This window comes from Pseudomonas sp. FG47, assembly GCF_057809115.1.
In genome coordinates, this window is the sequence record NZ_JBMDJI010000019.1 from 1 (window position 1) to 56,603 (window position 56,603).

The 56,603-nt window shown below is 64.3% G+C and carries 53 protein-coding genes (1 of these 53 running past the window's edge); 28 read left to right on the plus strand and 25 right to left on the minus strand.

Annotated elements, in window-relative coordinates:
• Positions 1-351: 351 nt before the first annotated feature.
• The 5 genes from ACODS5_RS15325 to ACODS5_RS15345 all read left to right on the plus strand — a co-directional run bounded on the left by ACODS5_RS15325 (position 352) and on the right by ACODS5_RS15345 (position 6,470).
• Positions 352-1,995, plus strand: a complete 1,644-nt coding sequence (locus ACODS5_RS15325; RefSeq protein ID WP_134691802.1) for an acetolactate synthase large subunit — start codon at positions 352-354, stop codon at positions 1,993-1,995.
• Between the two features lie 163 nt (positions 1,996-2,158).
• Positions 2,159-2,713: a UPF0149 family protein gene (locus ACODS5_RS15330; RefSeq protein WP_489109054.1), complete on the plus strand. Its 555-nt coding sequence runs from the start codon at positions 2,159-2,161 to the stop codon at positions 2,711-2,713.
• Between the two features lie 147 nt (positions 2,714-2,860).
• Positions 2,861-3,490 carry a glutathione S-transferase family protein gene (locus tag ACODS5_RS15335; RefSeq protein ID WP_489109055.1) on the plus strand — a complete coding sequence of 210 codons (630 nt, stop codon included), beginning with the start codon at positions 2,861-2,863 and terminating at the stop codon, positions 3,488-3,490.
• Positions 3,491-3,508: 18 nt separating this feature from the next.
• Positions 3,509-5,524, plus strand: coding sequence for a 2Fe-2S iron-sulfur cluster-binding protein (locus ACODS5_RS15340; protein ID WP_489109056.1), 2,016 nt, complete (start codon positions 3,509-3,511; stop codon positions 5,522-5,524).
• A gap of 46 nt (positions 5,525-5,570) precedes the next feature.
• Entirely contained in the window at positions 5,571-6,470 is a 900-nt protein-coding gene (locus ACODS5_RS15345) for a LysR family transcriptional regulator (RefSeq protein ID WP_134691806.1), read from the plus strand.
• A 168-nt stretch (positions 6,471-6,638) separates the two neighbouring features.
• On the opposite strand, the gene ACODS5_RS15350 is transcribed toward ACODS5_RS15345, so the two are convergent.
• The 5 genes from ACODS5_RS15350 to pdxR form a co-directional block, all read right to left on the minus strand.
• Positions 6,639-8,060, minus strand: coding sequence for an aminotransferase-like domain-containing protein (locus ACODS5_RS15350; protein ID WP_489109057.1), 1,422 nt, complete (start codon positions 8,058-8,060; stop codon positions 6,639-6,641).
• Between the two features lie 17 nt (positions 8,061-8,077).
• Positions 8,078-9,508 (minus strand): L-lactate permease, encoded by a 1,431-nt coding sequence (locus tag ACODS5_RS15355; protein WP_489109058.1) that lies wholly within the window; start codon positions 9,506-9,508, stop codon positions 8,078-8,080.
• Between the two features lie 287 nt (positions 9,509-9,795).
• Positions 9,796-11,100, minus strand: a complete 1,305-nt coding sequence (locus ACODS5_RS15360; RefSeq protein ID WP_134691809.1) for a type II toxin-antitoxin system HipA family toxin — start codon at positions 11,098-11,100, stop codon at positions 9,796-9,798.
• Positions 11,097-11,474, minus strand: a complete 378-nt coding sequence (locus ACODS5_RS15365) for a helix-turn-helix domain-containing protein (protein ID WP_177414230.1) — start codon at positions 11,472-11,474, stop codon at positions 11,097-11,099. Before ACODS5_RS15365 ends, ACODS5_RS15360 begins: the two co-directional genes overlap by 4 nt.
• A gap of 245 nt (positions 11,475-11,719) precedes the next feature.
• Positions 11,720-13,219: a MocR-like pyridoxine biosynthesis transcription factor PdxR gene (gene pdxR / locus ACODS5_RS15370; protein ID WP_489109059.1), complete on the minus strand. Its 1,500-nt coding sequence runs from the start codon at positions 13,217-13,219 to the stop codon at positions 11,720-11,722.
• A 223-nt stretch (positions 13,220-13,442) separates the two neighbouring features.
• Here pdxR and ACODS5_RS15375 point away from each other — a divergent pair, with 223 nt between their 5' ends.
• A complete protein-coding gene (locus ACODS5_RS15375; RefSeq protein ID WP_489109060.1) occupies positions 13,443-13,913 on the plus strand; it encodes a GNAT family N-acetyltransferase in 471 nt (156 codons plus the stop codon).
• On the opposite strand, the gene ACODS5_RS15380 is transcribed toward ACODS5_RS15375, so the two are convergent.
• The 5 genes from ACODS5_RS15380 to ACODS5_RS15400 all read right to left on the minus strand — a co-directional run bounded on the left by ACODS5_RS15380 (position 13,910) and on the right by ACODS5_RS15400 (position 20,006).
• Positions 13,910-14,137, minus strand: coding sequence for a hypothetical protein (locus tag ACODS5_RS15380; RefSeq protein ID WP_489109061.1), 228 nt, complete (start codon positions 14,135-14,137; stop codon positions 13,910-13,912). The genes ACODS5_RS15375 and ACODS5_RS15380 overlap by 4 nt on opposite strands.
• Entirely contained in the window at positions 14,124-14,387 is a 264-nt protein-coding gene (locus tag ACODS5_RS15385) for a hypothetical protein (RefSeq protein ID WP_134691814.1), read from the minus strand. Before ACODS5_RS15385 ends, ACODS5_RS15380 begins: the two co-directional genes overlap by 14 nt.
• Before the next feature lie 335 nt (positions 14,388-14,722).
• Positions 14,723-15,262 (minus strand): BRO-N domain-containing protein, encoded by a 540-nt coding sequence (locus ACODS5_RS15390; protein ID WP_489109062.1) that lies wholly within the window; start codon positions 15,260-15,262, stop codon positions 14,723-14,725.
• A 371-nt stretch (positions 15,263-15,633) separates the two neighbouring features.
• Positions 15,634-16,884, minus strand: coding sequence for a ribonucleotide-diphosphate reductase subunit beta (locus ACODS5_RS15395; RefSeq protein WP_050704266.1), 1,251 nt, complete (start codon positions 16,882-16,884; stop codon positions 15,634-15,636).
• A gap of 242 nt (positions 16,885-17,126) precedes the next feature.
• A complete protein-coding gene (locus ACODS5_RS15400) occupies positions 17,127-20,006 on the minus strand; it encodes a ribonucleoside-diphosphate reductase subunit alpha (protein WP_038706633.1) in 2,880 nt (959 codons plus the stop codon).
• Between the two features lie 752 nt (positions 20,007-20,758).
• Here ACODS5_RS15400 and ACODS5_RS15405 point away from each other — a divergent pair.
• A complete protein-coding gene (locus tag ACODS5_RS15405; RefSeq protein ID WP_134691816.1) occupies positions 20,759-21,454 on the plus strand; it encodes a response regulator in 696 nt (231 codons plus the stop codon).
• Positions 21,451-23,052: an ATP-binding protein gene (locus tag ACODS5_RS15410; RefSeq protein ID WP_134691817.1), complete on the plus strand. Its 1,602-nt coding sequence runs from the start codon at positions 21,451-21,453 to the stop codon at positions 23,050-23,052. The genes ACODS5_RS15405 and ACODS5_RS15410 overlap by 4 nt, the downstream gene beginning before the upstream one ends.
• On the opposite strand, the gene ACODS5_RS15415 is transcribed toward ACODS5_RS15410, so the two are convergent.
• Both ACODS5_RS15415 and ACODS5_RS15420 read right to left on the minus strand, forming a co-directional pair.
• Positions 23,049-23,744, minus strand: a complete 696-nt coding sequence (locus ACODS5_RS15415) for a 4'-phosphopantetheinyl transferase family protein (protein ID WP_489109063.1) — start codon at positions 23,742-23,744, stop codon at positions 23,049-23,051. The genes ACODS5_RS15410 and ACODS5_RS15415 overlap by 4 nt on opposite strands.
• A gap of 158 nt (positions 23,745-23,902) precedes the next feature.
• A complete protein-coding gene (locus ACODS5_RS15420) occupies positions 23,903-24,694 on the minus strand; it encodes a dienelactone hydrolase family protein (protein ID WP_489109064.1) in 792 nt (263 codons plus the stop codon).
• Between the two features lie 121 nt (positions 24,695-24,815).
• Here ACODS5_RS15420 and ACODS5_RS15425 point away from each other — a divergent pair, with 121 nt between their 5' ends.
• From ACODS5_RS15425 to ACODS5_RS15440, 4 genes are all read left to right on the plus strand, one after another.
• Positions 24,816-25,421, plus strand: a complete 606-nt coding sequence (locus tag ACODS5_RS15425) for an outer membrane protein (protein ID WP_489109065.1) — start codon at positions 24,816-24,818, stop codon at positions 25,419-25,421.
• Between the two features lie 120 nt (positions 25,422-25,541).
• On the plus strand, positions 25,542-26,219 hold the full coding sequence (locus tag ACODS5_RS15430) for a response regulator (protein WP_134691821.1): 678 nt from the start codon (positions 25,542-25,544) through the stop codon (positions 26,217-26,219).
• Entirely contained in the window at positions 26,216-27,556 is a 1,341-nt protein-coding gene (locus tag ACODS5_RS15435) for an ATP-binding protein (protein WP_489109066.1), read from the plus strand. The genes ACODS5_RS15430 and ACODS5_RS15435 overlap by 4 nt, the downstream gene beginning before the upstream one ends.
• A gap of 394 nt (positions 27,557-27,950) precedes the next feature.
• Positions 27,951-29,273, plus strand: coding sequence for a dicarboxylate/amino acid:cation symporter (locus tag ACODS5_RS15440; RefSeq protein WP_134691824.1), 1,323 nt, complete (start codon positions 27,951-27,953; stop codon positions 29,271-29,273).
• A gap of 172 nt (positions 29,274-29,445) precedes the next feature.
• Here ACODS5_RS15440 and ACODS5_RS15445 read toward each other — a convergent pair whose 3' ends face one another.
• Positions 29,446-29,940, minus strand: coding sequence for a SprT family zinc-dependent metalloprotease (locus tag ACODS5_RS15445; protein WP_134691825.1), 495 nt, complete (start codon positions 29,938-29,940; stop codon positions 29,446-29,448).
• Between the two features lie 124 nt (positions 29,941-30,064).
• The gene (locus ACODS5_RS15450) at positions 30,065-30,664 is read right to left on the minus strand and encodes a Yip1 family protein (protein ID WP_134691826.1); all 600 of its coding nucleotides are present in this window, start codon (positions 30,662-30,664) and stop codon (positions 30,065-30,067) included.
• A 260-nt stretch (positions 30,665-30,924) separates the two neighbouring features.
• Between ACODS5_RS15450 and ttcA the strand changes: the two genes are divergently transcribed.
• Positions 30,925-31,749: a tRNA 2-thiocytidine(32) synthetase TtcA gene (ttcA, locus tag ACODS5_RS15455; RefSeq protein ID WP_489109067.1), complete on the plus strand. Its 825-nt coding sequence runs from the start codon at positions 30,925-30,927 to the stop codon at positions 31,747-31,749.
• A 4-nt stretch (positions 31,750-31,753) separates the two neighbouring features.
• Complete coding sequence (locus ACODS5_RS15460) at positions 31,754-32,425, plus strand: DNA-3-methyladenine glycosylase I (protein WP_134691828.1); 672 nt, start codon at positions 31,754-31,756, stop codon at positions 32,423-32,425.
• A gap of 33 nt (positions 32,426-32,458) precedes the next feature.
• Here the strand turns inward: ACODS5_RS15460 and ACODS5_RS15465 are convergent, their stop codons facing one another.
• From ACODS5_RS15465 to arsC, 3 genes are read right to left on the minus strand one after another with little or no spacing between them, the layout of a single operon-like run.
• Positions 32,459-32,872, minus strand: coding sequence for a DUF2069 domain-containing protein (locus ACODS5_RS15465; RefSeq protein ID WP_489109068.1), 414 nt, complete (start codon positions 32,870-32,872; stop codon positions 32,459-32,461).
• Positions 32,865-33,470 (minus strand): NAD(P)H:quinone oxidoreductase, encoded by a 606-nt coding sequence (gene wrbA / locus ACODS5_RS15470; RefSeq protein ID WP_134691830.1) that lies wholly within the window; start codon positions 33,468-33,470, stop codon positions 32,865-32,867. Before wrbA ends, ACODS5_RS15465 begins: the two co-directional genes overlap by 8 nt.
• Positions 33,467-33,820: an arsenate reductase (glutaredoxin) gene (arsC, locus tag ACODS5_RS15475; protein WP_134691831.1), complete on the minus strand. Its 354-nt coding sequence runs from the start codon at positions 33,818-33,820 to the stop codon at positions 33,467-33,469. Before arsC ends, wrbA begins: the two co-directional genes overlap by 4 nt.
• 86 nt (positions 33,821-33,906) lie before the next feature.
• Between arsC and ACODS5_RS15480 the strand changes: the two genes are divergently transcribed.
• Positions 33,907-34,374 carry a peroxiredoxin family protein gene (locus tag ACODS5_RS15480; RefSeq protein ID WP_134691832.1) on the plus strand — a complete coding sequence of 156 codons (468 nt, stop codon included), beginning with the start codon at positions 33,907-33,909 and terminating at the stop codon, positions 34,372-34,374.
• Positions 34,375-34,508: 134 nt separating this feature from the next.
• Here ACODS5_RS15480 and ACODS5_RS15485 read toward each other — a convergent pair whose 3' ends face one another.
• The 4 genes from ACODS5_RS15485 to ACODS5_RS15500 form a co-directional block, all read right to left on the minus strand.
• Positions 34,509-34,913 (minus strand): META domain-containing protein, encoded by a 405-nt coding sequence (locus tag ACODS5_RS15485; protein ID WP_134691833.1) that lies wholly within the window; start codon positions 34,911-34,913, stop codon positions 34,509-34,511.
• A complete protein-coding gene (locus ACODS5_RS15490; protein ID WP_489109069.1) occupies positions 34,914-35,348 on the minus strand; it encodes a hypothetical protein in 435 nt (144 codons plus the stop codon). It lies immediately after the preceding gene.
• Positions 35,349-35,379: 31 nt separating this feature from the next.
• Positions 35,380-36,369, minus strand: coding sequence for a 2-hydroxyacid dehydrogenase (locus ACODS5_RS15495; protein WP_489109070.1), 990 nt, complete (start codon positions 36,367-36,369; stop codon positions 35,380-35,382).
• 188 nt (positions 36,370-36,557) lie between these two features.
• The gene (locus ACODS5_RS15500; protein WP_134691836.1) at positions 36,558-39,314 is read right to left on the minus strand and encodes a response regulator; all 2,757 of its coding nucleotides are present in this window, start codon (positions 39,312-39,314) and stop codon (positions 36,558-36,560) included.
• A 233-nt stretch (positions 39,315-39,547) separates the two neighbouring features.
• Between ACODS5_RS15500 and ACODS5_RS15505 the strand changes: the two genes are divergently transcribed.
• The 7 genes from ACODS5_RS15505 to ACODS5_RS15535 all read left to right on the plus strand — a co-directional run bounded on the left by ACODS5_RS15505 (position 39,548) and on the right by ACODS5_RS15535 (position 47,865).
• The gene (locus ACODS5_RS15505) at positions 39,548-40,264 is read left to right on the plus strand and encodes a response regulator transcription factor (protein ID WP_134691837.1); all 717 of its coding nucleotides are present in this window, start codon (positions 39,548-39,550) and stop codon (positions 40,262-40,264) included.
• 3 nt (positions 40,265-40,267) lie between these two features.
• Entirely contained in the window at positions 40,268-41,656 is a 1,389-nt protein-coding gene (locus tag ACODS5_RS15510) for a sensor histidine kinase (RefSeq protein WP_489109071.1), read from the plus strand.
• Positions 41,657-41,768: 112 nt separating this feature from the next.
• Positions 41,769-42,668: a cysteine synthase CysM gene (gene cysM, locus ACODS5_RS15515; RefSeq protein ID WP_489109072.1), complete on the plus strand. Its 900-nt coding sequence runs from the start codon at positions 41,769-41,771 to the stop codon at positions 42,666-42,668.
• A complete protein-coding gene (rlmD, locus tag ACODS5_RS15520; protein ID WP_489109073.1) occupies positions 42,668-44,026 on the plus strand; it encodes a 23S rRNA (uracil(1939)-C(5))-methyltransferase RlmD in 1,359 nt (452 codons plus the stop codon). Before cysM ends, rlmD begins: the two co-directional genes overlap by 1 nt.
• 98 nt (positions 44,027-44,124) lie before the next feature.
• Positions 44,125-46,365 (plus strand): GTP diphosphokinase, encoded by a 2,241-nt coding sequence (gene relA / locus ACODS5_RS15525; protein WP_134691841.1) that lies wholly within the window; start codon positions 44,125-44,127, stop codon positions 46,363-46,365.
• A gap of 101 nt (positions 46,366-46,466) precedes the next feature.
• Positions 46,467-47,300 (plus strand): nucleoside triphosphate pyrophosphohydrolase, encoded by an 834-nt coding sequence (gene mazG / locus ACODS5_RS15530; RefSeq protein ID WP_489109074.1) that lies wholly within the window; start codon positions 46,467-46,469, stop codon positions 47,298-47,300.
• Positions 47,301-47,325: 25 nt separating this feature from the next.
• Positions 47,326-47,865 (plus strand): DUF2058 domain-containing protein, encoded by a 540-nt coding sequence (locus tag ACODS5_RS15535; protein ID WP_489109075.1) that lies wholly within the window; start codon positions 47,326-47,328, stop codon positions 47,863-47,865.
• Positions 47,866-47,911: 46 nt separating this feature from the next.
• Here the strand turns inward: ACODS5_RS15535 and ACODS5_RS15540 are convergent, their stop codons facing one another.
• The 4 genes from ACODS5_RS15540 to purM all read right to left on the minus strand — a co-directional run bounded on the left by ACODS5_RS15540 (position 47,912) and on the right by purM (position 50,729).
• Positions 47,912-48,094 (minus strand): hypothetical protein, encoded by a 183-nt coding sequence (locus ACODS5_RS15540; protein ID WP_134691844.1) that lies wholly within the window; start codon positions 48,092-48,094, stop codon positions 47,912-47,914.
• A gap of 204 nt (positions 48,095-48,298) precedes the next feature.
• The gene (locus ACODS5_RS15545; RefSeq protein ID WP_134691845.1) at positions 48,299-49,009 is read right to left on the minus strand and encodes a DUF3108 domain-containing protein; all 711 of its coding nucleotides are present in this window, start codon (positions 49,007-49,009) and stop codon (positions 48,299-48,301) included.
• Positions 49,010-49,017: 8 nt separating this feature from the next.
• On the minus strand, positions 49,018-49,671 hold the full coding sequence (gene purN / locus ACODS5_RS15550; protein WP_134691846.1) for a phosphoribosylglycinamide formyltransferase: 654 nt from the start codon (positions 49,669-49,671) through the stop codon (positions 49,018-49,020).
• The gene (gene purM / locus ACODS5_RS15555) at positions 49,671-50,729 is read right to left on the minus strand and encodes a phosphoribosylformylglycinamidine cyclo-ligase (RefSeq protein WP_134691847.1); all 1,059 of its coding nucleotides are present in this window, start codon (positions 50,727-50,729) and stop codon (positions 49,671-49,673) included. Before purM ends, purN begins: the two co-directional genes overlap by 1 nt.
• 341 nt (positions 50,730-51,070) lie before the next feature.
• Here purM and ACODS5_RS15560 point away from each other — a divergent pair, with 341 nt between their 5' ends.
• The 6 genes from ACODS5_RS15560 to ACODS5_RS15585 all read left to right on the plus strand — a co-directional run.
• A complete protein-coding gene (locus tag ACODS5_RS15560) occupies positions 51,071-52,117 on the plus strand; it encodes a DUF2066 domain-containing protein (protein WP_134691848.1) in 1,047 nt (348 codons plus the stop codon).
• 12 nt (positions 52,118-52,129) lie between these two features.
• Complete coding sequence (locus ACODS5_RS15565; protein ID WP_134691849.1) at positions 52,130-53,203, plus strand: AI-2E family transporter; 1,074 nt, start codon at positions 52,130-52,132, stop codon at positions 53,201-53,203.
• Positions 53,204-53,378: 175 nt separating this feature from the next.
• A complete protein-coding gene (hda, locus tag ACODS5_RS15570; RefSeq protein ID WP_031314897.1) occupies positions 53,379-54,083 on the plus strand; it encodes a DnaA regulatory inactivator Hda in 705 nt (234 codons plus the stop codon).
• A 127-nt stretch (positions 54,084-54,210) separates the two neighbouring features.
• On the plus strand, positions 54,211-54,846 hold the full coding sequence (locus ACODS5_RS15575) for a C40 family peptidase (protein WP_134691850.1): 636 nt from the start codon (positions 54,211-54,213) through the stop codon (positions 54,844-54,846).
• Positions 54,847-54,992: 146 nt separating this feature from the next.
• Positions 54,993-55,529, plus strand: coding sequence for a C40 family peptidase (locus ACODS5_RS15580; RefSeq protein WP_134691851.1), 537 nt, complete (start codon positions 54,993-54,995; stop codon positions 55,527-55,529).
• A gap of 111 nt (positions 55,530-55,640) precedes the next feature.
• Positions 55,641-56,603: the beginning of a dermonecrotic toxin domain-containing protein gene (locus tag ACODS5_RS15585; RefSeq protein ID WP_489109076.1), read on the plus strand. Its footprint extends 1,599 nt past the window's final position; only the first 963 of its 2,562 coding nucleotides appear in the window; it begins with the start codon at positions 55,641-55,643; its stop codon lies beyond the right edge, outside the window.

Here is a 56,603-nt window from a genome sequence, read left to right on the forward strand (position 1 = left end):
CCCCATGTGAGAGTAGGTCATCGTCAAGATTCATTTCGCAAAACCCCTATCTGCGTGAGCAGGTAGGGGTTTTGTCTTTGCGGCGCAAAAATACTGTGCGCTCCTACAGAGGGGCGCGTCGTGACTTTCAGCCCCGCGTCCACACCGGGCTTTTTGCTCGTCGGCTATCTCACCGCCCACCCGCCAAGGGTGCGACAATTATTACCGTTCGTTGACGTGACTTCCCCACACCCACCCTGCGTCAAGACTTAGGTTCGGGGCAATCCTGGCCCCCGAACAGCGCGATGCCAGCGTACCGTGCTGCGCATTTCTGGACTTTCAACCGTCCTATTACTTGAGGTAAGAAGCAAGATGGCCAAGGCCGCCGATGTCGTTGTGCAATGCCTGGAAAACGAAGGTGTCGAATATGTATTCGGCATCCCCGGCGAGGAAAACCTCGACCTGCTCGAGTCCCTGCGCAAATCGAAGATCAAGCTGGTACTGACCCGCCACGAGCAGTCCGCGGGCTTCATGGCAGCCACCTATGGTCGCCTGACCGGCAAGACCGGCGTCAGTCTGTCGACCCTCGGCCCCGGCGCGACCAACCTGGTGACCGCCAGCGCCTATGCCTACTTGGGCGGCATGCCGATGATGATGATTACCGGCCAGAAGCCGATCAAGAAGTCCAAGCAAGGCCGCTTCCAGATCATCGATGTGTGCGGCATGATGGACCCCATCACCAAGTACACCCACCAGTTCGCTTCGGCCGACAACATCCCGGCACGCATGCGTGAAGCCTTCCGTCTGGCCGAAGAAGAGAAGCCGGGTGCCGTGCACTTGGAACTGCCGGAAGACATCGCTGCCGAGCAGACCGACGCCCTGCCGATCCCGCGCAGCCTGCACCGTCGCCCGCTGGCCGAGCACGTAGCCATCGAAGCAGCCGTCGAGAAGTTGAAGAACGCCCGTAACCCGATCTTGGTGATCGGTGCCGGTGCCAACCGCAAGATGACCGCCAAGGTCCTCAAGCAACTGATCGACAAGACCGGCATCCCGTTCATCACCACCCAGATGGGTAAAGGCGTGGTCGATGAGCGTCACCCGCGCTTCCTGGGCAACGCCGCGCTGTCCTCGGGTGACTTCGTCCACCGCGCTGTTGAAGCCGCAGACCTGATCGTAAACATCGGTCACGACGTCATCGAGAAGCCACCATTCTTCATGGTTCGTGGCGGCACCGAAGTGATCCATGTGAGCTTCCGCTCGGCTGAGGTGGATGCCGTGTACTTCCCGCAGGTGGAAGTGATCGGCGACATCGCCAACGCCGTCTGGCAGATCAGCGAAGCGCTGACCGACACCAGCCACTGGGACTTCACCCGCCTGATGGCCATCCGTGAAGCCAACGAAGCGCAGATCGCCGAAGGCGCCGACGACGACCGCTTCCCGGTCTACCCGCAGCGCATGGTTGCCGACATCCGTCGCGCCCTGCCGTCCGAAGGCATCGTCGCCCTGGACAACGGCATCTACAAGATCTGGTTCGCCCGCAACTACAAGGCGCACAAGCCCAACACCGTGCTGCTGGACAACGCGCTGGCGACCATGGGCGCCGGCCTGCCATCGGCCATGGCCTCGCACCTGGTCTACCCGGATCGCCCGGTGATCTCGGTCTGCGGCGACGGCGGCTTCATGATGAACAGCCAGGAGCTGGAAACGGCGGTACGCTTAGGGATGCACATCACCGTGGTGATCCTGCGTGACGACGGCTACGGCATGATCCGCTGGAAGCAGGCCAACATGGGCTTCACTGATTTCGGCCTGGACTACGGCAACCCGGACTTCGTCAAATACGCCGAAGCCTACGGTGCCAATGGCCACCGCGTGGAGAGCGCAGAAGCCTTCCTGCCGCTGCTCGAGCACTGCATCAAGACTCCGGGCGTGCACGTGATCGACTGCCCGGTCGACTACAGCGAGAACGACCGCATCCTCAACAGCGAGCTGCGTGAGCGCGCGCTGGCGGTCTAAACCGTAGCACCCTCATCGCGGGGCAAGCCTGCTCCCACGTTGTGCAAGATCAACGTGGGAGTGGGCTTGCCCCGCGATCGTTTTATTGGCGCGGTGTATGCCTGCGCCGCTTTGCCCATGTGTTAGGGTGCACCCATATTTTGTTTCCTCAGGACACCCGCCCATGCTCCCCGCGCTCAGCGAAAAAGAACTCGACCGCCTCGAAGACCTGCTGATCACCTACGGCAACGATTATTCGGTACTCAACCTCGCCGAGCTCAACGGTTTCTTCACGGCACTGGCCAGCTCCCCCAACAAGGTCAACCCTGAGCAGTGGCTGCCTTCTGTCGCCGGTGGCAAGGTGCCCAAGTTCAAGAAGCCCGCCCATGAAGAAGCCTATACCGCGCTGATGCTGCGTTATGCCAGCCAGGTGGCCGAAGAGTTGGCCACCGATCTCGAGGGCTTCGAACCGATGTTCGAAGAGGGCGAGAGTGAAGAGGGCCCGGCGATCATTCTCGAGGAGTGGTGCTTCGGCTACATGCGCGGCACGCAGGTAGCCGAGTGGAGCGAGCTGCCGCCAGAGCAGGATCGTTTGCTCAAGGCCATTTCGCTGCATGGGCTGGAAGACAACTTCGAGCTGCTCGACTCGATGAGCTTCGATGAGCGCCAGGCCTGTGTACCGCTGGTGATCGAGGCGGCGCGGGGGTTGTACCAGTACCAGAAACAGCACCGGCATTGATGGTGTCATCGGGGGCAAGCCTGTGATTGTGATTATTCCACTTGCCGAAATACTGGATTGCTCCCAGCACTGATTCTGCTGCCATTCGATCCAGTGCAGCATGTCCTCCAGCAGCGCCACTCCCGGCGCTGACCTGGAGCCCCGCACATGCCAAGCCCGATCAAGCTCTACAACTTCCCCAAGTCCGGCCACGCCCACCGTATCGAGCTGATGCTGTCACTGCTCGAACTGCCTACCGAGCTGGTGTTCGTCGACCTGGCCAAGGGTGAACACAAGCAGCCCGAGTTCCTGGCCATCAACCCCTTCGGCCAGGTGCCGGTGATCAATGACAACGGCACCGTCATCGCCGACTCCAACGCCATCCTCGTTTATCTGGCCAAGGCTTATGGCGGCGAGCGTTGGTTGCCCGAAGATCCGCTCGGCGCCGCCCGTGTGCAGCGCTGGTTGTCGGTGGCCGCAGGCCCGCTCGCCTTTGGCCCGGCCGCCGCACGCCTGGTGACGGTATTCGGCGCCTCGTTCAACACCGACGAAGTGATTGGCCGCGCCCACACCCTGCTCAAGGTGATCGACGCCGAACTGGCCAAGGGCCCGTTCCTGGTAGGTGACCAGGCGACCATCGCCGATATCGCCAACTACTCGTACATCGCCCATGCCCCCGAGGGCAATGTGTCGCTGGAGCCGTACGCCAATGTGCGCGCCTGGCTGGCCCGGATCGAGGCGCTGCCGGGCTTCGTGCCGATGCCCCGCACCGTCATCGGTTTGCAGACCACGCTCTGAACCCAGAGGAATGCCGCCATGCGATCGCCCTGGCATGCAGGTGAAAAACGGCTGCAGGAGCAAGTCGGTGTTGCAGAGCGCATGGAGGTGTTCGGCCAGAAAGTCATCCGCGACTTCATGCCCGACCAGCATCGCGCTTTCTACCAGCAGTTGCCGTTCCTGGTGGCCGCTGCCGTGGATGCCGCTGGCACCCCTTGGGCGACGCTGCTCGAAGGCGCGGAAGGCTTCGTCAGCTCGCCCGATCCCCGGCAACTGCTGATCGGCGCCGCGCCTGCCGCTGATGACCCGGCCACGCCGGGCCTGGTGGATGGCGGTGCCATTGGCTTGCTGGGGATCGAGTTGCATACCCGGCGACGCAACCGGCTCAATGGCCTGATCCGTCGGGCAGGCAACGGTCAGCTGGAGGTGGTGGTCGAGCAGTCGTTCGGCAACTGCCCCCAGTACATCCAGCTGCGCGAATACACCCGCGTCGATGAACCGCCGCAAGCGCGTCGGGATTCATCGGCACTCGATGCCGCGTCCCGCGCCATGATCGAAAACGCCGACACCTTCTTTGTCGCCAGCTACGTCGAGCAGGAAAACGGCCAACGTGCCGTGGACGTGTCCCACCGCGGTGGCCGCCCCGGTTTCGTCAGGGTCGAAGGCAATCGCCTGACCATTCCGGACTATGCCGGCAACCTGCATTTCAACACCCTCGGCAACCTGCTGGTCAACCCGGTTGCCGGCCTGTTGTTCGTCGACTTCACCACGGGCGATGTGCTGCAGGTTTCAGGGCGAACCGAGGTGATTCTCGACAGCCCGCTGATCAGCGCTTTCGAGGGGGCCGAGCGCATCTGGACCCTGGACATCGAGCAAGTGGTGGTCCGCCCGGCTGCGGTGTCGTTGCGCTGGGCCTTCCAGGAGTACGCCCCCACCAGCCTGATGACCGGCACCTGGAGTGAAGCCCAAGAGCGCCTGCAACAGCGTGAGCGCCAGCGCCAATGGCTGACCTGGCGCGTGCTGCGTATCGAGCAGGAAAGCCGCGATATCCGTTCGTTCTACCTGCAACCCGAGGAGGGTACGGCGGTGGCCTTCGCGCCCGGCCAGCATATTCCCGTGCGTCTGCAGGTTGATGGAGAGGCACCGCTGATCCGCACCTACAGCCTGTCCAGCGCGCCGTCCGATGGCCACCTGCGCATCAGCGTCAAGGCGCAGGGGCCTGCCTCATGCTACCTGCACCAGCAACTGAAGGTGGGCGACCCTTTGCAGGTGCGCCTGCCCATGGGCAGCTTCATCCTCGATCACACCAGCGACCGCCCCCTTGTGCTGGTCGGTGCGGGCGTCGGTATCACCCCGTTGATCGCCATGCTGCGCGAACAATTGGCCTTGGGGGTGGGGCGGCGCATCTACCTGTTCCACGGTGGCCGTACGCTGGCTGACCTGCCGTTCCAGCACGAGCTTGCTGAACTCCAGCAACACGCCGGTGGCCTGCTGAGCATTCACCGCGCCCTGAGCCTGCCCGAACCCCAAGCCGTGCAGGGCCGCGACTATGCATTTGCCAGCCGCCTGGGCATCGAGCAGATCAAGGCCACCTTGCCCCTGGACGACTACGACTTCTACCTTTGCGGCCCGGCCAGCTTCACCCAGGACCTTTACGAGGGGCTGCGCACGGTGCATGTACCCGACGCTCGCATCCATGCCGAAGCCTTCGGCCCTTCGACCCTGCGCCGCCATACCGACGACAACCAGCCCACGCTGCAACAACCGCCGCCCGCCAGCGAGCCGGTGCCGGTGTACTTCGCCAGCTCCGCCAAGGAAGCGCGCTGGGCGCCTGGTGGCGGTACTTTGCTGGAACTGGCGGAGAGCCGCGGCCTGTCGCCGGACTTCAGTTGCCGCGGTGGCTCCTGCGGCACCTGCAAGACCAAGCTGGTCAGCGGCCAGGTCCACTACCCGAACCCGCCCGCCGAACTGCCCGAAGCTGGTAGCGTGCTGATCTGCTGCGCGATTCCGGCCCAGGCCGAGGACGGCACGCAAGCTGTGGTGCTGGAGCTCTAGCGTGCGCACAGGGATAATCGCGCCACGACAACGCGTGGGGCGCGGCATGGACCAGATCCACCTGATGAAAGTGTTCGTGGCCGTCGGCGAGCTGGAAAGCTTCGCCGCCGCCGCCCGCCGCCTGGCCATCTCGCCAGCGGCGGTGACTCGCGCTGTCAGCGCCCTGGAGGAGCAGCTCGGGGTCAAGCTGCTGCAGCGCACCACCCGCAGCGTGCGCCTGACCGAGGCCGGCGGGCGCTATCTGGAAGACACCCGGCATATCCTCGCCAGCATTATCGAAGCCAACGAAGCCGCCGCCGGCATCAATGCCGCGCCCAAGGGCGACCTGGCGGTGACCGCGCCGATCCTGTTCGGCAAGAAGTTCGTCATGCCCTGCATCGTGCGCTACCTGCAGCAGTACCCCGAGGTGGACGTCTCGGCGTTCTTCCTCGACCGCGTGGTGAACCTGGTGGAGGAGGGCATGGACGTGGCCGTACGCATCGGCCAGTTGCCCGACTCGGGCCTGAAGGCGCTGCGGGTGGGCAAGATGCGCCGGCTGCTGTGCGCCTCGCCCGAATACCTGGAGCGTCATGGCACGCCGCGGCATCCCTCGGAGTTGCAGAAGCACGAGGTCATTGCCGCCGGGACGCTGTCACCTCGCACCGACTGGCGTTTCGGCGCCATCGACGATCCGACGCTGATCCGCATGAAGCCGCGCCTGACCGTGACCAGCAACGACGCCGCCATCGCCGCGGCCAGTGCCGGGCTGGGGATCGCCCGGCTGCTGTCGTACCAGGTGGCGGATGAGGTCGCGGCGGGGCGCTTGCAGGTGATCCTGGCCGAGTACGAGGAGGCGCCCTGGCCGATCCATATCCTGCATCGCGAGAGCAAGTACGGCTCGACCAAGGTGCGCACTTTCATCGACATGCTGGCCGAGCATCTGCGCAGCCATGCGCACCTGAGCTGACTCGATAATGTCAGTCAGATAACGTGACAGGGGCCGCTTTGCGGCCCATCGCCGGCAAGCCGGCTCCTACAGGTAATGTGCAGGCTTGAGGAATTGCGCGGTGCCTGTAGGAGCCGGCTTGCCGGCGATGGGCTGCGTAGCAGCCCCATTGACGTAAACTGACTGATATCAGCCTTGTCCCGCCTGCTGTGCGCATTCCGCCAGCGTTCTCAAACCGCCCATCACCTCCGGCGTAATCACCCGCCCAAGGCACACCCGCAGCCCCGTGCCACAGTCCCCATCGGCAAAGAACATCCCGCTGTCGCCCACCTTGCATCCGCGCTCGGCGGCAAGCCCTCGCAGCGCCGCCATATCCGTCCCTTCCGGCAATTCGAGCCAGTGGATGAATCCTCCATCGGGCGCTACATACCGCGTCCCCGGCGCAAACTCCGAGCGCACCAGCGTTTCCATCACCTCGGCCTGCGCCGCCAGCCGCCCACGCAGCTTCGCGCAGTGCGCCTCCATGTACCCGCGCGCGATGAACTCGTCCAGCACCCGCTGGGCCAGGCTCGACACCGCCAGGTTACGCGAGAACAGCTGGGCCAGGATCGCGTCCCGATAACGCCCGGCCACGCACCAGCCCACCCGGTAGCCCGGCGCCACGGTCTTGGAGAACGACGAGCAGTAGATCGTCTGCCCGGTCGCGTCGTAGTGCTTGATCGCCTTCGGGCGCTGCGCCTCGTCCACCAGGTCGAAGAAGATATCGTCCTCGATGATCGGCACATCCGCCGCCTGCGCCAGGCGCGAAAGCTCGGCCCGCGCCGCGTCGGGCATGATGAAGCCGCGAGGGTTCTGCAGCGTCGGGTTGAGGAAGACCACATCGACCTTCTTGCGTTTCAGCGCCCATGCCAGGTGGTCGAGGTCCATGCCGCTGCCTGCGTGGGTACGCATGGGCAGGGCGCGCATCCCCAGGCGTTCGATGGTCTGCAGGATGCCGTAGTAGGTGGGGGTCTCGATGGCCACCGTAGCGCCCGGCCGGGCCACCGCTTCGAGTGCAAGCTCCAGGGCCACGGTGTCGCCCGAGGTCACCAGGATTTCATCCGGGCCGCAGGCCACGCCGCGCTGCAGCATCAGCCCGGCGATACGTCGGCGCAGCGAGGCCAGGCCAGGCGGGGCGATCAAGCCGGCCAGCGGCTGATCGGCCTTGCTGGCCAGGGTGGTCAGGCATTTGTTCAGCAGCACCTGGGGCGTAAGTTCGTCATGCAGCACCGCCGAGCTCAACGACAACCCGCCGTTGCTGGCGGCCTGGGCGAGCATGGCGACCACCGCGTGGTTGACGTTGACGCTGACACTGGCCAGGTCAAAGCCCTGCACCTGGGCCGCGCCCTTGGCGACGAAATAGCCCACTCGTGGCGTGGCCTGCACATAGGCATTGGCCTCCAGCTCCGCCAGGGCCCGCTGCACCGTGGCCAGGCTGCTGTCGAACAGCCGAGCCAGCTCGCGCACCGAGGGCAGTTGCGTGCCGGTGGGCCATTCGCCGCTGTCGATCTGGCGCAGCAGCCAGGTGTTTACGGTGTGCCAGCGTTTGTCGGGCTTGGGGGTGCTGTCCATGGGGGCCGTGTGTCGTGTCAGGCGGGGGCTCCGCAAAGGTAGAGCAAAACCACGCCGGTTGCAGCCACGATGACGATGTTCAACAGCACCAGGGCGAAGCCGAAGCGGATCAGCCCGTGCTCTTCCTCGCGGTTGGCCCCGGCCAGCCCGATGATCAGCGACAGGATCGACAGCGAGCCCAGCGCGCCATGCCCGGCGGCGCTGTTGACCATCGCCGCCAGCCACGGGCCGTGGACCGTGGACAGCGCCGCGATGGAGGGCATCACCAGGGTGTTGCCGCCGACATTGGAGCCTGTGACATAGCCGGCCAACCCCGCCAGCAGCGACACCGTCGATGCCAGCGACACCCCGGACAGCGCCTGCAACGCCCGCTGTGCCTCGACCAGGAAGCCGGCCTTGACCATCACCTGGGACAGCAGCAGGAACAGGAAGATCGTCGCCACCGGGAACCGTGCCCGAGTGACCAGCGCCTGCCACGGGAAGCCCGCGCCCTGGCGGCCGGCCATCATCAGCACCACCAGCAGCAAGGCCAGCCCCGGCGAAGCCAGCGGCTTCCACGACACATTGGCGCCGTGCACCACCCACAGCCCGTCCCAGCCCGACGACAGGAACAACGCCCGCGACGCGATGATCACCGCCAACAGGGCCAGGTAAGGCCACGCGGCCTGCGGCCAGCGCACCAGTGCCCCGCGCCGCGCCCAGGAGATACCCAGGCCGACCGCGGCCACCGCCAGCCCGGCCAGCACACCCGAGGCCTCCGGCCCGATCCAGCGGTTGACCGCATACAGCACTGTGCTGAACAGCAGCGAGATCAATCCCAGCCCGAGCCATGCCCGTACACTGCGAACACCCGCCAGGCCCAACGCCACGGCGGCCAGGCAGAGGAACACCGGAGCGCTCATCAATGCCGAATGGCTGCCCAGCTCCTGCGCTGGCACATGCGCCAGCAACGCGCCGATTACCGTCGCCAGCCCGAGCGTGCCCCAAGGCATCACCACCATGCCGGCCAACGCCATCTTCATGCCCACCTGGCGCGAGAACAGCCCCATCAACAGCGGCACGGTAGCGATCAGCGACACCCCGAACCCGGTCATCGCCTCCAGCAGCGGCGCCAGGCCCAGCACGATGAAGATCACCTGCATCGGCGGCGTCCAGCCCAGCTCGCGCACCCAGGCGCCAATCGCCTGCGGCGCGCCGGCCCGCTCGACCAGGATGACGAAGGCCAGGCCCGGGACGATCACACAGGCGGTACTGAGGAACAGGATCAGCGTGTCTTGCAGGATCGCGCCGGACACCTCCGTCGACAGCGGCTGCGCGGCGCCCAGGCCCCACAGCAGCAAGACACCGGCCACGCCGGCCAGCGCGGCCTGTACGGGCGGACGGCGCAGCAGCAGGATCAGGGCGATCACCAGGCCTATGGGGGACATTTGCAGCAGCAGGGCAGCCATGATGCGGGTTCCTTCAGCCATCCGGGGGAGTGTGGAAGGGATGGTGGAGGGAAGGGCGAGTCTGCAATAGATACAGGGGGGCAGGGTTTTTCAATACAGCTCTGGCGGCTAGCGAGGAGCGGCACTCGGTCCTGCGTTTGCAGCGATGGAAATCCGCGCTACGCTTAATCATTAACTCGCCCATGACCACGTTCGACAGGATTTCCTGTCTGGCACTTTAGATGCCGATTTGTGGCGTGGGCGAGCCTACCTGCTTCATGTCTTAAGGGATCGCAGACGATCTTCGTTCACAGCCCCTCTCCAAGGTACAGGCGATGAACTTCGCCGATACGCTTACTGGCGGCGGCGGGCACACCAGCCTCTCTGGCAAAACGCGGCCACTGTGCGACGGCTTCACAGACCTCCTTGATGATCCCTCGTGCATCCATCCCCCGAACCTGGCTGGCCACGCTCAACAAATCGTCGAGGGTGAAGTCGTCGCGTTTGCCGTTGACGGTCATCTGGTGGCTATCGACCCAGAAGCTGCCAGGCAGGTAGGAATAGGACACGTCATACGCCGGCGTGAGGTACCAGGTGCCGTCGGTGTCCATCATGAAGGCCGTGTTCTTGGTGTGGTCGTCCTGGTTACGTGCCACCAGGTTGAACACCATGCGGCGGTAGAACTGTTCGGCGCCGTCGCGGGAAATCCGCAGCGCGCGCATCACCCCGAAGGCCTCGGCATAGGAGTATTGGCCAGGCTTGCGGAAGTCGGCGTGGTCGAGTGCGCACAAGGTGGCGACGTGGATCTTTTCACCTTCGGTCGTGCGGTCGAAGCGCCGGGTCATGAAGTGAGCGCGTCCACCTTCCTCCAGCAATCGGCACTCGGTCATGGTGATGCCGGCCGCCTTGGCCATGAGGTGGTAGGCGTACTCGATGCGCCCGTAGCCTTGCGAGTCAGCCAGCACGGTCGAATCCTTGGCTACGTCGAACTTGAGCAACCAGTACTCGAAGCCCGGCGGCGCGGTGACCTGGCCCGAACGGATCTCGCCTTCGGCATTCATGGCGATCACCGCCTTGGCCCGGGCGCCGCCCGCGCTGGTACCGATCTGGATGAGGTGCTGCAGGGCGCTGTCGTCCAGCGATGGGTCCTTGGCATCCAGGCGCTCGGCGATCGACTCGCGTTCGGACAACACCTCGCTGGCCAGGCGCACCAGTGCATCGATATGGATGCTCTCCCCCTTGTCCCGCTCGGTGGCCATCGCCGGACGATATTCCAGAGCGCCCATGCCGCGCTTGCCCTGGTAAAGCAGGCGTTCGACCGGGGTAAACGTTGCCTTGTCACGCCCCTGCTGGGCCAGCCAGGCATCGATCAGCGCGTTGCCGAAATCATCGGGCAGGGAGTCGGCGAGGATCGAGGGCAGGCCCTTGAAGGTTTCGCGGTCCAGCCCCTGGAACACGTAGGTGTAGTCCTGGCGCAACGGCATATGAACCGGCGAGATCTCAAGGCCCGTCCTGACGAACTCGGGGGTGTATTCGAACTCCCCGGTCTGGGTCTGCGTGTTCCAGTTGAGCGCGCCTACATACACATCCCAGAGATAGATCCGTGCAATCACCAGCTGTCATCCTTGTCGGGTTTCGGGCCACCAATGAGCGTGGGCTTGCCGATAGGCGTCCTGATTCCGTGTTCAGGCGCCGGCGGTGTAGCCCGTGTGACTCTCGCCCGCATCCGCTGCTTGCCCTGCATTTTTGCCAGTTGCACGGGGCTGGTCCTGACGTCCTCGATGAGCGAGGCGAGACGATCAAGCTCTCCCAGCACTCGCAAGACGGCAATCACGTTCACCAGGGTGCCTTTGCCTGCCGTGAGCTTGCGGTAGGTCTCCCGGGAAATCCCGGCTTCATGGGCGACGATGTCCTGGCCAATATTACGCTTCAGGCGGATAGCCTCAATGCGTTGGCCGATCTCGTTGGCGATAGCGTCGTCAGTCATTGATATGGCTTTCATAACGCCTGTGATCCTATGCTTAAAACGCCGTTATTGACCTGAATGCCTATGATTCTAGGCTTTGTATAGTGCGCTTGAAAGGATAATTCGCTACTTAATAAAGCCTAAATTTATAGGCTTTAAGTGTGTATTTAAGGGTTTTTGCCAAGAATTATAGGCGTTGTCCGATCCTGGTTTTCGCGGCGGTTTTCAGCGTTTGGTTTACCACATTTCGTTTCGCGCAGAACTGGCTACCGAATCGAACGTCCCGAAGTGACCAAACCTGCCAGCACCTTCTCCAGTTTCATCACCGCCTCCCTCATCTCAGCGGGCGTCAGTGCCGCAAACCCCATCAGCAAGCCGGCATCGTTCCTCGGCACCGCGTGCAAACTGCCCAGCCCCAACAGATCAATCCCCGCTCCACGTGCCGCCCTGACCACTGCGTCTTCCGCCAAGTCCTGAACGAAGTGGCAAGGCATCTGCAGCCCACCCACCGGCACTTGCGGGCGCAGGAACGCCCCCAGGTGCCGCTGTACCAGGTCCGCCAGTACGTCGCGTCGCTCGGCATAGAGGCTGCGCATAGCCCGTACATGGGCGTTGAAGTGCCCGTCTTCCATGAACCGGGCCAGGGTCAGCTGGGCGATGGATGCGTTGTGGCCATCCTGCAGCGTTCGCGCGGCGGTCATTGGCGCGACGAGTTGGGGCGGCAGCAGCAGGTAGCCGATGCGCAGCCCGGCGCCCAGCGACTTGGTGAAGGTGCCGATGTACAGCGTGCGCGCATGCGAATCCAGGCCCTGCACGCAGGCGGTGGGGCGGCCGGCGTAGTGGAACTCGCTGTCGTAGTCGTCCTCGATAATCCACGCTTGCTGCTGGCGCGCCCATTCGATGGCACGCAGGCGTCGGTCCAGCGACAGGGTGGCGCCGGTCGGGTATTGGTGCGAAGGCGTGAGGAACAGCGCCCGGGCATCCGGCGCTAGCTGGGCCATGCCGTCCACCTGCAGGCCGTGCGCGTCCACCGGCACCGGCACGCCTTGCAGCCCGGCGGCGCTGATGGCCTTGCGGGTGCCTTGGTACAGCGGGTCCTCGACCAGTACCCGGTCGCCTGCGTCCATGAGTACCTGGGCGCACAAGCCCAGGGCCTGCTGCGAGCTGGTGAGGATCAGGATGCGGTCAGCGGATGCCTGCGCGCCGCGCTCGAGGTTGAGGTAGTCGGCGATTGCACTGCGCAAGGTGAGCATACCCTGTGGCTCGCTGTGTTCCAGGGCACGGGTGCCGTATTCCTTGTATACCTGCCGCTCCAGCTTCTCCCAGACGGCCAGGGGGAAATGCCGGGTTTCGGCCACGCCCGGGGCGAAGGGGCGGGGCGACTGGAAGTTGTGGACGCCACCGCTGTGCAATAGCGCTTCACCGCGGCGGCTCAACTGCACCGGGGCTTCGCTGTGTGCTGGTCGCTGGCGCTTGCGCGACGGCAGGCAGCGGGCTCGTTGCGACACGAAGCTGCCGCTGCCCACGCGTCGCTCGATAAAGCCCTCGGCGTGCAACTGGCTGTAGGCCGACTCCACGGTATCCCGCGAGACGCCCAGCGAACTGGCCAGCGACCGCGACGCCGGCAGTGGCTTGCCGACCGGCAGGGCACCCTCAAGGATCAACTGGCGGATGGCCCGCTGGATGCGCACATGCCGCGCCAGTGCGCCATGGGAGGGATCCGTTAGCCAGGCTTTTACCGATTCCAGCTGGGCGTGTTTGAACATTGGCCTGGTCCTTGGCGCGTGGATTTGAAAGGTGCCTGCCTATCCTGGGACGGATCGCGCCCCTGAAAATGGTCTGGTAGCTACCGAATAATTGGCAGGTATAAACCAGCCATTTATCCGCTATAAAACCCAGGTCCGCAAGCAATCACCAAGGAAGGCAAGCGCTACGGGCAGGCCGGCCCCCTCACTCATTCAGCTGTGTTGTCCAAAAGGGGTTTGAACAATGACCACCACCCAACTGCCCGTTTTCGTACGCGAAGTGAAGCAAACCGACCTGCAGCCATGGTCCGACTACTGGGCGCAATACCAGGCCTTCTACCAAGTGGACTTGGGCCCAACCATCACCGAGCGTACCTGGGCGCGCTTCTTCGACCCGGCCGAGCCCATGCATTGCGCCGTGGCCACGGACGGCGAGCAAATCTTCGGCTTCGTTCACTATGTGTTCCACCGCTCGACCTGGGGGCGCAATGATTTCTGTTACCTGGAAGACCTGTTCGTGTCGCCGAGTGCGCGGGGGAGGATGATCGGCAAGCGGCTGATCGAGTTCGTCCAGGGCCAGGCCCGGCAGCAGCGGTGTGACCGGTTGTACTGGCATACCCAGCAGACCAACAAGACTGCGCAGCGGTTGTATGACTGGATTGCCGAGAAGCCGGGGGTGATCGAGTACCGGATGCCGTTGGAGGTTGCTCACTAAGTCCATTGTGAGCAGGTGTGATCAGCCAGGAAGGTCGTCAGCTTCTGGAGGGACGGGTTGATATTGAATTCGGCCAGATTGATAAAGCCGGTTGCACGTGCAGCTTTTTCCAAGTCATCTGCATTGATGTAGGTATTTATCAGGCCTGCCGGGATCTGGTCCTTGATGGTGCTTTTGCCGGAGCCGTTGGGCCCGGCAAAAACCCGCAGCTTAGGCGCGCCCATCGATCTTGCGAACGGTAAGGACCTGACCTTTTTGGACCTTGCGGCGCGGCCTGGGCTCGACCAACACCTCAACCTGCCCGTCAGCGTGGGTTGCTACGATTCGATCCTGCTCGACGGTAACCACGGTGTGCCCTGCTGCGACGGCGCGGTAGTAGGCAAGACGCGTCGCAGCCGCTGCCATTTCTGGAATCTGGCTTTCCAGATTTTCGAGTGTTGCGTCGCTGAGCTGTTTTTTCTGAACGGTTGCCATGGGGTCTCCTGGGCCAGTCAGGTGCGAAGACGCGATGTGTGCCATTGTAGCGCTGCCTGGCATTACCAAACAGGGGCGCGAGGTGTCTTCTTGGTACAAGCTACTACGAGCGCATCGCTCTGCATCGAGTCGTGACAATGGCGCATGCCTTCGATGCTGCAATACTCATGATCCGCGCTAAATTCATCAGCGGTCTTGCCTTCGACCACGTGACTGGCATGTTCCAGTCCGGCACATCGATGCCCTTTGTGGCGAGGGCAAGCCCTTCTTCTGCCATGAGTGCTTTGTGGGAGCGGGTTTACCCGCGAAGGGCCGCAGAGCGGCCCCACAATTCTTCAATCTCCAACCCCGTGCAACCGCAATGCCCGCTGTGCACATTCCTTCCAGCTCAGCTTGCGCCGCTCGGGTACAACCACGGGCACCTCCGCCGCCATCATCATTGGCATATTCCGCATCCGTATCCAAGGCTCACTTTGCCAATACAACAAACTCGCTGTATGCCCACCCGGCCAGCACATCCTGCCCAGGCGCGGCAGGTCTTCCAGCGCCGAGTCCTGCCTATCGCGCAGCACCGCCACCACCTCATGGGTCAGCCAGTGGCGAAGGTCTCTGTTTTCCGGAATGTGATGATGGGCCAGCAGGGTATAGGCCCCGGACTCGCTGACCATGACGGTGTCGCTGTAGCGGCCGTAGCGCAGCCACTGCACGCTGCGATGCTGATCCGGGTCGAGCTTGCGGATGCTGGGTTCGCCGAAGAAGTGCCCGGCCATCCGACCGAGTTCGAGGGCGCAGAACCAGGCTTGGGATTCGAGCCAGAGGGTGTGGAGGGGGCGGTTGTGGCGGGTGAAGAGGGTGGAGGAGTAGTGGTTGTCCATAATTGGCCTTCCAAAATCAGGAGAGCCGTTTCTAACGGGAACGGGATTCCGCTGCGTGAGCGTTCTTAGCGCTTGGAGAAACTAGCGTGGTTTGCTGGGGTTAAATAGAGGCAAATCTGTAGGGTGTTTCTTGATTTGATATCAGATGTTTGAGGGGTATTTTGAGTGCTATAGCGTGAGGGCCACCAAGTGTTCGCCGAAAGCCTTTTGGCGCCTATCAGATCGAGCGCCGCCCGCGCGGCGCTCGATCTGATAGGCGCTACAAAAACCATGTCGAACACCTGTCGGCCCTCACGCAAACACTTGAAAACGCTGAATTCAAAGCCATAAAAAAGGCTGCCCGAAGGCAGCCTTTCTGGATCGATGGACTATTAGTCCCAGCTCAGAGCACCACCAGTCTGATACTCAATCACCCGAGTCTCAAAGAAGTTCTTCTCCTTCTTCAAGTCCATGATCTCGCTCATCCATGGGAACGGGTTGGTAGTCCCCGGATACTCTTCCTTCAGACCAATCTGGGTCAGGCGACGGTTGGCAATGAACTTGAGGTAATCCTCCATCATCGCCGCGTTCATGCCCAGTACGCCGCGTGGCATGGTGTCACGGGCGTATTCGATCTCAAGCTGAGTACCCTGCAGAATCATCTGGGTAGCCTCTTCCTTCATCGCGGCATCCCACAGGTGCGGGTTCTCGATCTTGATCTGGTTGATCACGTCGATGCCGAAGTTCAGGTGCATGGACTCGTCACGCAGGATGTACTGGAACTGCTCGGCGACGCCGGTCATCTTGTTGCGGCGGCCCATCGACAGGATCTGGGTGAAGCCGCAGTAGAAGAAGATGCCTTCCAGTACGCAGTAGTAGGCGATCAGGTTGCGCAGCAGCTCTTTGTCGGTTTCGACGGTGCCGGTGTTGAACTCCGGGTCCGAGATGGCGCGGGTGTACTTCAGGCCCCAGGCGGCTTTCTTCGCGACCGATGGGATCTCGTGGTACATGTTGAAGATCTCGCCTTCATCCATGCCCAGCGACTCGATGCAGTACTGGTAGGCGTGGGTGTGGATCGCCTCTTCGAAGGCCTGGCGCAGGATGTACTGGCGGCACTCGGGGTTGGTGATCAGGCGGTACACGGCCAGGGCCAGGTTGTTGGCAACCAGGGAGTCGGCGGTGGAGAAGAAGCCGAGGTTGCGCATCACGATGCGGCGTTCGTCTTCGGTCAGGCCGTCCATGCTCTTCCACAGGGCGATGTCGGCGGTCATGTTGACCTCTTGCGGCATCCAGTGGTTGGCGCAGCCGTCGAGGTACTTCTGCCAGGCCCAGTCGTACTTGAACGGGACCAGCTGGTTGAGGTCGGCGCGGCAGTTGATCATGCGCTTTTCGTCAACGGCGACGCGGGCCGAGGAGCCTTCCAGCTCGGCCAGGCCTTCGGCGATGTCCAGGGCGTCCAGGGCAGCCTTGGCGCGCTTTACGGCGTCGGAGTCAGCGGCGGTGGCGGCGCGGGCTTCCAGGGCGGCGGCACCGCCGGCGCTGTCGAGCTTGTCGAGGGTGGTGGCGGCTGCGGCTTGCGCGGGGGTGTTGCCCTTGGCGGCGACTTCGCCGTCTTCTTTGTCGAATTCGTCCCAGCTCAGCATGGTGAGATCTCCTGCTTGAGGGCCATCAATGAGTATGGCCGGTGGATCTTGGTTGCGGTGCGGTGCACGCAAATCTGGAATGCCCGGGGGAGGGCTGACCGGGGCGTTGGGCCCCGGCTTGTTATGTCTGGCTGTGGGGAGGTGCTGGCGGTGCAGGCCTCATCGCTGGCAAGCCAGCTCCCACAGGGTTCTGCGCCGTGGCGCAGAAAAGAGGCTACCCGCGGGTAGCCTCTGCGCAGCCCTTATTGGCAGGCTTCGCAATCCGGCTCGTCGATGGCGCAGGCCTTCGGTACCGGGGCTGGGCCCGCGGCCTGGACCGGGGCGCTGTCGCCGCCGCTCGACACGGCGTTGAGCTTGCCGGTGTTGATGGTCGACTTCTCGGTGCTGGTCGCGGCCAGGGCACGGAGGTAGTAGGTGGTCTTCAGACCACGGTACCAGGCCATGCGGTAGGTCACGTCGAGCTTCTTGCCCGAAGCGCCGGCGATGTACAGGTTCAGCGACTGGGCCTGGTCGATCCACTTCTGGCGACGCGAGGCGGCATCGACGATCCACTTGGTCTCGACTTCGAACGCGGTGGCGTACAGGTCTTTGAGCTCTTGCGGGATACGCTCGATCTGCTGCACGGAACCGTCGTAGTACTTCAGGTCGTTGATCATCACCGAGTCCCACAGGCCACGGGCCTTGAGGTCGCGGACCAGGTACGGGTTGATCACGGTGAACTCGCCCGACAGGTTCGATTTCACGTACAGGTTCTGGTAGGTCGGCTCGATGGACTGCGATACGCCGGTGATGTTGGCGATGGTCGCGGTCGGCGCGATGGCCATGATGTTCGAGTTACGAATACCTTTTTGTACACGCTCGCGCACCGGTGCCCAGTCCAGGCTTTCGGTCAGGTCGACGTCGATGTACTTCTGGCCACGGGCCTCGATCAGGATCTGTTGCGAATCCAGCGGCAGGATGCCCTTGGACCACAGCGAACCCTGGAAGGTCTCGTAGGCGCCGCGCTCGTCGGCCAGGTCGCAGGAAGCTTGGATCGCGTAGTAGCTGACCGCTTCCATCGACTTGTCGGCGAACTCGACGGCAGCATCGGAGCCGTACGGGATGTGCTGCAGGTACAGCGCGTCCTGGAAGCCCATGATCCCTAAGCCGACAGGGCGGTGCTTGAAGTTCGAGTTACGCGCTTGCGGCACCGAGTAGTAGTTGATGTCGATCACGTTGTCGAGCATGCGCACGGCGGTGTTCACGGTGCGTTGCAGCTTGGCGGTGTCCAGCTTGCCATCGACAATGTGGTTCGGCAGGTTGATCGAGCCCAGGTTGCAGACCGCGATCTCGTCCTTGTTGGTGTTCAGGGTGATCTCGGTGCACAGGTTCGAGCTGTGGACCACGCCCACGTGCTGCTGCGGGCTGCGCAGGTTGCACGGGTCCTTGAAGGTCAGCCATGGGTGGCCGGTCTCGAACAGCATCGACAGCATCTTGCGCCACAGGTCTTTGGCCTGGATGGTCTTGAACACCTTGATCTTGTTGTACTCGGTCAGGGCTTCGTAGTACTCGTAGCGCTCTTCGAAGGCCTTGCCGGTCAGGTCGTGCAGATCAGGCACTTCGCTTGGCGAGAACAGGGTCCACTTGCCGTCATCGAAGACGCGCTTCATGAACAGGTCAGGGATCCAGTTGGCGGTGTTCATGTCGTGGGTACGACGACGGTCATCACCGGTGTTCTTGCGCAGCTCGATGAATTCTTCGATGTCGAGGTGCCAGGTTTCCAGGTAGGCACATACCGCGCCCTTGCGCTTGCCACCCTGGTTCACGGCCACGGCGGTGTCGTTGACCACTTTCAGGAACGGCACGACGCCTTGCGATTTGCCGTTGGTGCCCTTGATGTACGAGCCCAGGGCGCGCACCGGGGTCCAGTCGTTGCCCAGGCCACCGGCGAATTTCGACAGCATGGCGTTGTCGTGGATCGCGTGGTAGATGCCCGACAGGTCGTCCGGCACGGTGGTCAGGTAGCAGCTCGACAGCTGCGGGCGCAGGGTACCGGCGTTGAACAGGGTCGGGGTCGAGGCCATGTAGTCGAAGGACGACAACAGGTTGTAGAACTCGATCGCACGGGCTTCTTTGTCTTTCTCTTCCAGCGCCAGGCCCATGGCCACGCGCATGAAGAATACCTGCGGCAGCTCGAAGCGCACGCCATCCTTGTGGATGAAGTAGCGGTCGTACAGGGTCTGCAGGCCCAGGTAGGTGAACTGCTGGTCGCGCTCGTGGTTGATCGCCTTGCCCATGCGCTCCAGGTCGTAGCCTTTGAGCGCCGGGTCGAGCAGTTCGAACTCGACGCCTTTCTCGACGTAGGCCGGCAGGGCCTTGGCGTACAGGTCGGCCATCTCGTGGTGGGTGGCGCTGTCGGCGACGTTCAGGAAGCCCAGGCCTTCGGCGCGCAGGGTGTCCATCAGCAGGCGGGCGGTGACGAACGAGTAGTTCGGCTCGCGCTCGACCAGGGTACGGGCGGTCATCACCAGGGCGGTGTTGACGTCCTTCAGGGCGACGCCGTCGTACAGGTTCTTCAGGGTTTCGCGCTGGATCAGCTCGCCATCGACTTCGGCCAGGCCTTCGCAGGCTTCGCTGATGATGGTGTTCAGGCGCGCCATGTCCAGCGGCGCCAGGCTGCCGTCGGCCAGGGTGATGCGGATGCTTGGGTGCGGCTCGACCACGCTGTCGGCGTTGGAGCGGGTAGCACGCTCCTTGGCACGCTGGTCGCGGTAGATCACGTAGTCGCGGGCGACTTTCTGCTCGCCGGCGCGCATCAGGGCCAGTTCGACCTGGTCCTGGATTTCTTCGATGTGGATGGTGCCACCCGATGGCATGCGACGCTTGAACGTGGCGGTGACCTGCTCGGTCAGGCGCGCGACGGTGTCGTGGATGCGCGACGAGGCGGCGGCGGTGCCGCCTTCAACTGCGAGGAACGCCTTGGTGATGGCAACGGTGATCTTGTCGTCGGTGTAGGGGACGACAGTGCCGTTACGCTTGATCACGCGCAGTTGACCAGGGGCGGTGGCGGCCAGATCCTGGTTCGAATCGGCGGCCTGAGGCGCCTTGGCCTGCGGGTTCTCGCGAGTTGTGTCGGTTTGCATGGGTGGGTGTCTCCACAGTTTCTAGTTTGTTCAGGCGCCGTTGTCGGGCGCCACCGTTCCGTCCACTTGCTCGATGGCCCGGGCGGGGATGCGCGTGAAGCACACGCATCCGCCCGCTCGGGCTTACCGACTTCGGGACAGACTCAGGAATTAGGGGCAGTAACCTGCCGCTCCCTGGCCGAAGTCAAAGGTTCTGGGCGTACCCAAAATCTGTTGCTGATGAGTGCGGGCCTTGCCTGCAACACTCATACCCGAACAAGGCCGTCTGCGGCTTGCCTCGGTCGCCCTCCGCAGGAGCGGTTTGGCTGTTGAAATCACCTTAAGTTCAGACAGAAAATTCGCTTGAATTTGCCTGTTGACTTGTGTTTGTGATTTTGCGCAAAACCCAATATCTAGTGGTTCGCTGCGATAGGGATACAAGATAATGCGGTCCAGGGGGCTTTGCAAGGTCGGCGCCTGTGGATAACTTGTGGGTACTTTGTGAGTCATCCGTGGGTATTCGCTGTAGGCCTTGTCCCAAGTGGTTTGCACTATTTTTTGCCTGTGCTACGCCGCCGCGAAGATTTTTTAGGGCGCGCACCCTATCACAAAAAACGGTTCAGTCGAGGGCTGTTTGCGGTGGTTGGCAGGGGTGGGGGCGGGACGTAGTATCCGGGGCTGATGTTGCGCTTTGGTGAAGGCGGATTAGCGCTGCAATCAAAGGCCGGCACGGACAACGCAAGGCCAGACAATAACCAGAAGAAGGGGAGGCCATGGATCAGCCAATCAACCGCATCCTGATCGTCGAGGACGACCAGCGCCTGGCCGAACTGACTGCCGAATACCTCCAGGTCAACGGCTTCGAAGTGGCGGTGGAGGGCGACGGTGGCCGCGCCGCGCGGCGTATCATCGACAGCCAGCCAGACCTGGTGATCCTCGACCTGATGCTGCCCGGCGAAGACGGCCTGAGCATCTGCCGCCGGGTACGTGGCCAGTACCCCGGGCCGATCCTCATGCTCACCGCCCGCAGCGATGAGCTCGACCAGGTCCAGGGCCTGGACCTGGGCGCCGACGACTATGTGTGCAAGCCGGTGCGTCCGCGCTTGCTGCTGGCGCGCATCAATGCCCTGCTGCGCCGCAGCGAGGCCCCGGAACGTCGCTCGGATCTGAGCTTCGGCCCGCTGCATATAGACAGTCGCCAACGCGAGGCGCGCCTGAACGGCCAGTTGATCGAGCTGACCGGCGCCGAATTCGACCTGCTCTGGCTGCTGGCCAGCAACGCTGGGCGGGTGCTGTCGCGCGAGGAGATCTTCACCTCGCTGCGCGGCGTCGGCTACGACGGCCAGGACCGCTCCATCGATGTGCGCATCTCCAAGATCCGCCCCAAGATCGGCGACGACCCGATCACCCCGCGGCTGATCAAGACCCTGCGCAGCAAGGGCTACCTGTTCGTCGGCGAGGTGCCATGAACTCGATCTTCCTGCGTATCTATGGCGGCATGCTCGCGGTGCTGGTGCTGGTGGCCGTGCTCGGTGTGCTCAGCCTGCACCTGCTCAACGAGATCCGCGCCGGCCAGCACCGCGAGCGCCTGGCCCAGGGCACCTTCAGCCTGATGGCCGACAACCTGGCGCAGCAGAACGCGGTGGAGCGCACCCGTTCGCTGGTGATCTGGGAGCGCCTGCTCGGCGTGCCGCTGGACCTGCAGCCGCTGTCGGCCTTTACCCTCGACGGTGGGCAGCGGGCGCGCCTGTACCGTGACCTGGTGGTGGTGGAGAAGACCGGCCCGCATGCCGCCCGGGTGCTGCGCCGGATCGGTCACGAAGACCTGCTGCTGGTGGCCGAGGTCAAGCAGATCAGCGAGCAGTTGGCCCGCGCCACCCTCTACCTGCTGGCCGATGAACTGGTGCGTTATCCGGTGACCGAGCAGCAGAATCGACTGGCGCAAATACGCCAGGAGAAAGGCTTTGGTTTCGCCGTCGCCTTGCAACGTATCGAGCGCGCCGGGTTGGATGACGACCAGCGGCGGCGGGTGGAGGAGGGGGACACGGTCATGGCCCTGGGCCGCGATGGCGACTCGATCCGCGTGTTCTCGGGGTTGCCCGGGTCGCCCTGGGTGCTGGAGATCGGCCCGTTGTACCAGCTCAACCCCTATCCGCCGCAGTTGCTGATCCTGATCGCCTTTCTCGGCTTGTGCCTGATCGGCCTGGTGGTCTACCTGCTGGTGCGCCAACTGGAGCGCCGGGTGTCGGGCTTGGAAGTGGCGGCCACGCGCATCGCCCAGGGCAGCCTCGACACCAGGGTGCCAGCCGGCGACGCCGACTCGGTAGGGCGTCTGGCCGAGGCCTTCAACGGTATGGCCGAGCACCTGCAACGCTCGCTGACCATGCAGCGCGAGCTGGTGCGGGCGGTGTCCCACGAGCTGCGCACCCCGGTGGCGCGGCTGCGCTTCGGCCTGGAGATGATCGAGAGCGCCGGCAGCGACGAGGCCCGGGCCAAGCACCTGGCGGGCATGGACGGCGATATCCAGGACCTGGACAAGCTGGTCGACGAGATGCTCACCTACGCGCGCCTGGAGCAGGGCGCGCCGGCGTTGAACTTCCAGGCCGTGGACCTGGACGCCTTGCTGGCGCGGGTGATCGACGAGCTGGCGCCGTTGCGCGCCGAGGTGCGCGTGCTGCGGGGGGAGTGCCACGGCCTGGACGGCGGCGCCTGGGTCGAAGCCGAGCCGCGCTACCTGCACCGAGCCTTGCAGAACCTGGTGCGCAACGCCATGCGCCATGCCGAGGGGGAGGTGCGCCTGAGCTACCAGCTGGGGCAGGAGCGCTGCCGGATCGACGTCGAGGACGACGGCCCGGGTATTCCGCAAGGGGTGTGGGACCGCATCTTCACCCCCTTCACGCGCCTGGACGACAGCCGCACCCGCGCCTCGGGAGGGCATGGACTGGGCCTGTCGATCGTGCGGCGGATCATCTACTGGCACGGCGGCCGAGCGCTGGTCGGGCGCAGCACCACGCTGGGTGGCGCCTGCTTCAGCCTGAGCTGGCCGCGGGAGCAGCCACGGGATTAAACGCTGACCAGGCTCAGCAGATGACCGCCCTGTACGCAGAACTGGCCGTCCAGCTCGGCGCCGTGACGCCAGTCGCTCGACAGGTCGGTGAGCAGGCGTAGGCGGGCATGGCCGTCGGCGGACCAGCCCAGCAGTTCGGCGTGCTCAAAATAGAAGCGCTGGCCGGTGATGGGGTACAGCGCCTTGAACAGGCTTTCCTTCAGCGAGAAGGTCAGGGTCACAGCCAGTGCCTGCTGGCTGCGATCCAGGCGTTCGAGCTCGGCGGGGGTGAGGATTTCCCCTGCCAGGCGTTCGGCGCGCGCTTCGCTCAGCAGGGTTTCCTGGTCCAACCCAAGCCCTGTGCCCTGGGCCGACACCACGGCTGCCGCCCAGCCCTGGCCATGGGTGATCGAACCATGGATCCCCGTCGGCCAGATGGGCGAGCGGTCCTCGTGGGTGGCCGGCACATAGTCACGACCATCCAGCCGCCGCAGCGCCTCGCGGGCGCATACCCGGCCGGCCAGGTATTCGGCCTGGCGCTTGGCCACCGAGCGTTGCAGGCTGGCGGTCGGAACGATGCCGGCGCGCTGGAAATCGTCGGCTGCCAGGTGGGCAGGGTCGAAGGCGCAGCTGACCAGCACCGCGCCGGGGACCGGGTGGGGCAGGGGCCAGTGGTGCTGGAGCGGGGCGCAGCAGGTGGGGAGTCTGTTCATGGGCGATATTGTGCCAGCCTGTTGGCTGGTGGTGGAGCAGATATTTGGGGCTGCTTTGCAGCCGTTTCGCGGCACAAGACCGCTCCTACAAGGGCAGGCGGTCTCCTGTAGGAGCGGCCTTGTGCCGCGAAAGGGCCGCAAGGCGGCCCCGGCAATCCTCAGTCCAACGCCGTCTTGAGGAACGCCTGCATATCCCTCCAGGAGCTTTCGTCAGCCGCCTTGTCATAGCCGATATCCGGCCCGCCATGTCCACCATGCCCCAACCGATCCGCATCCGGGTTGGTAAACCCATGCTTGGCCCCCGGGATCCCGACGAACTTGTAGTCGGCCTTGGCCGCATCCATCTCCGCCTTGAACGCCGCCACCTGCTCCGGGGTGACCATGCTGTCGGCCTCGCCGTGTTCCACCAGGATCTTCGCCCGGATCACTTCGGGTTTGGCCGGCGTCTGGGTCACCAGCGCGCCATGGAAGCTCACCACGCCATCGAGCTTTTCACCGCGGCGCGCCGCGTCCAGCACCACCTTGCCGCCGAAGCAGTAGCCGATGGCCGCCAGCTGGTGCTTGTTGGTGTTGGGCTGGATCTTCAGCAGCTCCAGCCCTGCGTTGAAGCGCCGCGCCGCCGCTTTCGGGTCTTTCATCGCCGCCGCCATGAACGCCTGGGCGTCGGCGGGGTGCTCGGTGTGCTTGCCATCGCCGTACATGTCGATGGCCAGGGCGTTGTAGCCCAGCGCCGCGAGGTCGCGGGCACGGCGCTTGGCGTAGTCGTTCAGGCCCCACCACTCATGCACCACGACGATGCCGGGGCGTTTGCCCGCGAGGGCGTCGTCGTAGGCGTAGTAGCCGACCAGGCGATTGCCGTCGGCGTCCTGGTAGGGGATCTCGCGAGTCTGCACCGCCGCCTGGGCGAGGGTGGCGCTGCACAGTAGCGCCAGGGCAAGCAGGGTACGCATGGTCAGGCTCCTCGTTCGGTTCGTTCAGCCAGGGTTCAGGCCGGGTTCAGCCAGGGTTCAGGGCGACCTCCCTACTCTAGCCCCCAGACAGAAACAACGCATCCAACTGGAGTACCTAACCATGAAAACGCTCAACACCCTGATCGCCGCCATGGCCGTTTGCGCCGCCGGCCTCACCACCGCAGCCCAGGCCGACGACAACTTCGCCAGCCTGACCTACGGCCAGACCAGCGACAAAGTGCGCAAGTCCGGCATGCTGCAGAGCAACACCAATGGCCTGAATGCCGACGGCATCATCGGCAAGGACGGCACCTGGGGCGCGCGCCTGGGCAAGATCAACGACCAGGGCCGCTACTACCTGACCTACGACAACGTCTCGGGTGATCATGGCGGTGTCAAGCTGCGCCAGGAAAACCTGCTCGGCAGCTACGACTTGTTCCTGCCGGTGGGCGATACCACCAAGCTGTTCGGTGGTGGCAGCCTGGGCATGACCAAGCTGACCCAGGACTCGCCAGGCGCTCGTCGCGACACCGACTACGGCTACGCCGTTGGCCTGCAGGCCGGGGTGATCCAGGAAGTTACCGACAATACCGCGGTGGAGCTGGGCTACCGTTACCTACGCAGCAACGCTTCCACCGAAATCGGTGCCCATGGTGGGCCCAAGGACGGCACCCTGCGCCTGAAAAGCAGCGCGCAAACCTACCTGGCGGCTACCTACAAGTTCTGAGGCCGCTGTTATCCTGTCCTGGCCTCATCGCGGGGCAAGCTCGCTCCCACGTATCCCCGTGGGAGTGGGCTTGCCCCGCGATGACAATCGAACAGGCGTATCCACGTTAAGGAGATCTGCATGAAATTGCTGGTGGTCGAGGATGAGGCGCTGCTGCGGCATCACCTATATACCCGCCTCGGCGAAGGCGGCCATGTGGTGCAGGCGGTGGCCAATGCCGAAGAAGCCTTGTACCAGGCCGAACAGTACAACCACGACCTGGCGGTGATCGACTTGGGCCTGCCGGGCATGAGCGGGCTCGACCTGATTCGCCAGTTGCGCAACCTCGGGCAGACTTTCCCCATCCTGATTCTCACCGCCCGCGGCAACTGGCAGGACAAGGTCGAAGGCCTGGCCGCTGGTGCCGACGACTATGTGGTCAAGCCGTTTCAGTTCGAAGAGCTGGAGGCGCGCCTGAACGCCTTGCTCCGCCGTTCCAGCGGTTTCACCCAGTCGACCATCGCCGCCGGCCCGCTGGTGCTCGACCTCAACCGCAAGCAGGCGACGCTGGACGAGCAGCCACTGGCGCTAACCGCCTACGAATACCGCATTCTCGAATACCTCATGCGTCACCACCAGCAGGTGGTAGCCAAGGACCGCTTGATGGAGCAACTGTACCCGGATGACGAGGAGCGCGACCCCAACGTCATCGAAGTGCTGGTCGGTCGCCTGCGGCGCAAGCTCGAGGGCGACAATGGCTTCAAGCCGATCGACACCGTGCGTGGCCTGGGTTACCTGTTCACCGAGCGCTGCCGGTGATCCGCTCCCTGCGGGTGCGCCTGATGCTGGCGGCGGCGCTGCTGGCGTTGCTGTTCATGCTGGCGCTGCTGCCGGCGTTGCAGAAGGCCTTCAGCCTGGCGTTGCAGGAGTCGATCGAGCAGCGCCTGGCCTCGGACGTGACCACCTTGATCTCAGCCGCGCGCATCGAAAACGGCCAGTTGCAGATGCCGGCGCTGCTGCCGGACGAGCGCTACAACCTGCCCTATACCGGCCTGCTCGGCTACATCTTCGACCGCCAGGGCACCTTGGTGTGGCAGTCGCGGGCCACGCGCAACCGCAACATCAACTACCACCCGCGCTATGACGGGCGCGGCAACGAATTCGCGCGCATCCACCAGGACGATGGCGAGGAGTTCTTCGTCTATGACGTCGAGGTCAAGCTGCTGGGCGGCAAGAGCGCGGCGTTCAGCATCGTTGCCCTGCAGCCGTTGCGCGAGTACCAGGACACCCTCAATGGCCTGCGCGAAAAGCTCTATTTCGGTTTTGGCGCGGCGTTGCTGGCGTTGATGGTGCTGCTGTGGGCCGGCCTGACCTGGGGCCTGCGCTCGCTGCGCCGGCTCAGTTCCGAGCTGGATGAGGTGGAAAGCGGCGCCCGTGACGACCTGAGCCGCGAACACCCGCGCGAGCTGCTGCGCCTGACCGGCTCGCTCAACCGCTTGCTGCACAGCGAGCGCGAGCAACGCCAGCGTTACCGCGATTCGCTCGATGACCTGGCCCACAGCCTGAAGACCCCACTGGCCGTGTTGCAGGGGGTGGGCGAGAGCCTGGAGCACGGTGATCGCGAGCAGGCGCGGGTGCTGCAGAGCCAGATCGAACGCATGAGCCAGCAGATCGACTACCAGTTGCAGCGCGCCAGCCTGCGCAAGAGTGGCCTGGTGCGCCACCAGGTCGAGCTCAAGCCACTGCTCGACAGCCTGTGCAGCACCTTGGCCAAGGTGTACCGCGACAAGCAGGTGCTGGTCAGCCTCGAGGTAGCGGATCAGGCGCGGGTGCCGATGGAGCAGGGGGCCTTGCTGGAGCTGCTTGGCAACCTGCTGGAGAACGCCTACCGGCTATGCCTGGGGCAGGTGCGGGTGCGCCTGCATGAGGCGCCGGGGCAGCTGACGCTGTGGATCGAGGACGATGGCCCGGGCGTGCCGCTTGACCAGCGCGAGCGCATTCTCGAACGCGGCGAGCGGCTGGACCGCCAGCACCCCGGACAAGGGATCGGCCTGGCGGTGGTCAAGGACATCATCGACAGCTATGACGCCGAGTTGAGCCTGGGCGACTCCGAATTGGGCGGGGCTGCGTTCCGCATCGCTTTCCGGCTCGATTGAAATCGCGCAAGACTTGTAGGGGCGGCTTTAGCCGCGATCACCGGCCCAGCCGGTGCCATGCACCGCGTCGCTGGCTTCGCGGCTGAAGCCGCCCCTACAGGATGCGCGCTGGGCGGAAATCCGCCAACCTGCCCTGTACGATTTCCGCCATCAGGCGGGAATCCGCCATTTCCTACCGGCTTTTGCGCCCCGTCCCGGGGCATTCATACCCTGTAATCATTGGCCATGCACCGCGAGCGGGCACTTTGGCATCGCCCTTGCTATTCACCTGGCAGACGCCTGCCCAGGCGCTCAAACACAACGACAAATCCCTCCGGGTGCAGGAGGGTTCGCGATTCAGGTGCCCCGACATCCTGGGAAGGATGCGCCGGCCCACTTGAGGAAAAAATTAGCCATGACGACTCGTCAGCCGCTGTACAAATCGCTGTATGTCCAGGTGATCGTCGCCATCACCATCGGTATCCTGCTCGGCCACTACTACCCGGAAACCGGGGTTGCCCTCAAACCGCTGGGTGACGGCTTCGTCAAACTGATCAAGATGGTCATCGCCCCGATCATCTTCTGCACCGTGGTCAGCGGCATCGCTGGCATGCAGAGCATGAAGTCGGTCGGCAAGACTGGCGGCTACGCGCTGCTGTACTTCGAAATCGTCTCCACTATCGCCCTGATCATCGGCCTGGTCGTGGTCAACGTGGTCCAGCCTGGCGCCGGCATGCACGTCGATGTCAGCACCCTGAACGCCAGCAGCGTGGCCGCCTATGCCGCCGCCGGGGCGCAGCAGACTACCGTCGGCTTCCTGCTCAATATCATCCCCAACACCGTGGTCGGCGCTTTCGCCAACGGCGACATCCTGCAAGTGCTGATGTTCTCGGTGCTGTTCGGCTTCGCTTTGCATCGCCTGGGCAGCTACGGCAAGCCGGTGCTGGACATGATCGACCGCTTCGCCCATGTCATGTTCAACATCATCAACATGATCATGAAGCTGGCCCCGGTCGGTGCCTTCGGTGCCATGGCCTTCACCATCGGCCAGTATGGCGTGGGCTCGCTGGTGCAGCTGGGCTACCTGATGGCCTGCTTCTACATCACCTGCCTGCTGTTCATCCTGGTGGTGCTGGGCGGTATCTGTCGCGCCCACGGCTTCAGCGTCATCAAGCTGATCCGCTACATCCGTGAAGAGCTGCTGATCGTGCTGGGCACCTCGTCCTCCGAGTCGGCCCTGCCACGCATGCTGGCCAAGATGGAGCGCCTGGGCGCGAAGAAATCCGTGGTTGGCCTGGTGATCCCTACCGGGTACTCGTTCAACCTTGACGGTACCTCGATCTACCTGACCATGGCCGCGGTGTTCATCGCCCAGGCCACCGACACCACCATGGACATCACCCACCAGATCACCCTGCTGCTGGTGCTGCTGGTCGCGTCCAAGGGGGCCGCGGGTGTCACCGGCTCGGGCTTCATCGTCCTCGCCGCCACCCTGTCGGCCGTCGGCCACCTGCCGGTTGCCGGCCTGGCGCTGATCCTGGGTATCGACCGCTTCATGTCCGAAGCCCGCGCCCTGACCAACCTGATCGGCAACGCCGTGGCCACCGTGGTCGTGGCCAAGTGGGTCAAGGAGCTGGACACCGACACCCTGCAGGCCGAACTGGCGTCTGGCGGCTCGCCGCTGATCGACACCCGTCCGACCGACGACCTGGGCGTGGCCGAAGGCCCGGCGCGTTGAGCGACGTGTGAAATGCACAAAGGCGACCTGCGGGTCGCCTTTTTTGTACCGCTGTCCCGCGATCCGTAGGAGCCAGCCTTGCTGGCGAACCAGGCGCCGCGATGGATGGCACCGGCTGTGCCGGTGTTCGCCAGCAAGGCCGGCTCCTACGACGATCGTGGCTGCCCTATGACTACTCGACCCGGGTCTCGCCGCTGTACACCAGAATCTCCCGACAGCGCCGGCACAGGTAGCGCCGCCCCTGGCGCACCAGCTTGTGGCGCTGGGCAGTGAACGGGAAATCGCTTTGCGGGCACGGACAGCGGTAGATGTAGCGTGTCGCCACGCGCCGCTGCACTTCGTAGTTGTGGCAGCGGTTCGGCGGCAGCTCGTACACCCCGCGCATGATCAACTGCCATTCCTCGCCATGGGCCTGGATACGCTCACCAAACAGCTGGTGGGCAACCAGGTGGGCGACCTCGTGGGCCACGGTCTGGCGCAGGAAGTCTTCGGCGTTTTCGCGGTACAACTGCAGGTTGAAGCGCAGCAGGTTCTCGTGCAGGTGGGCGACGCCGGCTTTCTGCCCGCGCAACTTGAAGCTGACTTGCGGGCGCGGGAAGGGGCGTTTGAAGAAGGCTTCGGCTTGCTGGTAACAGGTTTCGACGCGTTGTTTGAGCAGCTCGGGCATGGCGGGGCAATTCTCCTGACCGGGCATTATGCCGCAAGCGCGACCCAGGCGCCGAACCGCTGGTCAACACGAAACGAGGCCGCCTTGCGGCGGCCTCGGCTTGATGCCCCAGTGTTGGTTCGATCTAGTTGGTGTACACGGGCCCCACGCCCAGTCCCCAGATGATCACGGTCGCGGCCATGATCGCCACCAGAACCACGAGGCCCACCGCCAGCACGGAGCTGGAGAACAGGAAGCCTTCATCCGACGGTATGTTCATGAAGGTCGGCAAGCCGACATACAGCAGGTACACGGTGTAGCAGATCGCCGCCGTGCCGATCAGCATGCCCAGCCACAGGTGCGGGTACAGCGCCGCAAGGCCGCCGATGAACAGCGGGGTGGCGGTGTAGGTGGCAAAGGCGATGCACTGCGCCATGCTCGGATTGGCGTCGTAGGTGCGGGCCATCCAGTGGATGAAGGCGCCCATCACCGCCACCCCGGCGAGCATCGCCAGGTACGACATGATGCTCATCCAGATCGCGCTTTCCATGGTCAGCATCACCGCCGGCCGGTCACCGATCACCCAGCCGACCTGGGTGGTGCCGATGAATGCCGAGACGGCGGGAATCGCCGCGAGGATCAGCGTGTGCGTCAGGTACATGTGGCTGATACTTTCTTCTTCGCCACGGATTTCCCGCCACTCCTGGTCGGGATGGGTAAACAGCCCCACAACGTGATGAATCATGCCGGTCACTCCTATTGGTTGCCAAACGCCCCCCAGATGGAGCGCCTGCGGCCCGAGGCCGAACACCGATGCAAGCGGTAATGTGGCCTTATGTCGCAGTATAGGAAGCCGTTCCCCGCATAAAACCAGCTTTTTAGAGCAAATTGCGCTGTCAGGCCCGGTGCTGATTCCCTTGAAGTCTTTATCGGATTGGCCTACTGCCCCGCCTGGTTTGTGCGTAAAATAGCCGCCTTTTGTCACACCTCGCGGATTCAAGCGCTATGGGCACCCTCTCGGTCAACCAGAACAAACTGCAAAAACGCCTGCGTCGCCTCGCCGGCGAAGCCATCACCGACTTCAACATGATCGAGGATGGCGACAAGGTCATGGTCTGCCTGTCCGGCGGCAAGGACAGCTACACCATGCTCGACGTTCTGTTGCACCTGCAGAAGGTTGCGCCGATCAAGTTCGACATCGTCGCGGTGAACATGGACCAGAAGCAGCCGGGTTTCCCCGAGCACGTGCTGCCGGCCTACCTCAAGGAACTGGGCGTCGAGTACCACATCGTCGAGAAGGACACCTACTCGGTGGTCAAGGAGCTGGTGCCCGAGGGCAAGACCACCTGCTCGCTGTGCTCGCGCCTGCGCCGCGGCACCCTGTACACCTTCGCCGACGAGATCGGCGCGACCAAGATGGCCCTGGGGCACCACCGCGACGACATCGTCGAGACCTTCTTCCTCAACATGTTCTTCAACGGCGCGCTCAAGGGCATGCCGCCGAAGCTGCGCGCCGACGACGGGCGCAACGTGGTGATCCGCCCGCTGGCCTACTGCAGCGAGAAGGACATCCAGGGCTATTCGGACATGAAGGAGTTCCCGATCATCCCGTGCAACCTGTGCGGCTCGCAGGAAAACCTGCAGCGCCAGGTGGTCAAGGACATGCTGGTGGAGTGGGAGCGCAAGCACCCAGGCCGCACCGAGAGCATCTTCCGCGCCCTGCAGAACGTCGCGCCGTCGCAATTGGCCGACCGCAACCTGTTCGACTTCACCAGCCTGAAGATCGACGAGAGCGCCACCCCGCGCTTCCTCGACGTGTTGAACATCTGACCTTATGCGCGACTACCAGTGGTTGCATGAGTACTGCCTGAACCGCTTCGGTTCGGCCCAGGCGCTGGAAGCCTTCCTGCCGCAGCCGCGCACAGCCGCGCAGCTGCGCGACATCACCGACGACCGCTACCTGTCGACCCTGGCCCTGCGCGTTTTCCGCGCCGGGCTCAAGCACAGCCTGGTGGATGCCAAGTGGCCGGCGTTCGAGCAGGTGTTCTTTGGCTTCGACCCGGAGAAAGTGGTGCTGATGGGCGCCGAGCACCTGGAGCGGCTGATGCAGGACGAGCGCATCATCCGCCACCTGGGCAAGCTCAAGAGTGTGCCGCGCAATGCGCAGATGATCCTCGACGTGGCGAAGGAGAAGGGCAGTTTCGGCGCGCTCATCGCCGACTGGCCCGAGACCGATATCGTCGGGCTGTGGAAATACCTGGCCAAGCATGGCAACCAGCTGGGCGGACTATCGGCTCCGCGTTTCCTGCGCATGGTCGGCAAGGACACCTTCATCCCCACCGACGACATGGCCGCCGCGTTGATCGCGCAGAAGATCATCGACAAGCCACCGACCAGCCTGCGCGACCTGGCACTGGTGCAGCAGGCGTTCAACCAGTGGCATGCCGAAAGCGGGCGGCCGCTGTGCCAGCTGTCGGTGATGTTGGCGCATACCGTCAACCATTGAGATCGCCGGGGCCGCAACGCGGCCCCGATACGTTCAGGCACCTTCGCCGGCCAGGCGTCGATCCTGCTGGAACTTCCAGCGCACGAACAGCAGCCCACTGACGAACAGCCCCAGGCTGACCAGCACCTCGACCCAGCCAAACACCGCCCGTGCCGGATCGAACGCCGCCAGCACGCCCTTGATGAAGTAGATATTGACCACGAAGCAGGTCCAGGCATGCGCCCGGGCGCTGCCCATCAGCATGCCCGGCAGCAGTAACAGCAGAGGGATCAGCTCGATGGCCAGGATCACCTCGACCCGCGCCCCATGCAGGTTGGCGAACCACAGGTTGTTCACCACCAGCAGGGCGATCAGGCCGAAGAAGCAGGCCAGGCTCAGGGCGCGGATCAGCCGTACGCGTGGGGCGAGCCACTCCAGCGGCGGCAGCACCTTGGGTTTTCTAGCCACGCTGGCCACCCAGGGCCTTGGCCGTATTGGCCAGGCGTTGGCCGAGGGCGCGGCACAGGGCGATCTCGTGCTGGTCCAGCTCGCGCTTGCCGTCGGCGCCGGCATGGTGGCTGGCACCATACGGAGTGCCACCGCCGCTGGTTTCGAGCAGCGCCGACTCGCTGTAGGGCAGGCCGGTGACCAGCATGCCGTGGTGCATCAGCGGCAGCAGCATCGACAGCAGGGTGGTTTCCTGGCCGCCGTGCAGGCTGGCGGTGGACGTGAACACTGCCGCCGGCTTGCCCACCAGCTCGCCGCCCAGCCACAGGCTGCTGGTGCCGTCGAGGAAGTACTTGAGCGGCGCGGCCATGTTGCCGAAGCGGGTCGGGCTGCCCAGGGCCAGGCCCGCGCAGTGGCGCAAGTCGTCGAGGGTGGCGTACAGCGCGCCGCTGGCCGGGATGTCCGGAGCCACGGCTTCGCACTCGGTGGAGATCGCCGGCACTGTGCGCAGGCGCGCCTCCAGGCCAGCCATCTCGACGCCGCGGGCAATGTGCCGGGCCATCTCGCTGGTCGAGCCGTGGCGGCTGTAGTACAGCACCAGGATGTAGGGTTCGCTCACGGCAGGATCTCCAGGACCTTCTCGGGTGGGCGCCCGATCACGGCCTTGTCGCCTGCGACCAGGATCGGGCGTTCGATCAGCTTGGGATGTTGCGCCATGGCGTCGATCAGCTGGGCGTCGGTCAGGGCCGGGTTGGCCAGGTCGAGCGCCTTGTATTCATCTTCGCCGGTGCGCAGCAGTTGCCGCGCACCGATCCCCAGCTTGCCCAGCAGTTGCTTGAGCGCGGTGGCGTCCGGCGGGGTCTCGAGGTAGCGCACGATGGTCGGCGCCAGGCCGCGTGCCTCGAGCAGTTCCAGGGCGCCGCGGGATTTCGAGCAGCGCGGGTTATGATAGAGGGTCAGATCGGTCATGACGGGTCGCATCCAGCTGGGTGTGGCGGCTATTCTAACCGCAGCGACCGACTTCAATGCTTGAAAACTTCGAGAAGGATTGACCCATGGCAAGGCGTTTGGCAGCTGCACTGGCCATCACCGCGAGCCTGCTGCTCGGCGGCTGCGGTGCGGACTACGGCGTGGACCAGCACGGCAATACGGTGAAGGCCGAACAGGTCGAGGGGCACTGGCTGGTGCTCAACTACTGGGCCGAATGGTGCGGCCCGTGCCGTACCGAAATCCCCGAGCTCAATGCGGCGGCGAAGCAGTGGGATGCCCAGGGCATCAAGGTGCTGGGGGTGAACTTCGATGGCTTGCAAGGCGCGGACCTCAAGGCCGCCGCCGAGACCCTCGGGATTGGCTTCACCGTGCTGGCGCAAGACCCGGCCGAGCGTTACGAGCTGCCGCGCAGCGAGGCGTTGCCGGTGACCTACATCATCGACGACAAGGGCAAGGTGCGTGAGCAGTTGATGGGTGAGCAGACGCTCGAGGGGTTGCAGGCGAAGATCAAGGCTTTGAAAGGCGGCGCCTGATCGATCTTGGGGCTGCCTTGCAGCCCTATCGCGACACAAGGCCGCTCCTACAGGGTTTCGCATTCACCGGTAGGAGCGGACTTGCCGAGGCGTCGGACCGGCCGGAAAGGGCCGCAAAGCGGCCCCGGCACTTGTCAGCCTTCCTCTGGCCAGAACCGCAGTGGCTTGCCCTCGGCCGGCCAGAAGCGGATCTGCTCGATTGGCGACACATCCCAGCGCTGCACCGTCTCCAGCGCCTGCAGGAAGCGTTTTTCCTGGTCCATCAGCGCTGGCGCGCACAGCTTGCGGGTCTTGCCGACCTTGCCGAAGCTTAAGTGCTCGCCGTCCAGCGTATAGGGCGCGAACCAGTGGTTGCAGCCGGCATTGCCATAGGCACGGCCATCGCTGGCCAGGGTCAGGGTCAGGTGGCTGTAGTCGATCAGCGGGCGTTCACCGATCCACTCCAATAGGTAGCTTTGCTCCTGCTGCAGCTTTGAAGGTTGTGACGCGCAGCCTATCAGGCCGGTGGCGATCAGCACGCCGGTCAGCAGTTGTTTCACTCAGGCGCGCTCCTGGCACTGCGGGCACAGGTGCTTGTCGCCCTGGCTGGCCCAGCCCAGCTCCTGGATACGGGCGGCGGCTGCCGGGGCGTGGCCCTTCTTGCCGAGCTTGGCCTCGGCGGCGAACTCGAAGTCCAGCACCGCGTCGCAGCCGTCGCACTTGACCTGCCACTGGTGGATTTCCAGCTCGTTGAACACCGGCCCCTGGGCCACGGCCACCCACTGCCCGGTGGGGTTGATCAGGTGGCGCACGCTGTCCACGGTCAGGCGCATGGACAGGGTTTTGCTGCCTTTGAGCGAAACCAGCAGCGCGTCGCCCTTCTGGATCGAGCCGCCGTTGCCGGTGACCTGGTAGCGGCCCGGTACCAGGGCGCGGCACTCGATCAAGGTGTGTTGCGGATTGAAAAGGGTGTAGCGGAAATCGTGTTCGACCATGGGTCCTCCAGAAATGCCGCGTATCCTAGCATCATCCCGTGACCAGATTCTGCGGATTGCCTGCCGCCCAGCGGGCGATGTTGTCCAGGGTGGTGGTGGCGATGGCATCCAGTGCCTCGCGGGTGAGAAATGCTTGGTGCGCGGTGACGATCACGTTGGGGAAGGTCAGCAGCCGCGCCAGCACGTCGTCCTGCAACGGCTGGTCGGAGCGGTCCTCGAAAAACAGTTGCGCCTCTTCTTCATACACATCCAGTCCCAGGTAGCCGAGCTGGCCGCTCTTGAGCGCGTCGATCAGCGCCGGGGTGTCGACCAGCGCGCCGCGACCGGTGTTGATGAGCATGGCGCCGGGTTGCAGCTGGGCCAGGCTCTGGGCGTTGATCAGGTGGCGGGTGTGCTCGGTCAGCGGGCAGTGCAGGCTGATGATCCGCGCTTCGCGCAGCAGCTCGGGCAGCGCCAGGTAGCGGGCGCCGAGGGCCAGCAGTTCGGGGTTGGGGCAGGGGTCGTAGGCCAGCAGCTGGCAGCCGAAACCGGCCATGATACGGGCGAAGGCGGCGCCGATCTGGCCGGTGCCGACCACGCCGACGGTCTTGCCATGCAGGTCGAAGCCGGTCAGCCCGTGCAGGGTGAAGTCGCCTTCGCGGGTGCGGTTGTAGGCCCGGTGCAGGCGCCGGTTGAGGGACAGGATCAGGGCCACGGCGTGCTCGGCGACCGCGTGCGGCGAGTAGGCCGGCACCCGTACCACGGACAGTTTCAGGCGCTGCGCCGCGGCCAGGTCGACATGGTTGTAGCCGGCCGAGCGCAACGCCACCAGGCGCGTGCCGCCGGCGGCCAGGCGCTCGAGCACTGGGGGGTCGAGTTCGTCGTTGATGAAGGCGCAGACCACCTCGAAGCCCTTGGCCAGGGCGGCGGTGTCGAGGGTCAGGCGGGCTGCCTGGTAGTGCAGCTCCAGGGCGCCGCTCTGGGCGGCGTGGGTGAAGCTTTCCTGATCGTAGTGCTGGCTGCTGAACAACAGGGCGCGCATGGTTGTGTTCCTTTCATGAGACCGTTGCCAGTCTAGGCCAGTGGGCCGGCTCGGTATTGATCTGCGCGGCTTTGTGGTGTTGGCGTTCCAGTGTAGGAGCCCGCTGTGCTGGCGAAGCTGTCTGATCAGGTATTCGCCTCGCCTGCTTCGCCGGCAAGGCCGGCTCCCACGGACCCAGACGACGGCAGTCAGGCATGCTGGCGCGCTTGTTCCGCCAGCCGCTCGATGGCCAGATCGAGGTCGTCGAGCGCTGCCTGGGCCTGTGGGCTGCCCTGTTTGAGCAAGGTTTCGCTACGCTGGCAAGCCGCGCGCAACTGCGGTACGCCGCAATAGCGCGAGGCGCCGTTGAGGCGGTGCACGCGCTCGATGATCGCCGTGCGATCGGTGGCATTGCGCGCTGCCAGGATGGCTTCGCGGTCGGCAGCCAGCGAAGCCAGCAACATGCTCAGCATGTCCGCTGCCAGGTCCGGCTTGCCGGCGGCCAGGCGCAGGCCTTCCTCCGGGTCGAGCACCTTCAGTTCGCCGCTGTCCGGCAGCCGTTCAGGGCTGCGCTCCGGGGGCGGCGCGCCGAGGCTCAGACCGGTCCACTTCATTACCACCTGGGCCAGCTGGCGTTCGCTGATCGGCTTGGTCAGGTAGTCATCCATGCCGCTGTGCAACAGGGCGCGTTTCTCGTTGGCCATCGCATGGGCGGTCAGGGCGACGATCGGCAGCGGCTGGCCGCTCTGGCTGCTTTCCCAGCGGCGGATCTGCTCGGTGCAGGCGCGCCCGTCCATGCCAGGCATCTGCACGTCCATCAGCACCAGGTCGAAGGGTTCGTCCTGCACCACCTGTACCGCGGTGTAGCCGCTGTCCACCGCCAGCACCTCGGCACCCATGCCTTCGAGCAAGGTCTGCACCAGCAGCAGGTTGGCCGGGTTGTCGTCGACGCAGAGGATCTTCGGCATGCGTTGCCCGGTGTTCACCCGTTGTTCGCTCAAGGGTCGGCGCGGTTGCACCAGCTCCAGCAACAGCCGGCGGATCTTGCGGGTACAGGTGGGCTTGGCCAGCAGTTGGCCATGGGCGTTGGGCAAGTACGGCAGGTAGAGTGGCTGCTCGGTGGTCGGGCACAGCGCCACGCACTGGCAGCCCAGGCCTTCGAGTTGCTGCAGGTACTGGCTGAGCTGTTCCGGGCCGAGGCTGCCGAGGTTGACCCCGAGCACGGCGAAGTCGAACGGCTTGCCGGCCTGGTTGGCCGCCTGGACCGCCTGCAACAGTTGCTCGCAGGAGGAGAACAGGGTCACCGACAGGCCGCAGTCCTCGAGCTGGTGTTCCAGCGCCTGGCGGGCCAGGTCGTGGCTGTCGACGATGGCCACGCGGCGGCCGAGCAGGGCCGGCAGCGGTTGCTCCTCGCCGTCGTCGTGGGCCTTGGGCAGGTTGAGGCTGATCCAGAACTGCGAGCCTTCACCGGGGGTGCTGTCGACGCCGATCTCACCACCCATCTGTTCGATCAGGCGTTTGGAGATCACCAGCCCCAGGCCGGTGCCGCCGGGTTGGCGCGACAGCGAGTTGTCGGCCTGGCTGAAGGCCTGGAACAGGGTGCGCACGTCCTGCGGCGACAGGCCGATGCCGGTGTCTTGCACACTGATGCGCAGTTGCACGCTGTCTTCCTGTTCGTCGTCGAGCATGGCGCGCACGACGATGGTGCCTTCGCGGGTGAACTTGATGGCGTTGCTCACCAGGTTGGTGAGGATCTGCTTGAGTCGCAGCGGGTCGCCGACCAGCGACAGCGGGGTGTCGCGATACACCAGGCTGAGCAGTTCGAGCTGCTTGGCGTGGGCTGCCGGGGCGAGGATGGTCAAAGTGTCCTGGATCAGGTCGCGCAGGTTGAACGGAATGCTGTCGAGCACCAGCTTGCCGGCCTCGATCTTGGAGAAGTCGAGGATCTCGTTGATGATCCCCAGCAGGTTGTCGGCGGACTTTTCGATGGTGCCCAGGTAGTCGAGCTGGCGCGGGCTCAGCTCGCTTTTCTGCAACAGGTGGGTGAAGCCGAGAATGCCGTTGAGCGGGGTGCGGATTTCATGGCTCATGTTGGCCAGGAACTCCGACTTGATGCGGCTGGCTTCCAGGGCCTCCTTGCGCGCCATGTCCAGCTCGATGTTCTGGATCTCGATGGTTTCCAGGTTCTGGCGCACGTCCTCGGTGGCCTGGTCGATGCTGTGCTGCAGCTCTTCGTGGGCGCTGTGCAGGGTTTCGGCCATGCGGTTGATGCCGCCGGCAAGCTCATCGAGCTCATGGCTGCCCATGGCCGGCAGGCGTTCGTCGAGATGGCCGTCCTTGAGCTGGTTGACCGCGTGCTTGATGCGGTTGATCGGGCCGTTGATGGTGCGGCTCATGCGCAGGGCGAGCAGGGCGGTCAGGCTCAGGCAGGCGAGAATCAGCAGCAGGCTGGTGAACAGGTTGCGGTAGCCGCGCAGCAAGGTGCCGTCATGGGACAGCTCGATTTCGACCCAACCCAGCAGCCGCTCGGCCTCGGCGGGCACGGCGTCGGTGGCCAGGTCGCGGTGATGGCCGAACACCGGCATCAGGTAGCGGGTGGCATCGTTGCCGGTGCGCTGCAGCAGTTGCGTGCCGGTGCCACCGCTGGGCGGCTGATTGAGCATGCTCGGGCCGGCGTGGGCCAGGCGGGTGCGGTCGGCGGCGAGGAAGGCCACAGCGCGCACGTCGGATTGCTCCAGGGCCTGGGCGGCGATGCGCTCCAGCTGCGCCGGAGCCTGGCGGGCCAGGGCCGGGGCCGCCAGCGGGGCCAGTTGCTCGGCGATCATCTTGCCGCGTTGCAGCAACTGCGTGCGCAGGTCGCTCTGCTGCAGCCAGGTGAAGTAGCAGCCCAGCACCAGGGCCATCAGGCTGGCGGGCAGCAAAGCCAGCAGCAACACGCGGCTGCGGATTCCCAAACGGTCGAGCACACCTCTCTCCTGTCATGTGCTTAAGGGCGCGGTTCGCGCTTCAGGCGGAACGTTACTCCGGGTAGGGGGGCAATGCACCCATTTGTGTTTGATTTTGTTTCAAGAAGGCCTGGTGTGGGCCTGTTTCTCACGTGTGCGCCGGATGTGTCCTACGTAGCGCCGGTCGTACTGTGGTTGCTTGCCGTTGGCGCTTGTCGAATAATCGCGTAATTGAGAATTGATGGCAGTTGCCAATGCATCCTGTATCTATCCGCGCCACCCATATCCTCGCCATCGAGGACGACCCCGTGCTGGGCGCCTACCTGCACGAGGAACTACAGCGCGGCGGCTTCCACGTCACCTGGTGCCGCAATGGCCTCGAGGGCCTGGAGGTCGCCGCCCGGCAAGCCTTCGACCTGGTCTTGATGGATATCCTGCTGCCGGGGCTCAACGGCCTCGACGCCCTGGCCAGCCTGCGCCGACACAGTGCCACGCCGGTGATCCTGATGTCGGCGCTGGGGGCCGAGGCCGACCGCATCAGTGGTTTCGAGCGTGGCGCCGACGATTACCTGCCCAAGCCGTTCAGCTTCGCCGAACTGCGCGTGCGCATCGAGGCGATCCTGCGCCGGGTGGCGTTCGAGCGGCGGACCCAGGCGCCGCGCGAGGCCGAGGCCGGACAGTTGCAATTCGATGAACAGGCTTGTGATGTCAGCCTGGCCGGCACACGCGCCTGCCTCACCCCCAGCGAATACCGTCTGCTCGATACCTTGCACCGCAGTAGCGACGAGGTGCTGAGCAAACCCTTCCTTTACCAGCAGGTCTTGCAGCGTGGCTATTCGCGACATGACCGCAGCCTGGACATGCACGTCAGCCAGATCCGCCGCAAGCTCAAGGCCATCGGTTATCACGAGCGCCAGGTGCGCACGGTGTGGGGCAAGGGCTATGTGTTCGGCGCGGGCGAGGCGGACTGAGGCGTGCTCGATCGTCATTCGTTGTTCTGGAGGCTGGCTGTCCTGCTGGTGGGGTTCTGCCTGCTGATGATTGGCCTGAGCTACAGCTGGGGTCGGCACATGGAAACCCAGGATGCCTTTCTCTCCGAGCCGGCTCGCCAGGTGCTGCGCGGCTACGCCGCAGAGGCCGAACAGGCCTGGCGCAGCGGCGGGCAGGTCGGCGTCGATGCATGGTTGAGCGGCATGCATGAGCGCGAGCAGGGGTGGGTGGGGGTGCTCGATGGCGACCTGCAACCACTGGGCAGCGCCAACCTGAGCAGCAGCCAGACCCAGCGCCTGACCCGCCTGCGCGGCGTCGACTGGCCCATGAGCCGGCGCAGCATCGGCCAACCCTGGTTGCGCCTGCCGTTCCCCCTGGCGCCGGAGCAGGGCATGCTGGTGATCGAGCTGCCCGAGCGCTTCAACCCCGGCCAGTATCGCTTGTTCTGGCGCGTCGTCACCAACGGCGTTATCCCCGGGCTGTTCACCTTGCTGCTGTGCGTGGGCCTTTACCGCATGCTGATCGTGCCACTGAACCAGCTGCGCGAGCAGGCCAATGCCTGGCGCGCCGACCAGTTGGCCGCGCGCCTGGACGCGCGCACCACCCAGCGGCGCGACGAACTGGGCGAGCTGGCCCGCGCCTTCGACCAGATGGCCGAACGCCTGCAGGGCACCGTGACCTTGCAGCAGCAGTTGCTGCGCGACCTGTCCCATGAAATGCGCACCCCACTCAGCCGCCTGCGGGTGGCCTGCGATGGCGAGACCGATCTGCAACGCCTGCGCGAACGCCTGCACCGTGAGGTGGACGCCATGCAGCAACTGGTCGAGGACACCCTGCAACTGGCCTGGCAGGACGCCGAGCGGGCGCCGATGAACCTCGAACCGATCCAGCTGCAGGCGCTGTGGGACATGCTCAGCGAGAACGCCTGCTATGAAAGTGGCTGGGCTCCGGCGCGGTTGCATTGCGAGCTGCCGGCCGACTGTTGGGTGCAAGGCAATCTCAACCACTTGGCCCAGGCTCTGGAGAACGTGCTGCGTAATGCCATCCGCCATTCCCCTGCCCAGGGCCTGGTCAGGCTCAGCGGGCGGCGCCATGGCCATTACTGGCATATCGAATTGGAAGACGACGGTGGTGGCGTGGCCGAGGCCGACCTGGAGCGGATCTTCGCGCCGTTTTCGCGGCTTGATGGCTCGCGGCCGGGGGATGGCGGCTTCGGCCTGGGGTTGAGCATTGCCCGCAGTGCCATCGAGCGTCAGGGCGGACGGGTGTGGGCGGTCAATGGCGCGCAGGGGTTGCGGGTGTGCCTGCGCCTGGCGGCGACGCCAGGCAGCGTGCCGCCTGGTTCGCCAGCAAGGCTGGCGCTTACAGGCTGATCATCCATCAACTTATAGCCAGCGGTTATAGTGTCCGACGATTGCGTGATATGGCCGCGCTGGGTTTGCCGGTATGATAGGCGCCCCTGCCGTCCGGATTGCGAAAACGCCCATGACCCTGCAGTACCCAACCATTGCCGATTGCGTCGGCCACACGCCTCTGGTTCGCCTGCAGCGCATTGCCGGGGCCACCAACAACACCCTGCTGCTCAAGCTCGAAGGCAACAACCCGGCGGGTTCGGTCAAGGACCGTCCGGCGTTGTCGATGATCACCCGCGCTGAACTGCGCGGGCAGATCAAGCCAGGCGACACGCTGATCGAAGCCACCTCGGGCAACACCGGCATCGCCCTGGCCATGGCCGCGGCGATCAAGGGCTACAAGATGATCCTGATCATGCCCGACAACTCCACCACCGAACGCAAGGCGGCGATGACCGCCTATGGCGCCGAGTTGATCCTGGTGACCAAGGAGGAGGGCATGGAGGGCGCGCGCGACCTTGCCGAGAAGCTGCAGGCCGAAGGTCGCGGGTTGGTGCTGGACCAGTTCGCCAACGGCGACAACCCGATCGCCCACTACAACAGCACCGGCCCGGAAATCTGGCAGCAGACCCAGGGCACCATCACCCATTTCGTCAGCTCCATGGGCACCACCGGTACCATCATGGGCTGCTCGCAGTACCTCAAGGAGCAGAATCCAGCGGTGCAGATCATTGGTTTGCAGCCGATGGAAGGCTCGGCCATCCCCGGCATACGCCGCTGGCCCCACGAATACCTGCCGAAGATCTTCGACGCCAGCCGTGTCGACCGGGTGGTCGACATGTCCCAGCAGGAGGCCGAGGACACCACGCGCCGCCTTGCCCGCGAAGAGGGCATTTTCTGCGGCGTGTCCTCCGGCGGTGCAGTGGCGGCGATGCTACGCCTGTCCCTGGAGGTCGAGAACGCGGTGATGGTCGCCATCATCTGCGATCGTGGCGACCGTTACCTGTCCACCGGTTTGTTCGACGCGACCTGATGTCCAGAAAGAAAAGCAACGGCGGCCTGCGCTTCCAGCCGGCCGGCGGCAACCGTACCCCACAGGTTCCCGTGGGCAAGAAACAGCGTCTGCTGATCGAGCGCGTGTCCGGCGATGGCCGGGGCATTGCCTTCGTCGAAGGGCGTACCTGGTTCGTCAGCGGCGCGCTGGACGGCGAGGACGTCGAGGCGCGCGTGCTCGCGGCGCGCGGCAAGGTGGTCGAGGCGCGCCTGGAGCGTGTGTTCCAGGCCAGCGCGCAACGGCGCGAAGCGCCCTGCCGGCATTACGCCCGCTGCGGCGGTTGCAACCTGCAACATGTCCCCCATGCCGACCAGTTGGCCCTCAAGCAGCGCCTGCTGGCCGAGCAGTTGCAGCGGGTTGCTGGGCTGCAGCCAGAAGAGTGGGCCGCGCCCCTGAGCGGGCCGGAGTTCGGCTACCGACGCCGGGCGCGGGTGGCGGTGCGCTGGGATGTCAAGGCACGCCATCTGGACGTGGGCTTTCGCGCCGAGGCCAGTCAGGACATCGTCGCCATCGACGACTGCCCGGTGCTGGTACAACCCTTGCAGTCCATTTTCCGCCACTTGCCCACCGTGCTGCGCAGCTTGAGCAAGCCACAGGCGCTGGGGCATGTAGAACTGTTCAGCGGCACGGCGCAAGCGCTGCTGGTGCGTCACGTGGCAGCGTTGCCTGCTGAAGACCTGGCGCGCCTTGCGGCATTCTGTGCCGAAGCCGGCGCCCAGCTTTGGTTGCAGGGCGAAGGTCAGCCGGCCCCGGTGGACGCCGCGGCGCAGTTGGGCTTTGCCCTCGAGCCCTGGGGCCTGGAGCTGGCCTGGCGGCCTGGAGATTTCGTCCAGGTCAACGCCCAAGTCAATAGCCTGATGATCCAGCAGGCCTTGGCCTGGCTGGCGCCGCAGGCCGACGAGCGGGTGCTGGACCTGTTCTGCGGCCTGGGTAATTTCGCCCTGCCCCTGGCGCGCCAGGCGCGCGAGGTGGTGGCGGTGGAAGGCGTGCAGGCCATGGTCGAGCGCGCCGAGGCCAATGCCCGAAACAACAATGTGCATAACGCACGGTTTTTTCAGGCCGATTTATCGCAGCCTTTGGCGGACGCCGGATGGGTCGCCGAAGGTTTTTCTGCGGTACTCTTGGACCCACCGCGCGACGGCGCTTTCGAGGTGGTGCAAGGCATCGCCCGGCTGGGTGCGCAGCGGATGGTCTATGTATCGTGCAACCCGGCCACGCTGGCGCGAGACGCCCAGGTGCTGGCGGGGCAGGGGTACCGGTTAAAAAGGGCCGGGATTCTCGACATGTTTCCTCAGACGGCACATGTCGAGGCCATGGCGTTATTCGAAGCGGGCTAGCGCGGCTGGCCCCTTGGTGTCGCGTTCAAGGAACGAAGGCGGCACAGGTGATAGTCAGCGTGCCCGCGTGGCGCGCTGTATGGAAAGGTAAAGCAAAGATGGTACAGGTGAGAGTGCACCAGCCGGTCAACAACGACGGCAGTATCAATCTCGAAGCATGGCTCGATCATGTGGTGAGCGTCGATTCGCAGCTCGATCGCCCGGCGCTCAAAGAGGCCTGCGAGTTCGCCCAGGAAGTCGAGAAGAAGGGCAACCCGGCCAAGCATTCCTGGGCGGACGGGACGTCCAGTTTCCAGGCGGGGCTGGAGATCGCCGAGATCCTCGCCGACCTCAAGCTCGATCAGGACTCGCTGGTCGCCGCGGTGATCTACCGCTCGGTGCGTGAAGGCAAGGTGACCTTGGCCGAAGTCGGCCAGCGTTTCGGCCCGGTGGTGTCCAAGCTGATCGACGGCGTGTTGCGCATGGCCGCCATCAGTGCCAGTCTCAGTCCGCGCCAGTCGCTGGTGCTCGGCTCCCAGGCGCAGGTGGAGAACCTGCGCAAGATGCTGGTGGCCATGGTCGACGATGTGCGCGTGGCGCTGATCAAGCTGGCTGAACGCACCTGCGCCATTCGCGCGGTCAAGGCTGCCGATGACGAGAAACGCCTGCGGGTAGCCCGCGAGGTGTTCGACATCTATGCGCCGCTGGCCCACCGCCTGGGCATCGGCCATATCAAGTGGGAACTGGAAGACCTCTCGTTCCGCTACCTCGAGCCCGACCAGTACAAGCAGATCGCCAAGCTGCTGCACGAGCGCCGGCTGGACCGCGAGCGTTTCATCAGCGACGTGATGAACCAGCTGCAGAACGAATTGCTGGCCACTGGGGTCAACGCCGATATCAGTGGCCGGGCGAAACATATCTATTCGATTTGGCGCAAGATGCAGCGCAAGGGCCTGGAGTTCAGCCAGATCTATGACGTGCGCGCAGTGCGTGTGCTGGTGCCGGAGGTGCGCGACTGCTACACCGCGCTGGGGATCGTCCACACCCTGTGGCGGCATATCCCCAAGGAGTTCGACGACTACATCGCCAACCCCAAGGAGAACGGCTACCGCTCGCTGCACACCGCGGTGATCGGCCCTGAGGGCAAGGTCCTCGAGGTGCAGATCCGCACCCATGCCATGCACGAGGAAGCCGAGCTCGGTGTCTGCGCGCATTGGCGCTACAAGGGCACCGACGTCAAGCCCAGTTCCAACCATTACGAAGAGAAGATCTCCTGGCTGCGCCAGGTGCTCGAGTGGCACGAGGAGCTGGGCGATATCGGCGGCCTGGCTGAACAGCTGCGCGTCGATATCGAGCCGGACCGGGTCTATGTATTCACCCCCGACGGCCACGCCATCGACCTGCCCAAGGGCGCCACGCCACTGGACTTCGCCTACCGGGTGCACACCGAGATCGGCCACAACTGCCGTGGCGCCAAGATCAACGGGCGCATCGTGCCGCTCAACTACAGCCTGCAGACCGGCGAGCAGGTGGAGATCATCACCAGCAAGCATGGCAGCCCGAGCCGCGACTGGTTGAACTCCAACCTGGGCTACGTCACCACCTCGCGGGCCCGGGCCAAGATCGTCCACTGGTTCAAACTGCAGGCCCGCGACCAGAACGTGGCCGCCGGCAAGACCCTGCTCGAGCGCGAGTTGAGCCGCTTGGGCCTGCCCCAGGTGGACTTCGAGCGCCTGGCCGAGAAGGCCAATGTCAAGACCGCCGAGGACATGTTCGCCGCCCTCGGCGCTGGCGACCTGCGCCTGGCGCACATGGTCAATGCCGCGCAGCAGCTGCTCGAGCCCGAGCGCCTGGAACCGGTCGAGTTGATTCCGCGCCAGGCCCGTGGCATCCGTGCGGGCAAGCGTAGCGATATCCAGATCCAGGGCGTCGGCAACCTGCTCACGCAGATGGCCGGCTGCTGCCAGCCGTTGCCGGGTGATGCCATCGTCGGCTACATCACCCAGGGCCGCGGGGTGAGTATCCACCGCCAGGACTGTGCCTCGGTACTGCAACTGGCGGGCAAGGAGCCGGAGCGGATGATCCAGGTCAGCTGGGGGCCGATCCCGGTGCAGACCTATCCGGTGGACATCGTCATCCGCGCCTACGACCGCCCGGGGCTGCTGCGCGACGTGTCGCAGGTGCTGCTCAACGAGAAGATCAACGTACTGGCGGTCAACACCCGCTCGAACAAGGAAGACAACACCGCGCTGATGTCGCTGACCATCGAGATTCCCGGCCTGGACGCGCTTGGGCGCCTGCTCGGCAGGATTTCGCAGTTGCCCAACATCATCGAGACGCGGCGTAACCGTACCCCTTGATACTGCCATTGCCTGGCAAATCGCATCGGCGCACCGCCGCTCCCACGCTGTTGTACCGTGGGAGCGGGTTTGCCAGGCAATGAGGCCGGTAAGGACCACCCATGACTTATACCCTCGAAGACCTGCTGCACCTGATGGCCCGCCTGCGCGACCCGCAGTACGGTTGCCCTTGGGATCTCAAGCAGGACTACGCCAGCATCGTCCCGCACACGATCGAAGAGGCCTACGAAGTGGCCGACACCATCGAGCGCGGTGACTTCGAGCACCTGCAGGGCGAGCTGGGCGACCTGTTGTTCCAGGTGGTCTACTACAGCCAGCTGGCACGGGAAGAAGGGCGCTTCGAGTTCGACGGCGTGATCGATGCGATCACCCGCAAGCTTATCCGCCGCCACCCCCATGTATTCCCCACTGGCGAGCTCTATGCGCCGCTGGACACCCCCATGTTGAACGAGGCCCAGGTCAAGTCGCGCTGGGAAGAGATCAAGGCCGAGGAACGCGCCGAGAAGAGCGAGCCTGAACAGCTCTCGCTGCTCGACGATGTGCCGGCGGCCTTGCCTGCGCTGTCACGGGCGGCCAAGCTGCAGAAGCGCGCTGCCACGGTCGGTTTCGACTGGCCCGAGGCCCTGCCGGTACTGGACAAGGTGCGCGAGGAACTCGACGAAGTGCTGCAGGCCATGGCCGATGGCGACAGCGATGCGTTGGAGGATGAGCTGGGCGACCTGTTGTTCGCCACCGTCAACCTGGCCCGTCACCTCAAGCACGACCCGGAAAACGCCCTGCGCCGCGCCAACCGCAAGTTCGAGCGGCGCTTCCGATTCATCGAACAGGCATTGCGCGAGCAGGGCCTGAACATCCAAGATCGTACCCTCGACGAGCTGGACGCCCTGTGGGGCGAGGCCAAGCGTCAGGAAAAGAACCTGCCCAGCTGCGGCTGAGCTGATGCATAAGTGAGTGAACACGATGAGCCTTTCCCTTCGCGACCAATTGCTCAAAGCCGGTCTGGTCAACCAGAAACAGGTTTCTCAGGCCAACAAGGCCGAGAAAAAACAGAAACGCCTGGAACATAAAGGCCAGGTCGAGGTGGACGACAGCCAGCAGCGCCTGGCCAAGCAAGCCCAGGCCGAGAAGGCCAAGAAAGACCAGGAGCTGAACCGCCAGGTCCAGGAGAAGGCCGAGCAGAAGGCCCGCGCCGCGCAGGTCAAGCAATTGATCGAGGCGACCCGCCTGCCCAAGCTGAACACCGAGGACTATTACAACTTCGTCGACGACAAGAAGGTCAAGCGCATCGCCGTCAACGCCCTGATGCGCAGCAAGCTGAGCAGCGGCGCGCTGGCGATCGTCGCCCACGGCGGCGGCTACGAAGTGATCCCGCGCGAGGCGGCGGTGAAGATCCAGGAGCGCGATCCGAATCGTATCCTGCTGCTCAACACCCATGTCGAGGAAGCGGACGAGGACGACCCGTACGCCGCCTACAAGATCCCTGACGATCTGATGTGGTAAGCATGAAAAACCCCGCCTAGGCGGGGTTTTCTTATTGAAGACTGGGTCATTGCGACGCGCGCTGATTCTCGAGGTATTCCAGTTCCATGCGGTATTTCTGAGCCAGGTGTTCTTCGTGGAACATACCGACCAGCTGGCCCTGCTGGCGCACCTCCCAGATCCGCAAGCCAGAGGCTTGGCTTTCGTGGGACATTTTCGATTCGTCGCGTTCGGTTACTTGGACTGTCATCGTTAAACTCCACTTCTTCGGTTGGCTGCGGCACTCTGTCGCAGGACTCCTTTATAGAATTTGTTAGCAGGCTAAGTAAATAAAACTGCGATGAAACAAGTTTCATGTAGGAGCGGCACGAGGCCGCTCCTACATGGGGGAGCGGTGTGCAGCAAAAAAGAAACCCCGCACAAGGCGGGGTTCCGGGCATTGCTGGCAGCGGTATCAGTTGCCCTTGACCGCCTTGCCGTCCACCGTGCCATCTTGCAGCACGATCACGTATTCCTTGCCGTCGGTCTCGACCTGGCGCAATTGCACCAGCAGGTAGTCCCAGTCCTTGGCGAACCACAGTTCGGTGATACGCTTGCTCTGGCTCGGGTCGCGCACGCGCTCGACCTTGATCGCCTCGACCTGACCGGTCTTGGTGGCGACTTTCTCGGCACCCAGCACGCGGAAGTCGTAGGTGTCGATCTCGTCACCGTCGACCACCTGATAGGTCATGCTCTTCTTGCCAGCGGCCACATCATGCTGCAGCGCCAGCTGGTACGACGACTTGTCCAGCACGCCACGGTTGAGCGGCAGGCTGACGGCATCGCCACGGTCGCTGCCGGTGACTTTCTTGCCGGTCCAGTCGAACGTCAGGTCGACCTTCTTGGCCTTGCCCAGGCCGCCACGCTCGAAGTGGTACTTCTGCGGCAGCAGGGTGTCGTTGTCCATGCGCAGGGTGCTTTGCTCGGTGAGGCTGGCGATCATCATGGACGCCTTGAAATTCAGGCTCCAGGTACCGTTGGCGTTCTTTTCCAGGCTGCGCTCGGCAGTGCCGCTCATGGGCAGCTGTTTCCAGTCGGCGGTGTAGCTGGCCGCGAAAGGCTTCAGATCAGCTGCCTGGAGCGGCAGGGCAAGCACGGCGAGAGCCAAGAGCAGGGCACGACGCATAAATTCTCCTAGGATCGAATCAAGTGACCGCTGGCCGCCAGCGGCTGGCCATCCAGTAATGCACCCTGTTCGCCCAGACGCAAGCGTCCTTCGGCAAACCAGCGCACCGCCAGCGGGTAGATCTGGTGTTCCTGCCGGTGCACCCGCTGGGCGAGTGACTCCGGGGTGTCATCCATTGCAACCGGGACCACAGCCTGTACGACCAGAGGCCCGCCATCGAGTTCCTCGGTGACGAAATGCACGCTGCAGCCATGTTCCGCATCACCGGCGTCCAGCGCGCGTTGGTGCGTGTGCAGGCCTTTGTACTTGGGCAGCAGTGACGGGTGGATATTCAGCAGGCGGCCCTGGTAGTGGCGCACGAAGCCGCCACTGAGGATGCGCATGAAGCCGGCCAGTACCACCAGGTCAGGCTCGAAGCCGTCGATCAGCGCCATCAGCGCCGCGTCGAAGGCTTCGCGACCGTCGAAACCCTGGTGCTCCAGCAGCGCGGTGTCGACACCGGCTGCCTTGGCACGTTCCAGGCCGTAGGCATCGGCGCGGTTGGAAATCACCGCGCGAATGCGTACCGGGCTGTCACTGGCGCTGGTGTTGTCGATCAGCGCTTGCAGGTTGCTGCCGGAGCCCGACAGCAATACCACTACGTTGCAGGTCTTGCTCGGCATCAGTGTGCCTTGAGGTTCTGCAGCTCGACCTGGGCGGCGCCTTCGGCGGCTTCGGCGATGTGGCCGATGACCCAAGGCTGCTCACCGGCGGCGCGCAGTTCGTTCAGGGCGGCTTCGACCTGATCCTGGGCGACACAGATGACCATGCCGACGCCGCAGTTCAGTACGCGGTGCATCTCGTGTTCGTCGACGTTGCCTTTTTCCTGCAGGAAGTCGAACACCACCGGGCGCTGCCAGCTGGCTACGTCGACCACGGCCTGGGCGCCTTTTGGCAGCACGCGCGGAATGTTGTCCAGCAGGCCGCCGCCAGTGATGTGGGCCATGGCCTTGACCGCGCCGGTCTGCTTGATCAGTTGCAGCAGGGGCTTGACGTAGATGCGGGTCGGCGCCATCAGCAGGTCGGCCAGTGGCTTGCCGTCGAGTTGGGTGTTGTCGATGTCGGTGCCGGACACTTCGAGGATCTTGCGGATCAGCGAGTAGCCGTTGGAGTGTGGGCCGGAGGACGGCAGGGCGATCAGCGCGTCGCCGGTGACCACTTTCGAGCCGTCGATGATCTCGGCCTTTTCCACCACGCCGACGCAGAAGCCGGCCAGGTCGTAGTCTTCGCCTTCGTACATGCCCGGCATTTCGGCGGTTTCACCACCGACCAGCGAGCAGCCGGCCAGCTCGCAACCAGCGCCAATGCCGGTGACCACTGTGGCGGCCACGTCGACGTTGAGCTTGCCGGTGGCGTAGTAGTCGAGGAAGAACAGCGGCTCGGCACCGCACACCACCAGGTCGTTGACGCACATGGCGACCAGGTCCTGGCCGATGCTGTCGTGCTTGTTCAGGTTCAGCGCCAGGCGCAGCTTGGTGCCGACGCCGTCGGTGCCGGAGACCAGCACCGGCTGCTTGTAGCCGGCCGGGATCTCGCAGAGGGCGCCGAAGCCGCCCAGGCCACCCATGACTTCAGGGCGTGCGGTGCGCTTGGCGACGCCCTTGATGCGTTCGACCAGTGCTTCGCCGGCGTCGATGTCTACACCGGCGTCTTTGTAGCTCAGGGAGGGTTGCTTGCTCATTGATCCAGGCCTTTAAGAGGGAGGGATTCTAGAAAACGACCATGACGGCCAAGGCCGACGGGAACGCGTGCGGCTGCCTGTACGTCACTGGTCTGCGAAGGCGCGCGATTTTATCAGGGTTGCCCCCAAGCGGCCATCCTCAGGCCGACGGGCAGGCGGCAAATGTCGCTAAAAAAACGCTTTCAGCGCCTGTGGCTGGTTGCCGCGCCAGTGCCTGTATAAGGTATAGGCATGGCGACGCAGGCAAATGGCCGCACTGGCGGAGTATTTGTTCGCTCCGCGCGGTCACAGCCGACAGGTTCGGGCGCGTCGCCCCATGGTTATCTGGACAGGAATCCTCAATGCGTCTTTTCAATTACCTCGCGGGTGCCTGTTTGCTAGCGGCCGCCAGCGCGGCTCAGGCCGAAACAGTCTCTGGCCTGTACCAGGTGCGCGAGCCCCTAGACGGGCAGGGCGGCGAGGCCCGCTCCCAGGCTACCGCCAAGGCCCTGGACACCCTGGTGCTGCGCCTGACGGGCGATCCCAGGGCACCGCAGGGCGCGGCACTGGCCAACCTGCGCAAGGATCCGCAGCAGATCATCAACCAGGTCGGCACCGAGGCCGGGCCACCCGAGGCGGTGCTGGTCGAGTTCGATCCAGGCAGCACCGAGCGGGTGTTGCGCCAGGCGGGCCTGGCCCTGTGGGGCAGCAATCGGCCGTCGATTCTCGGCTGGTGGTTGAACGACAGCGTCGAGGGCAGCAGCCTGGTCGGCGACGGTCAGGCCGCCGCCGAGCCATTGCGCCGCGCCGCCCAGCACCGTGGCCTGCCGCTGCGCTTGCCGCTGGCCGACCTGCAGGAACAACTGGTAGGCAACCCGCAGCATATCGATGGCAGCGATCCGGCCCCCCTGCGCGAGGCGTCCGAGCGCTATGGCGCCGATGCGCTGCTGGCCGTGCATGCGCGTGAGGTGGACGGCAAGTGGCAGGGCAAGTGGCAGTTGTGGCTGGGCGACCAGCGCGAGCAGGGCAGTGCCGAAGGGGCCGACCAGGCGGCATTGGCCGATGCGCTGCTGCTGGCGGTGAGCAATCGCCTGGCGCCCCGCTATGTGACGCGGCCAGGGGCCAGCAGCGATGTGCAGGTGCAGGTTCAGGGCATGAGCCTGCAGCGCTACGCCGAGCTGAGCCGTGTGCTCGAGCCTTACGGCGCGCGCCTGCAAATGGCCGATGGTGCTACCTTGACCTACGGCGTCACGGCGAACCGTGAGCAACTGCGCGCCCAACTGAGCCTGGCCAAGCTCCAGGAGTTGCCGACCGAGCCGGTACCCGCCACGCCAGCCGCGCAGGGCGAACCCGGCACGCCGCCACCTATCGCGCCAAAGCCGTTCGACGGCCTGCGTTTTCGCTGGTAAGGAGTGCCACGAATGACTGACATGCGTCGCTGGATCTGGCTCGGCGCGGCACTGGTGATTGCCGTGCTGCTGTATTTTCTGCACAACATCCTCTCGCCATTCCTGGTCGGCATCCTGCTGGCTTACTTGGCCGACCCGCTGGTCGACCGCCTGGAGCGCCTCGGGCTGTCGCGCACCTGGGGCGTGGTGGTGGTATTCAGCCTGTTTACCCTGATTTTCCTGGCGCTGCTGCTGGTGTTGGTGCCGATGCTGGCCAAGCAACTGGTGCGCTTGTACGAGTTGGCGCCGCAGATGCTCGACTGGTTGCAGCACGTGGCGTTGCCCTGGGTGCAAAGCCGCCTGGGCCTGGCCGATGGTTTCTGGAAGTTCGACAAGATCAAGTCGGCCATCACCGAGCACATGGGCCAGACCACCGACATCGTTGGCGTGCTGCTGTCCCAGGCCACCGCCTCGAGCCTGGCGCTGATCGGCTGGTTGGCCAACCTGGTGCTGATCCCGGTGGTGGGCTTCTACCTGCTGCGCGACTGGGACCTGATGATGGCCAAGCTGCGCAGCCTGCTGCCGCGCCAGCGTGAACCGCAGGTGGTGGGGCTGGCCGGAGAGTGCCATGAAGTGCTGGGCGCCTTCGTGCGTGGGCAGTTGTTGGTGATGCTGGCATTGGGCGTCATCTATTCCAGCGGGCTGATGCTGCTGGGGCTGGAGCTGGGCCTGTTGATCGGCATGCTGGCGGGGCTGGCGGCGATCGTGCCGTACATGGGCTTCATCATCGGCATTGGCGCGGCGCTGATCGCCGGATTGTTCCAATTTGGCGGCGACCTGTACCCGATGCTGGGCATCGTCGCGGTGTTCCTGGTCGGCCAGGCCCTCGAAGGCATGGTGCTGACGCCGTTGCTGGTGGGTGATCGCATCGGCCTGCACCCGGTGGCGGTGATCTTCGCGATCCTCGCCGGTGGCGAGTTGTTCGGCTTTACCGGCGTGCTGCTGGCGTTGCCGGTGGCGGCGGTGATCATGGTGCTGCTGCGGCATGTGCATGACCTGTACAAGGAGTCGGACATGTATGCCGGGGAGATCGACCCGGATCTATGACCGATCGAGACAAGCCCGCTGTCACGGTTGTTGGAGCGGGCTTGTCGAAATAGCGCAACTGCTTGATTTTACTTGTGCTATTTCCCTCGCCGATTGTGCCGCCCGCGTTGCGGGTATAGACTTTGCAACACTGTTCACCAAAGGCCCCCTGTGGTCCCCGCGACCGCCAGCCAGCATGAAACCGATCCAGTTGCCCCTGGGTGTGCGTCTGCGCGACGATGCCACCTTCATCAACTACTATCCGGGCGCCAATGCCGCGGCATTGGGCTACGTCGAGCGGCTATGCGAAGCCGACGCCGGCTGGACCGAGAGCCTCATCTACCTGTGGGGCAAGCAGGGTGTTGGCCGTACCCACCTGCTGCAAGCCGCCACCCACCGTTTCCAGCAACTTGGCGAGCCCGCCGTCTACCTGCCCCTGGCGCAATTGCTCGAGCGCGGTGTCGAGCTGCTCGACCACTTGGAGCAATACGAGCTGGTGTGCATCGATGACCTGCACGTGATTGCCGGCAAGGCGGACTGGGAAGAGGCGATGTTCCACCTGTTCAACCGCCTGCGCGACAGTGGTCGGCGCTTGTTGCTGGCGGCCTCCAGCTCGCCACGCGAATTGCCGATCAAGCTGGCCGACCTCAAGTCGCGGCTGACCCTGGCGCTGATCTTCCAGATGCGCGGCATGTCCGACGAAGACAAGCTGCGAGCCTTGCAACTGCGGGCCTCGCGCCGCGGCCTGCACCTGACCGACGAAGTCGGCCACTTCATCCTCACCCGTGGTACCCGTAGCATGAGCGCGCTGTTCGACCTGCTCGAGCGTCTCGACCAGGCCTCGCTGCAAGCTCAGCGCAAGTTGACTATTCCGTTTCTCAAGGAAACCCTCGGCTGGTAGTGGCCTGAAAGCACGGGGCCAGAGCCTCGAAACGGAAAAGTCACATCTTTTTCGATAAAATTTGCAAATGGGTCCGATAGAAGGCATAGTTTCCCCCTTCTAAAGGACTACAGACACGGTCGTGCCCATGCTGAAGCGCTTCGCACCCCTCGTGCCACTTGCACTTGCCACTCTTCTTTTCGGCTGCGCCTCCACCGGCCCGGTCGCAACCTCGCAGGATCGTCCGCTGGCCACCGAACAATCGGTCAAGGCCAAGGCGTCGGCTTCTTCCGTATTCACAGAGGAAGAACTGGCCAACGAAGATGATCTCGAGGCCTTCTCCAGCAACAGCAAGCCTTACCAGCTGCCGGTACTGGCCGACAGCATCCTCGAGCGTGGCATGTCACTGATCGGTACCCGCTATCGCTTTGGCGGTACCTCGGAGAAGTCCGGTTTCGATTGCAGCGGTTTCATCGGCTACCTGTTCCGCGAAGAAGCCGGAATGAACCTGCCACGCTCGACCCGCGAGATGATCAACGTCGACGCGCCTAAAGTCGCGCGCAACAAGCTCAAGCCGGGCGACCTGTTGTTCTTCAGCACCAACGGTCGGGGCCGGGTCAGCCATGCCGGTATCTACCTGGGTGACAACCAGTTCATCCACTCCAGCAGCCGCCGCAGCGGTGGCGTGCGCATCGACAGCCTGGGCGATCGCTACTGGAGCAAGACCTTCATCGAGGCCAAACGCGCGCTCGCCATGGCGCCGACCACGATCTCGCGCAATTGATTTGATATCAAAATGCTGTACCCTGCCACGGCGGCGTAGCTGAAAAAGCTCGCCGCCGTGCGCATTTACAGAAAGCGTCTAATCTAATTTCTCAACTCTTTTGGCTTCGGCTGTGGCCGGACGGTCTTCGATAGGACGTTACCATCATGGCGATGTTGGCGCGCTTCGCACTCCTTTCTCTCGCGGCACTGCTCGCTGCCTGTTCGAGCCGTGTTCCGGCGCCGGCTCCAGCGGCCAAACCGCCTGTGTCGTTCAGCCAGCAACCGGCTTCTTCGCCGGCAGCTGACGATGTGCTGTTTCGCGCCATCGGCCTGGTGGGCACGCCCTACCGCTGGGGTGGCAATACCCCGGACTCCGGCTTCGATTGCAGCGGCTTGATCGGCTATGTCTACCGGGACGCCGCCGGTATCAGCCTGCCGCGTACCACCCGCGACATGATCGTGATGCGCGCGCCGAACGTGGACATCAACGCCCTGCAGTCGGGCGACCTGGTGTTCTTCGCCACCGGTGGCGGCTCGCAGGTCAGCCATGCCGGTATCTATGTGGGCGAGGGGCGCTTCGTGCATGCGCCGTCCAGCGGCGGGACCGTGCGTCTGGATTACCTGTCGAGCAACTACTGGTCTCGCGCTTATCTGCAAGCCAAGCGCGTCCTGCCCCCGGGCCATCTGGCGCAAAACCCCTAAACAGATGGCGGTGCCCCCTGATCTGGGCTGACCGCACTATCCTTCTACCGCGCTTGCGCGCGTTGCGCCGATCAGGATGTCTGTCCGATAAAGACATTCCTGGAGCGCTTCATGAGCACCATCAAGGAACGCGTCGAGCGCAGTCTCGACGCGCTCGACGCAGGGCGGCCGCTGGCAGCCCTGGTGGATGAGATCATCCGTGAATACCCAGACCCCTACGTATTGGCCAATCGCGAGGCCGCGCGGCTGTTGGTGAAGCACACCGGCAAGGCGATGGACCCTCGTTTCGTTTGGTGGCATCAGTTTGACAGTGGCAGTAGCAGCCCGCGCACATTCAATGGTTGGAAACACTCAGGGGTACCGGCCAAGTCGATGCAGCTGATCGAGTTGCTCATCGAGCGTTTCGATGCGCAGTTCCAGGATGCGCCGGACCAACTGGACCAGGTTGGTGGCTTTTATAGGCAAGGCGCGCGGGTTGGTCGGTTCGATGAGCGCAATGAAGTTCGCTTGTTGGCTCGCGAGGTGCAGAAGGACCTGTGGGCACTGGATTTCGCCGAGGTCTACCGGGTGGCGATCCAGCGTTTCTGGTCCAGCCATGGGCAGAATTTTCGCATCGTGGCCAAGGTCAATCTGCTCGGCAAGGCCGCTGCAGCCTTGAGCCGCGATTTGATCAGCCAGCTCGATTGGCAGCGCCTGCAAGCGGTGGCGGCGGATGGTTTGACGGCAGGGGTGCTGCCGACCCTGGCGCTGTTGCAGCAAGACGCGACCCGCCCGCCATTGACCGTCAGCCGCTATGCCTTTGGCGAAGCCGACCGGGGTAGCCTGTACCGGCTGACAGCGGCGGATGGGCGCGTCGTGTTGTACATGCCTTGGTCGTCGGAGGCCGTGCGTGGGTTCGATTCCGAGTTGGCCATGGCGCGCTGGCTGCGTGAGCATCTGCAATCCGCCGAGGCGCTGCAAGCATTTGTCGAAGGGGCGCATGTCAATCCGCGAGATGACGCCGGCAGACAGCTGATCAAGGTACACCTGCAAGGTATTGCCGCCAGTCGCTCCGATGCGATGGCTGTGGTCGCG

Coding starts and splice junctions, on each gene's coding strand:
- ACODS5_RS15325 (WP_134691802.1), top strand. CDS start 352: ATGGCCAAGGCCGCCGATGTCGTTGTGCAATGCCTGGAAAACGAAGGT.
- ACODS5_RS15330 (WP_489109054.1), top strand. CDS start 2,159: ATGCTCCCCGCGCTCAGCGAAAAAGAACTCGACCGCCTCGAAGACCTG.
- ACODS5_RS15335 (WP_489109055.1), top strand. CDS start 2,861: ATGCCAAGCCCGATCAAGCTCTACAACTTCCCCAAGTCCGGCCACGCC.
- ACODS5_RS15340 (WP_489109056.1), top strand. CDS start 3,509: ATGCGATCGCCCTGGCATGCAGGTGAAAAACGGCTGCAGGAGCAAGTC.
- ACODS5_RS15345 (WP_134691806.1), top strand. CDS start 5,571: ATGGACCAGATCCACCTGATGAAAGTGTTCGTGGCCGTCGGCGAGCTG.
- ACODS5_RS15350 (WP_489109057.1), bottom strand. CDS start 8,060: ATGGACAGCACCCCCAAGCCCGACAAACGCTGGCACACCGTAAACACC.
- ACODS5_RS15355 (WP_489109058.1), bottom strand. CDS start 9,508: ATGGCTGCCCTGCTGCTGCAAATGTCCCCCATAGGCCTGGTGATCGCC.
- ACODS5_RS15365 (WP_177414230.1), bottom strand. CDS start 11,474: ATGACTGACGACGCTATCGCCAACGAGATCGGCCAACGCATTGAGGCT.
- pdxR (WP_489109059.1), bottom strand. CDS start 13,219: ATGTTCAAACACGCCCAGCTGGAATCGGTAAAAGCCTGGCTAACGGAT.
- ACODS5_RS15375 (WP_489109060.1), top strand. CDS start 13,443: ATGACCACCACCCAACTGCCCGTTTTCGTACGCGAAGTGAAGCAAACC.
- ACODS5_RS15380 (WP_489109061.1), bottom strand. CDS start 14,137: ATGGGCGCGCCTAAGCTGCGGGTTTTTGCCGGGCCCAACGGCTCCGGC.
- ACODS5_RS15385 (WP_134691814.1), bottom strand. CDS start 14,387: ATGGCAACCGTTCAGAAAAAACAGCTCAGCGACGCAACACTCGAAAAT.
- ACODS5_RS15390 (WP_489109062.1), bottom strand. CDS start 15,262: ATGGACAACCACTACTCCTCCACCCTCTTCACCCGCCACAACCGCCCC.
- ACODS5_RS15395 (WP_050704266.1), bottom strand. CDS start 16,884: ATGCTGAGCTGGGACGAATTCGACAAAGAAGACGGCGAAGTCGCCGCC.
- ACODS5_RS15400 (WP_038706633.1), bottom strand. CDS start 20,006: ATGCAAACCGACACAACTCGCGAGAACCCGCAGGCCAAGGCGCCTCAG.
- ACODS5_RS15405 (WP_134691816.1), top strand. CDS start 20,759: ATGGATCAGCCAATCAACCGCATCCTGATCGTCGAGGACGACCAGCGC.
- ACODS5_RS15410 (WP_134691817.1), top strand. CDS start 21,451: ATGAACTCGATCTTCCTGCGTATCTATGGCGGCATGCTCGCGGTGCTG.
- ACODS5_RS15415 (WP_489109063.1), bottom strand. CDS start 23,744: ATGAACAGACTCCCCACCTGCTGCGCCCCGCTCCAGCACCACTGGCCC.
- ACODS5_RS15420 (WP_489109064.1), bottom strand. CDS start 24,694: ATGCGTACCCTGCTTGCCCTGGCGCTACTGTGCAGCGCCACCCTCGCC.
- ACODS5_RS15425 (WP_489109065.1), top strand. CDS start 24,816: ATGAAAACGCTCAACACCCTGATCGCCGCCATGGCCGTTTGCGCCGCC.
- ACODS5_RS15430 (WP_134691821.1), top strand. CDS start 25,542: ATGAAATTGCTGGTGGTCGAGGATGAGGCGCTGCTGCGGCATCACCTA.
- ACODS5_RS15440 (WP_134691824.1), top strand. CDS start 27,951: ATGACGACTCGTCAGCCGCTGTACAAATCGCTGTATGTCCAGGTGATC.
- ACODS5_RS15445 (WP_134691825.1), bottom strand. CDS start 29,940: ATGCCCGAGCTGCTCAAACAACGCGTCGAAACCTGTTACCAGCAAGCC.
- ACODS5_RS15450 (WP_134691826.1), bottom strand. CDS start 30,664: ATGATTCATCACGTTGTGGGGCTGTTTACCCATCCCGACCAGGAGTGG.
- ttcA (WP_489109067.1), top strand. CDS start 30,925: ATGGGCACCCTCTCGGTCAACCAGAACAAACTGCAAAAACGCCTGCGT.
- ACODS5_RS15460 (WP_134691828.1), top strand. CDS start 31,754: ATGCGCGACTACCAGTGGTTGCATGAGTACTGCCTGAACCGCTTCGGT.
- arsC (WP_134691831.1), bottom strand. CDS start 33,820: ATGACCGATCTGACCCTCTATCATAACCCGCGCTGCTCGAAATCCCGC.
- ACODS5_RS15480 (WP_134691832.1), top strand. CDS start 33,907: ATGGCAAGGCGTTTGGCAGCTGCACTGGCCATCACCGCGAGCCTGCTG.
- ACODS5_RS15490 (WP_489109069.1), bottom strand. CDS start 35,348: ATGGTCGAACACGATTTCCGCTACACCCTTTTCAATCCGCAACACACC.
- ACODS5_RS15495 (WP_489109070.1), bottom strand. CDS start 36,369: ATGCGCGCCCTGTTGTTCAGCAGCCAGCACTACGATCAGGAAAGCTTC.
- ACODS5_RS15505 (WP_134691837.1), top strand. CDS start 39,548: ATGCATCCTGTATCTATCCGCGCCACCCATATCCTCGCCATCGAGGAC.
- cysM (WP_489109072.1), top strand. CDS start 41,769: ATGACCCTGCAGTACCCAACCATTGCCGATTGCGTCGGCCACACGCCT.
- rlmD (WP_489109073.1), top strand. CDS start 42,668: ATGTCCAGAAAGAAAAGCAACGGCGGCCTGCGCTTCCAGCCGGCCGGC.
- relA (WP_134691841.1), top strand. CDS start 44,125: ATGGTACAGGTGAGAGTGCACCAGCCGGTCAACAACGACGGCAGTATC.
- mazG (WP_489109074.1), top strand. CDS start 46,467: ATGACTTATACCCTCGAAGACCTGCTGCACCTGATGGCCCGCCTGCGC.
- ACODS5_RS15535 (WP_489109075.1), top strand. CDS start 47,326: ATGAGCCTTTCCCTTCGCGACCAATTGCTCAAAGCCGGTCTGGTCAAC.
- ACODS5_RS15540 (WP_134691844.1), bottom strand. CDS start 48,094: ATGACAGTCCAAGTAACCGAACGCGACGAATCGAAAATGTCCCACGAA.
- ACODS5_RS15545 (WP_134691845.1), bottom strand. CDS start 49,009: ATGCGTCGTGCCCTGCTCTTGGCTCTCGCCGTGCTTGCCCTGCCGCTC.
- purN (WP_134691846.1), bottom strand. CDS start 49,671: ATGCCGAGCAAGACCTGCAACGTAGTGGTATTGCTGTCGGGCTCCGGC.
- purM (WP_134691847.1), bottom strand. CDS start 50,729: ATGAGCAAGCAACCCTCCCTGAGCTACAAAGACGCCGGTGTAGACATC.
- ACODS5_RS15560 (WP_134691848.1), top strand. CDS start 51,071: ATGCGTCTTTTCAATTACCTCGCGGGTGCCTGTTTGCTAGCGGCCGCC.
- ACODS5_RS15565 (WP_134691849.1), top strand. CDS start 52,130: ATGACTGACATGCGTCGCTGGATCTGGCTCGGCGCGGCACTGGTGATT.
- hda (WP_031314897.1), top strand. CDS start 53,379: ATGAAACCGATCCAGTTGCCCCTGGGTGTGCGTCTGCGCGACGATGCC.
- ACODS5_RS15575 (WP_134691850.1), top strand. CDS start 54,211: ATGCTGAAGCGCTTCGCACCCCTCGTGCCACTTGCACTTGCCACTCTT.
- ACODS5_RS15580 (WP_134691851.1), top strand. CDS start 54,993: ATGGCGATGTTGGCGCGCTTCGCACTCCTTTCTCTCGCGGCACTGCTC.